The organism is Streptomyces yongxingensis, from assembly GCF_055597465.1.
Genome location: NZ_CM145717.1, coordinates 3,585,733 through 3,627,500, shown reverse-complemented (window position 1 = coordinate 3,627,500; position 41,768 = coordinate 3,585,733). Strand labels below are relative to the sequence as shown.

General features: G+C 70.3%; 30 protein-coding genes, 1 tRNA gene and 2 rRNA genes (1 of these 33 running past the window's edge). 21 read left to right on the top strand and 12 right to left on the bottom strand.

Features of this window, described 5'->3' with window-relative positions; translation table 11 throughout:
• Nucleotides 1–51: 51 nt before the first annotated feature.
• The 4 genes from ACZ6TD_RS15080 to ACZ6TD_RS15065 all read left to right on the top strand — a co-directional run bounded on the left by ACZ6TD_RS15080 (nt 52) and on the right by ACZ6TD_RS15065 (nt 4,316).
• Nucleotides 52–3,172 (top strand): 23S ribosomal RNA (locus tag ACZ6TD_RS15080).
• A 90-nt stretch (nt 3,173–3,262) separates the two neighbouring features.
• Nucleotides 3,263–3,379: ribosomal RNA gene (rrf, locus tag ACZ6TD_RS15075) — 5S ribosomal RNA — on the top strand.
• A gap of 105 nt (nt 3,380–3,484) precedes the next feature.
• Nucleotides 3,485–4,183 (top strand): DegT/DnrJ/EryC1/StrS family aminotransferase, encoded by a 699-nt coding sequence (locus ACZ6TD_RS15070; RefSeq protein ID WP_471354306.1) that lies wholly within the window; start codon nt 3,485–3,487, stop codon nt 4,181–4,183.
• A 60-nt stretch (nt 4,184–4,243) separates the two neighbouring features.
• Nucleotides 4,244–4,316: transfer RNA gene (locus tag ACZ6TD_RS15065), tRNA-Thr, on the top strand.
• 82 nt (nt 4,317–4,398) lie between these two features.
• Here the strand turns inward: ACZ6TD_RS15065 and ACZ6TD_RS15060 are convergent.
• Complete coding sequence (locus ACZ6TD_RS15060) at nt 4,399–7,032, bottom strand: SpoIIE family protein phosphatase (protein ID WP_471354304.1); 2,634 nt, start codon at nt 7,030–7,032, stop codon at nt 4,399–4,401.
• Between the two features lie 250 nt (nt 7,033–7,282).
• On the opposite strand from ACZ6TD_RS15060, the gene ACZ6TD_RS15055 reads away from it, so the two are divergent.
• The 9 genes from ACZ6TD_RS15055 (at nt 7,283) to ACZ6TD_RS15015 (ending at nt 21,673) form a co-directional block, all read left to right on the top strand.
• Nucleotides 7,283–12,853, top strand: a complete 5,571-nt coding sequence (locus tag ACZ6TD_RS15055; protein WP_471354302.1) for a HAMP domain-containing protein — start codon at nt 7,283–7,285, stop codon at nt 12,851–12,853.
• Between the two features lie 274 nt (nt 12,854–13,127).
• Complete coding sequence (locus tag ACZ6TD_RS15050; RefSeq protein ID WP_020868040.1) at nt 13,128–13,805, top strand: response regulator; 678 nt, start codon at nt 13,128–13,130, stop codon at nt 13,803–13,805.
• A 176-nt stretch (nt 13,806–13,981) separates the two neighbouring features.
• Entirely contained in the window at nt 13,982–16,825 is a 2,844-nt protein-coding gene (locus ACZ6TD_RS15045) for a DNA translocase FtsK (protein ID WP_471354300.1), read from the top strand.
• 189 nt (nt 16,826–17,014) lie between these two features.
• Entirely contained in the window at nt 17,015–17,845 is an 831-nt protein-coding gene (locus tag ACZ6TD_RS15040; protein ID WP_471354298.1) for a helix-turn-helix domain-containing protein, read from the top strand.
• Between the two features lie 63 nt (nt 17,846–17,908).
• The gene (gene rimO / locus ACZ6TD_RS15035) at nt 17,909–19,405 is read left to right on the top strand and encodes a 30S ribosomal protein S12 methylthiotransferase RimO (protein WP_471354296.1); all 1,497 of its coding nucleotides are present in this window, start codon (nt 17,909–17,911) and stop codon (nt 19,403–19,405) included.
• On the top strand, nt 19,402–20,037 hold the full coding sequence (pgsA, locus tag ACZ6TD_RS15030; RefSeq protein WP_471354295.1) for a CDP-diacylglycerol--glycerol-3-phosphate 3-phosphatidyltransferase: 636 nt from the start codon (nt 19,402–19,404) through the stop codon (nt 20,035–20,037). Before rimO ends, pgsA begins: the two co-directional genes overlap by 4 nt.
• Entirely contained in the window at nt 20,034–20,552 is a 519-nt protein-coding gene (locus ACZ6TD_RS15025) for a CinA family protein (RefSeq protein WP_471354294.1), read from the top strand. The genes pgsA and ACZ6TD_RS15025 overlap by 4 nt, the downstream gene beginning before the upstream one ends.
• Nucleotides 20,553–20,661: 109 nt before the next feature.
• On the top strand, nt 20,662–21,048 hold the full coding sequence (locus ACZ6TD_RS15020) for a helix-turn-helix domain-containing protein (RefSeq protein ID WP_020868033.1): 387 nt from the start codon (nt 20,662–20,664) through the stop codon (nt 21,046–21,048).
• A gap of 142 nt (nt 21,049–21,190) precedes the next feature.
• Nucleotides 21,191–21,673 carry a Dps family protein gene (locus tag ACZ6TD_RS15015; protein ID WP_471354293.1) on the top strand — a complete coding sequence of 161 codons (483 nt, stop codon included), beginning with the start codon at nt 21,191–21,193 and terminating at the stop codon, nt 21,671–21,673.
• A 437-nt stretch (nt 21,674–22,110) separates the two neighbouring features.
• Here ACZ6TD_RS15015 and ACZ6TD_RS15010 read toward each other — a convergent pair whose 3' ends face one another.
• A complete protein-coding gene (locus ACZ6TD_RS15010; RefSeq protein WP_471354292.1) occupies nt 22,111–22,917 on the bottom strand; it encodes an Fpg/Nei family DNA glycosylase in 807 nt (268 codons plus the stop codon).
• A 97-nt stretch (nt 22,918–23,014) separates the two neighbouring features.
• Nucleotides 23,015–27,679, bottom strand: a complete 4,665-nt coding sequence (locus ACZ6TD_RS15005; protein ID WP_471354291.1) for an ATP-dependent helicase — start codon at nt 27,677–27,679, stop codon at nt 23,015–23,017.
• An 81-nt stretch (nt 27,680–27,760) separates the two neighbouring features.
• On the opposite strand from ACZ6TD_RS15005, the gene ACZ6TD_RS15000 reads away from it, so the two are divergent.
• The 3 genes from ACZ6TD_RS15000 to ACZ6TD_RS14990 are packed head-to-tail and all read left to right on the top strand — an operon-like array spanning nt 27,761 to nt 29,650.
• Complete coding sequence (locus tag ACZ6TD_RS15000) at nt 27,761–28,612, top strand: AraC family transcriptional regulator (protein ID WP_471354289.1); 852 nt, start codon at nt 27,761–27,763, stop codon at nt 28,610–28,612.
• 1 nt (nt 28,613) lies between these two features.
• Entirely contained in the window at nt 28,614–29,351 is a 738-nt protein-coding gene (locus tag ACZ6TD_RS14995; RefSeq protein ID WP_471354287.1) for an AzlC family ABC transporter permease, read from the top strand.
• A complete protein-coding gene (locus ACZ6TD_RS14990) occupies nt 29,348–29,650 on the top strand; it encodes an AzlD domain-containing protein (RefSeq protein WP_020868027.1) in 303 nt (100 codons plus the stop codon). Before ACZ6TD_RS14995 ends, ACZ6TD_RS14990 begins: the two co-directional genes overlap by 4 nt.
• 19 nt (nt 29,651–29,669) lie before the next feature.
• On the opposite strand, the gene ACZ6TD_RS14985 is transcribed toward ACZ6TD_RS14990, so the two are convergent.
• Complete coding sequence (locus ACZ6TD_RS14985; protein ID WP_471354285.1) at nt 29,670–30,665, bottom strand: hypothetical protein; 996 nt, start codon at nt 30,663–30,665, stop codon at nt 29,670–29,672.
• A 78-nt stretch (nt 30,666–30,743) separates the two neighbouring features.
• On the opposite strand from ACZ6TD_RS14985, the gene ACZ6TD_RS14980 reads away from it, so the two are divergent.
• The 4 genes from ACZ6TD_RS14980 (at nt 30,744) to recX (ending at nt 34,114) form a co-directional block, all read left to right on the top strand.
• Nucleotides 30,744–30,938 carry a DUF3046 domain-containing protein gene (locus ACZ6TD_RS14980; protein WP_137979843.1) on the top strand — a complete coding sequence of 65 codons (195 nt, stop codon included), beginning with the start codon at nt 30,744–30,746 and terminating at the stop codon, nt 30,936–30,938.
• A 79-nt stretch (nt 30,939–31,017) separates the two neighbouring features.
• On the top strand, nt 31,018–32,223 hold the full coding sequence (locus ACZ6TD_RS14975) for an AI-2E family transporter (RefSeq protein ID WP_471354283.1): 1,206 nt from the start codon (nt 31,018–31,020) through the stop codon (nt 32,221–32,223).
• Nucleotides 32,224–32,359: 136 nt separating this feature from the next.
• Nucleotides 32,360–33,499, top strand: a complete 1,140-nt coding sequence (recA, locus tag ACZ6TD_RS14970; RefSeq protein ID WP_385202997.1) for a recombinase RecA — start codon at nt 32,360–32,362, stop codon at nt 33,497–33,499.
• Between the two features lie 3 nt (nt 33,500–33,502).
• The gene (recX, locus tag ACZ6TD_RS14965) at nt 33,503–34,114 is read left to right on the top strand and encodes a recombination regulator RecX (RefSeq protein WP_471354281.1); all 612 of its coding nucleotides are present in this window, start codon (nt 33,503–33,505) and stop codon (nt 34,112–34,114) included.
• Between the two features lie 59 nt (nt 34,115–34,173).
• On the opposite strand, the gene ACZ6TD_RS14960 is transcribed toward recX, so the two are convergent.
• From ACZ6TD_RS14960 to ACZ6TD_RS14925, 8 genes are all read right to left on the bottom strand, one after another.
• The gene (locus tag ACZ6TD_RS14960) at nt 34,174–34,560 is read right to left on the bottom strand and encodes a rhodanese-like domain-containing protein (protein WP_471354279.1); all 387 of its coding nucleotides are present in this window, start codon (nt 34,558–34,560) and stop codon (nt 34,174–34,176) included.
• Between the two features lie 4 nt (nt 34,561–34,564).
• A complete protein-coding gene (locus ACZ6TD_RS14955; protein ID WP_471354278.1) occupies nt 34,565–35,107 on the bottom strand; it encodes a cupin domain-containing protein in 543 nt (180 codons plus the stop codon).
• Between the two features lie 94 nt (nt 35,108–35,201).
• Nucleotides 35,202–35,291, bottom strand: coding sequence for a putative leader peptide (locus ACZ6TD_RS14950; RefSeq protein WP_309471148.1), 90 nt, complete (start codon nt 35,289–35,291; stop codon nt 35,202–35,204).
• A gap of 248 nt (nt 35,292–35,539) precedes the next feature.
• Nucleotides 35,540–37,273, bottom strand: coding sequence for an FAD-dependent monooxygenase (locus tag ACZ6TD_RS14945; RefSeq protein WP_471354276.1), 1,734 nt, complete (start codon nt 37,271–37,273; stop codon nt 35,540–35,542).
• Nucleotides 37,274–37,483: 210 nt separating this feature from the next.
• Nucleotides 37,484–38,428: an amino acid ABC transporter permease gene (locus ACZ6TD_RS14940; RefSeq protein WP_471354274.1), complete on the bottom strand. Its 945-nt coding sequence runs from the start codon at nt 38,426–38,428 to the stop codon at nt 37,484–37,486.
• Nucleotides 38,425–39,072: an amino acid ABC transporter permease gene (locus ACZ6TD_RS14935; protein WP_471354273.1), complete on the bottom strand. Its 648-nt coding sequence runs from the start codon at nt 39,070–39,072 to the stop codon at nt 38,425–38,427. Before ACZ6TD_RS14935 ends, ACZ6TD_RS14940 begins: the two co-directional genes overlap by 4 nt.
• A gap of 97 nt (nt 39,073–39,169) precedes the next feature.
• The gene (locus tag ACZ6TD_RS14930; protein WP_262702835.1) at nt 39,170–40,081 is read right to left on the bottom strand and encodes a glutamate ABC transporter substrate-binding protein; all 912 of its coding nucleotides are present in this window, start codon (nt 40,079–40,081) and stop codon (nt 39,170–39,172) included.
• 93 nt (nt 40,082–40,174) lie between these two features.
• Nucleotides 40,175–40,951, bottom strand: a complete 777-nt coding sequence (locus ACZ6TD_RS14925; protein WP_201852637.1) for an amino acid ABC transporter ATP-binding protein — start codon at nt 40,949–40,951, stop codon at nt 40,175–40,177.
• A 305-nt stretch (nt 40,952–41,256) separates the two neighbouring features.
• Here ACZ6TD_RS14925 and ACZ6TD_RS14920 point away from each other — a divergent pair, with 305 nt between their 5' ends.
• Nucleotides 41,257–41,768 carry the 5' portion of a response regulator transcription factor gene (locus tag ACZ6TD_RS14920; protein ID WP_470011864.1) on the top strand. Its footprint extends 199 nt past the window's final position, so only the first 512 of its 711 coding nucleotides appear in the window; the start codon lies at nt 41,257–41,259; its stop codon lies beyond the right edge, outside the window.

Genomic DNA, 41,768 nt, shown 5'->3' with positions numbered 1-41,768 from the left:
ACGGGGTACGGGTCGTTGTTTGAGAACTGCACAGTGGACGCGAGCATCTGTGGCCAAGTTTTTAAGGGCGCACGGTGGATGCCTTGGCACCAGGAACCGATGAAGGACGTGGGAGGCCGCGATAGGCCCCGGGGAGCTGTCAACCGAGCTGTGATCCGGGGGTGTCCGAATGGGGAAACCCGGCAGTCGTCATGGGCTGTCACCCATACCTGAACACATAGGGTATGTGGAGGGAACGCGGGGAAGTGAAACATCTCAGTACCCGCAGGAAGAGAAAACAACCGTGATTCCGGGAGTAGTGGCGAGCGAAACTGGATGAGGCTAAACCGTATGTGTGTGATACCCGGCAGGGGTTGCGCATGCGGGGTTGTGGGTTCGTACTTCAGTCGTCTGCCGGCGGCTGGGTGAGTCAGAAATTGTTGATGTAGGCGAAGGGCATGCGAAAGGCCCGGCGTAGAGGGTAAGACCCCCGTAGCTGAAATGTCAGCAACTTGCTTGTGCGATACCCAAGTAGCACGGGGCCCGAGAAATCCCGTGTGAATCTGGCGGGACCACCCGCTAAGCCTAAATATTCCCTGGTGACCGATAGCGGATAGTACCGTGAGGGAATGGTGAAAAGTACCGCGGGAGCGGAGTGAAATAGTACCTGAAACCGTGTGCCTACAAGCCGTGGGAGCGTCGCCGTGTTCTTTGGAGCACGGTCGTGACTGCGTGCCTTTTGAAGAATGAGCCTGCGAGTTTGCGGTGTGTTGCGAGGTTAACCCGTGTGGGGAAGCCGTAGCGAAAGCGAGTCCGAATAGGGCGGTTTAGTAGCGCGCTCAAGACCCGAAGCGGAGTGATCTAGCCATGGGCAGGTTGAAGCGGAGGTAAGACTTCGTGGAGGACCGAACCCACCAGGGTTGAAAACCTGGGGGATGACCTGTGGTTAGGGGTGAAAGGCCAATCAAACTCCGTGATAGCTGGTTCTCCCCGAAATGCATTTAGGTGCAGCGTCGTGTGTTTCTTGCCGGAGGTAGAGCACTGGATAGGCGATGGGCCCTACCGGGTTACTGACCTTAGCCAAACTCCGAATGCCGGTAAGTGAGAGCGCGGCAGTGAGACTGTGGGGGATAAGCTCCATGGTCGAGAGGGAAACAGCCCAGAGCATCGACTAAGGCCCCTAAGCGTACGCTAAGTGGGAAAGGATGTGGAGTCGCAGAGACAACCAGGAGGTTGGCTTAGAAGCAGCCATCCTTGAAAGAGTGCGTAATAGCTCACTGGTCAAGTGATTCCGCGCCGACAATGTAGCGGGGCTCAAGCGTACCGCCGAAGTCGTGTCATTGCAGCATGACCCCTAACGGGGGCTGTGATGGGTAGGGGAGCGTCGTGTGCCGGGTGAAGCAGCCGTGTAAGCGAGTTGTGGATGGTTCACGAGTGAGAATGCAGGCATGAGTAGCGATACACACGTGAGAAACGTGTGCGCCGATTGACTAAGGGTTCCTGGGTCAAGCTGATCTGCCCAGGGTAAGTCGGGACCTAAGGCGAGGCCGACAGGCGTAGTCGATGGACAACCGGTTGATATTCCGGTACCCGCTTTGAAGCGTCAACGCTGAATCAGGCGATGCTAAGGCCGTGAAGCCGCCCTGGATCCTTCGGGTGAAGGGGAGTGGTGGAGCCGCCGGACCAGACTTGTAGTAGGTGAGTGATGGGGTGACGCAGGAAGGTAGTCCAGCCCGGGCGGTGGTTGTCCCGGGGTAAGGGTGTAGCCCGAGGGGTAGGTAAATCCGTCCCTCATTTAAGGGTGAGACCTGATGCCGAGCCGATTGTGGTGAAGTGGATGATCCTATGCTGTCGAGAAAAGCCTCTAGCGAGTTTCATGGCGGCCCGTACCCTAAACCGACTCAGGTGGTCAGGTAGAGAATACCGAGGCGTTCGGGTGAACTATGGTTAAGGAACTCGGCAAAATGCCCCCGTAACTTCGGGAGAAGGGGGGCCATTGCTGGTGATGGGATTTTCTCCTTGAGCTGGTGGTGGCCGCAGAGACCAGCGAGAAGCGACTGTTTACTAAAAACACAGGTCCGTGCGAAGCCGTAAGGCGATGTATACGGACTGACGCCTGCCCGGTGCTGGAACGTTAAGGGGACCGGTTAGTGGGGTTTCGATCCCGCGAAGCTGAGAACTTAAGCGCCAGTAAACGGCGGTGGTAACTATAACCATCCTAAGGTAGCGAAATTCCTTGTCGGGTAAGTTCCGACCTGCACGAATGGCGTAACGACTTCTCGACTGTCTCAACCATAGGCCCGGTGAAATTGCATTACGAGTAAAGATGCTCGTTTCGCGCAGCAGGACGGAAAGACCCCGGGACCTTTACTATAGCTTGATATTGGTGTTCGGTTCGGCTTGTGTAGGATAGGTGGGAGACTGTGAAGCATTGACGCCAGTTAGTGTGGAGTCGTTGTTGAAATACCACTCTGGTCGTGCTGGATGTCTAACCTGGGTCCGTGATCCGGATCAGGGACAGTGTCTGGTGGGTAGTTTAACTGGGGCGGTTGCCTCCTAAAGGGTAACGGAGGCGCCCAAAGGTTCCCTCAGCCTGGTTGGCAATCAGGTGTTGAGTGTAAGTGCACAAGGGAGCTTGACTGTGAGACCGACGGGTCGAGCAGGGACGAAAGTCGGGACTAGTGATCCGGCGGTGGCTTGTGGAAGCGCCGTCGCTCAACGGATAAAAGGTACCCCGGGGATAACAGGCTGATCTTCCCCAAGAGTCCATATCGACGGGATGGTTTGGCACCTCGATGTCGGCTCGTCGCATCCTGGGGCTGGAGTCGGTCCCAAGGGTTGGGCTGTTCGCCCATTAAAGCGGTACGCGAGCTGGGTTTAGAACGTCGTGAGACAGTTCGGTCCCTATCCGCTGTGCGCGTAGGAGTCTTGAGAAGGGCTGTCCCTAGTACGAGAGGACCGGGACGGACGAACCTCTGGTGTGCCAGTTGTTCTGCCAAGGGCATGGCTGGTTGGCTACGTTCGGGAGGGATAACCGCTGAAAGCATCTAAGCGGGAAGCCTGCTTCGAGATGAGGGCTCCCACCCACGTGATGGGTTAAGGCTCCCAGTAGACGACTGGGTTGATAGGCCAGATATGGAAGCCGGGTGACCGGTGGAGTTGACTGGTACTAATAGGCCGAGGGCTTGTCCTCAGGTGCTCGCGTCCACTGTGTTGGTTCTGAAGCAATGAACCGTCTGACCCCCATGTGTATGGGTTGTGTCCGGTGTTTGTTTCATAGTGTTTCGGTGGTCATAGCGTTAGGGAAACGCCCGGTTACATTCCGAACCCGGAAGCTAAGCCTTTCAGCGCCGATGGTACTGCAGGGGGGACCCTGTGGGAGAGTAGGACGCCGCCGAACAAATTGTGTAGAGAGCCCTGCCGGGACTTCGGTCTCCGGCAGGGCTCTTCTCTTGTTGTGTTGCGAGCCACTCGGTGTTCATGTTGCCTGGGCACGATGCCGCTCATGGGGACTTCTACGGATGAGCTGCTGCATGAGTTGACCCGGGCGCGCGTGCGGCCGGGCGACGAGGTCATCGTGCCGTCCTACGGCACTTCCGAAGCCGCGGAAGCGGTGCTGCTGGCCGGCGCCAGGCCGGTGTTCGTGGACATCGACGCCCATACCTACTGCATAGACCCGGCCGCGGTGGCCGAGGCGCTGACGCCCAGGACCGCGGCCATCGTGGCCATTCACACCTTCGGACATCCCGCCGATATGGCGGCCCTCACCGAGCTCGGCCGGCGGCACGGCGTGCTGGTGATCGGACACGGGGCTGCCGGCGAGCCCGCCGGGGAGATACTGCGGCGGCAGGCCAACGCGGCCTATCTGGACGGAAAGCTGCGTGGCGTCCTCACGCCGCCGGTCGCGCCCGGGGTGGAACACACCTACCAGCAATACGTCGTTCGGGTCCCCGGCAACGGCCGGCCGGACCGGGACGCCTTCGCCCGTACGCTGCGTTCTCGCGGCGTCGTATGCCATGTGCCCGTACAGACGCCCGCGCACCGCACCGCGCGCTTCCGGCGCGATCTGTGGCTCGCGGAGACCGAGCGCGCGGCCGATGAGTGCCTGGCGCTGCCCGTCGATCCGACCATGTCGCGGCGGGAGTTGCAGCGCGTGGTCTCGGCCTGCAACGCGCTGGGCGGGCTGCTGCAGTCAGCCGCCTGAGCCACGGGGCGGGTGGTCGGGAGCGCACCCGAGTTCGGGTATGATCGATCTCGTCGACGCGCCCCAATAGCTCAGTCGGCAGAGCGTCTCCATGGTAAGGAGAAGGTCTACGGTTCGATTCCGTATTGGGGCTCTCCTGCGAAGGCCCCCGCCATGTGGCGGGGGCCTTCGTCATGTTCGGGCATCGCCGGGCGCGCCCCGGGCGCCCGGCCGCCTCAGGCGTCGGCGGGCTCGGGCTCCGGGACGCGCATCGCCAGGATCGCCATGTCGTCGGAGGGCGGCTCCGCGGCGAAGCGCTCGACCGCCCGCAGCACCCGGGCGGCCACCGCGCCCGCCGTAAGGCCGGTGCAGGTCGTGAGGACGTCGACAAGGCCGTCGTCGCCGAGCATCCTGGTGCCCTCGCGCCGCTCCGTCACCCCGTCGGTGACGCACAGCAGCACATCGCCCGGGTCGAGCGTCACCGTCTGCTCGTACAGCTCGAGGTCCTCCATGACGCCGAGCAGCGGCTGGGGCTCGGCCGCCGCTTCCACGCTGCCGTCCTGGCGCAGCCGGAGCGGCAGCGGGTGTCCGGCGCAGACGACCTTGAGCACCGCGCTGCCGTCGTGCTGCGGCCACAACTCGCCGTAGAGGAGGGTCAGGAAGCGGCTGCGGGCGCCCTCGTCGAGGATCGCCGCGTTGAGCCGCTCCAGGACCGCCGGGCCGCCGAAGCCCTCGCGGGCGAGCAGCCGCAGGGCGTGCCGGGCGAGTCCGGTGACCGCGGCGGCCTCCGGTCCGGTGCCGCAGACGTCGCCGATGGCGAAGCCGTACGCCCCGTCGCGGATCGGGAAGAGGTCGTAGAAGTCGCCGCCGACCTCGTTGCCCTCGCCCGCCGCGCGGTAGATGACCTCGACCTCGACTCCGGGGACCTCGGGCTGCTCGGGCGGCAGCAGACTGCGCTGGAGGGACTGGCTGATCGCGGTGCGCTCGGAGTAGAGCCGCGCGTTGTCCAGCGCGAGCGCGGCCCGGCGGGAGAGGTCCTCGGCCAGCTCCAGGTTCTCCTGGCGGAAGTGCTCGTCGGTGGGCTTGCCGAGGATGAGCATGCCGATGACGCGGTTGCGGGCCACCAGAGGCAGCACGACCGTCTCCCCGCCGACCGCGGAAGCGGTCGCGAGCGAGGCGCCGGGACCGGAGGAGGGGCGGGCGGAGTCGCCGAGGCTGAGGCTGCGCAGCGAGGTGCGCAGGGCGGCGGCGTGGGCCGCGTCATAGGGGCCGGACCAGCTGCGGGCGCCGCCGGTGGGGACCTGCTCCGGCGGGTCGATCTTCATCAGCAGGGCCTTGAGCCCGTCGATGCGGTCCTCGTCCTCATGCAGGACATACGACAGCTCGGGATCGGACGCCTGGTCGGCGACCGTATAGACGGCGCACCAACTGGCCAGCGTGGGCACCGTCATCTGTGCCATGAGCGCCAGCGTCTGATCGCGGTCCAGCGTGCCCGCGAGGAGGTCGGACGCCTCGACGAGGAAGGACAGGGAGCCGCGGCGCAGCCGCTCCAGCTCGGTGAGGCGGGCGCGCTCGACGGCGAGGGCGATGCGGTCGGCGGCGAACTGCAGCCGCAGTGCCTCTTCGTTGCTGTAGCGGGCGGGGGACTCGGCGGCGACGCCGAGCGAGCCGGTGAGCCGGCCCTCGACCTTCAGCGGGACGGTGACCACGGAGCGCATCCCCGTGTTCACCAGCAGGGGAACGGCGCCGGGCACCGCGGACAGGTCCTCGTGGACGGCGGGCATGCGGGCCGAGCCGTAGCGCCCGGTGCCCGCTTCGACGGGGACGCGGGCGAAGCGCTGGCGGGCCGAGGGCAGCCCGGTGGAGGCGCGGACCTCCAGCTCGGTCTCGTCGTCGGTGGCGAGCAGCAGATAGGCGGCGTCGCCGTCGAGCATATCGCGGGCCCGCTCGACGGTGCGCTGGAGCAGTCCGTCGAGGTCGTCGGGGGCCGGGGAGCCGATGAAGACCTCGAAGGCGTCGGTGGCCGGGCCCCGCTCGGCGGTTTCGGCGGCGTCCACGTTCGCACCGCGCATCGGGCTCTGGAGCACGGCGCGCTCGCGGTCGCGCACCAGCAGACAGACGGTGGACGGCTCGCCCTCGGCGTCGCGGATGCGCAGGTGGGAGGCGTAGACGGGGGAGACCCGGCCGTCGGCGCCGCGGATGCCGTAGGAGCCCTCCCAGCGGGAGAGCAGCAGCGCCTCGGCGACACCGGTGCCGGTGCCGGGGGTGTGCGGCCAGGCGGCGAGGTCGGTCAGCGGCTTGCCGATGATCTGCTCCGGCTGGTAACCGAACAGCTCCTGAGCGTCCTCGTTCCAGGCGCTGATCAATCCGCCGCTGTCGACCTGGACGACCCCGACCCGGACCCGGGAGTCGGCGATGGGCAGGGCACTGGAGGGCAGGGCGGGCCCGGCGGCCCGGGTGCCGGCCGGACGGTCGGGGAAGTCGAGCTGGAACCACACCTGCTTGTGGGTCGCGGTGTACTCGACGCCCCAGCGGGCGGCGAGCGCGGCGCACAGCAGCAGACCGCGGCCGCCCTCGCGGTCGGGGTGGCCGAAGTGGTGGCCGCCGTTGCTCTGCAGCGGGACCTCGCGCTCGGGGTAGCGGTCGGCGACCTCGACGCGCACGCCGGTGTCGGCGCGGATGCAGACCACATCGGCGGTGGTACCGGCGTGCACCACCGCGTTGGTGACAAGTTCGCTGGTCAGGACGACGGCGTCGTCCACGATATCGGTGAGGCCCCACCCGTGGAGGGTGTCCCGGACAAAGGTGCGGGCGGCGGCGACCGAGCGTCCCACCGGCTCGAAGGTGGCGGCTGCCCGCGCGGTGATCACAGGTCTCCTCATAAGTGTCTCGGCGAACTGCTCACCCATGTCGCAGCGCCCCTCCGATGCCCTGGCCGGTTGCCAGGTTACTTACCACCGACGCCGTCGCGAATGCCGGTCGCCCTCGATTCCACCCAGAGGTGCCCTCGGCGGTGTGGGATGCTGCCGAACTGTTATGGCCTGGTTGGGGCATGGTGAAACACTGGGGAAGCTGGAAGAAGAACCCGACGAGGACGGTCAACCCTGCGGGAGGGACACGGTGGAGTCTGGCGCAGCGGCGCGGGGCACGAATACGCGCGCGAAAGGCGGACGGTCCCGAAGCAATGGGACGACTGAAGTGGAGACGGCGGCCCTGAACCGGCTGCTGACCGCGATGACGGCCATGCGGGACGGGAACTTCCGCAAGCGGCTCACGGTCTCGGGCGAGGGCGTGATGTCCGAGATCGCCGCGGTCTTCAACGAGGTCGCGGACCGCAATCTGCAGCTCACGGGCGAGCTGACCCGGGTGCGGCGGGTGGTCGGCCGCGAGGGCAAGCTCACCGAGCGGCTGGAGACCGGCGCCTGTGAGGGGCAGTGGGCCGCGGCCATTGACGCGTCCAACGCCCTGGTGGACGATCTCGTACGGCCGGTGTCCGAGGTGGGCCGGGTGCTGTCGGCGGTCGCCGAGGGCGACCTGGAGCAGCGCATGGACCTGCGGGCCCAGGGCTCCGACGGGTCGGCGCATCCCCTGCGGGGTGAGTTCCTCAAGGTGGGCCGCACGGTCAACGGCCTGGTGGATCAGCTCTCGGCGTTCACCGACGAGGTGACGCGGGTCGCGAGTGAGGTCGGCACCGAGGGCAAACTGGGCGGTCAGGCCCGGGTGCGCGGAATGTCGGGTTCGTGGAAGGACCTCACGGAGTCCGTCAATACGATGGCCTCCCGGCTCACCGCTCAGGTGCGTGACATCGCTCTCGTGACCACGGCGGTGGCCAAGGGTGATCTGTCCCGGAAGGTCACGGTTCATGTGTCCGGGGAGATGCTCGAGCTGAAGGAAACCGTCAACACGATGGTGGACCAGCTCTCCTCGTTCGCCTCCGAGGTGACCAGGGTCGCCCGTGAGGTGGGCACCGAGGGCGAGCTCGGCGGCCAGGCGAAGGTGCCGGGCGTCGCGGGCGTCTGGAAGGACCTCACCGACTCCGTCAACCTCATGGCCGGGAACCTGACCGCGCAGGTGCGCGGGATCGCCCAGGTCACCACGGCGGTCGCCAACGGTGATCTGTCGCAGAAGGTGACGGTGAGCGCACGCGGCGAGGTCGCGCAGCTCGCCGACACGATCAACACCATGACCGAGACGCTGCGCACCTTCGCGGACGAGGTCACGCGGGTGGCCAGCGAGGTCGGCGCCGAGGGGCTGCTGGGCGGTCAGGCGCAGGTGCCGGGTGCGGCGGGGACGTGGAAGGATCTCACCGATTCGGTGAACACCGCGTTCCGGAACCTCACCGCGCAGGTGCGGGACATCGCGCAGGTGACGACGGCGGTGGCGAACGGCGATCTGTCGCAGAAGGTCACCGTCGATGTGGCCGGCGAGATGCTGGAGCTGAAGAACACCGTCAACACGATGGTGGACCAGCTGCAGTCGTTCGGCGCCGAGGTGACGCGGGTCGCCCGGGAGATCGGCGTCGAGGGCGAGCTGGGCGGTCAGGCGCAGGTGCCGGGTGCGGCGGGGACGTGGAAGGATCTCACCGATTCGGTGAACACCGCGTTCCGGAACCTCACCGGACAGGTGCGCAATATCGCGCAGGTGACGACGGCGGTGGCGAACGGCGATCTGTCGCAGAAGGTCACCGTCGACGTCTCCGGCGAGATGCTCAAGCTGAAGAACACCGTGAACACCATGGTGGACCAGCTGTCCTCGTTCGCCGACCAGGTCACCAGGATGGCGCGGGACGTGGGCACCGAGGGCCGGCTGGGCGGTCAGGCCCGGGTGGACGGGGTCAGCGGCGTCTGGGCGGACCTGACCGACTCCGTGAACTCCATGGCCGGGAACCTGACGGCGCAGGTGCGCGGTATCGCCCAGGTGACGACGGCGGTCGCGCGCGGCGATCTGTCGCAGAAGATCGAGGTGGACGCGCGCGGCGAGATCCTGGAGCTGAAGAACACCATCAACACGATGGTCGACCAGCTCTCCGACTTCGCCGAGCAGGTGACCCGGGTCGCCCGCGAGGTGGGTACGGACGGCCGGCTGGGCGGTCAGGCGCAGGTGCCCGGTGTGGCGGGCGTCTGGCGCGATCTGACCGACTCGGTGAACGGCATGGCGGGCAACCTGACCGCCCAGGTGCGCAATATCGCCCAGGTGGCCACGGCGGTCGCGCGCGGTGACCTCTCCCAGAAGATCGACGTCGATGCGCGCGGCGAGATCCTGGAGCTGAAGAACACTCTGAACACGATGGTCGACCAGTTGTCGTCCTTCGCGGAGGAGGTCACCAGGGTCGCCCGCGAGGTGGGCACCGAGGGCCAGTTGGGCGGCCAGGCCGAGGTGCAGGGCGTCTCCGGGACGTGGAAGGACCTCACCCAGTCCGTCAACAGCATGGCCAACAACCTGACGTCCCAGGTGCGTTCGATCGCGGAGGTGACCACGGCGGTCGCCAAGGGCGATCTGTCGAAGAAGATCACCGTCGATGCCAAGGGCGAGATCCTCGAGCTGGTCACCACGGTGAACACGATGGTGGACCAGCTGTCGTCGTTCGCCGAGCAGGTCACCCGGGTGGCCCGTGAGGTGGGCACCGAGGGGCAGTTGGGCGGTCAGGCGCGGGTTCCGGGCGTGACCGGAATCTGGAAGGACCTGAGCAACAACGTCAACCTGATGGCCAACAACCTGACCATCCAGGTGCGGAACATCTCGCAGGTCTCGGCCGCGGTCGCCAATGGTGATCTGACGAAGAAGGTGACGGTCGAGGCGCGCGGTGAGGTCGCGGCGCTGGCCGACACCGTCAACACGATGGTGACGACGCTGTCGTCGTTCGCCGATGAGGTCACCCGCGTGGCCCGCGAGGTGGGCACGGACGGCATCCTGGGCGGCCAGGCCCGGGTGCCCGGCGTCTCGGGGACGTGGAAGGACCTCACCGAGTCCGTGAACTCGATGGCGTCCAACCTGACCGGCCAGGTGCGCAACATCGCCATGGTCACCACGGCCATCGCCCAGGGCGATCTGACCAAGAAGATCGACATCGAGGCACGCGGCGAGATCCTCGAGCTGAAGACGACCATCAACACGATGGTGGACCAGCTGTCGTCGTTCGCCGACCAGGTGACCCGGGTGGCCCGTGAGGTGGGCACCGAGGGCCAGCTGGGCGGCCAGGCGCGGGTGCGGGACGTGGCCGGCACCTGGAAGGACCTGACCGAGTCGGTGAACGAGATGGCCGGGAACCTGACCCGTCAGGTGCGCGCCATCGCCGAGGTGGCCACCGCAGTGACCCGCGGCGATCTCAACCTCAAGATCGACGTGGACGCCTCCGGCGAGATCCAGGTCCTCCAGGACCACATCAACACCATGATCGCCAACCTGCGCGAGACCACGCTCGCCAACAAGGAGCAGGACTGGCTCAAGGGCAACCTGGCCCGGATCTCCGGTCTGATGCAGGGCCGTCGCGACCTGGAGGACGTCGCCCGGCTGATCATGAGCGAGCTGACCCCGGTGGTCTCCGCCCAGCACGGCGCGTTCTTCCTGGCCGTGCCGCCCGGCGAGGGCACCGAGGTGGTCGCGGACAGCACCTCCGACGACGGCTACGAACTGCTGCTGGTCGGTTCCTACGGCTACACCTACGGCTCGATGCCCACGCGCTTCAAGCCCGGTGAGACGCTGATCGGCACGGTCGCCGAGGAGAAGCGCGCGATCCTGGTGGAGAACGTGCCACCGGGCTATCTCAAGATCGCCTCGGGGCTCGGCGAGGCGGCCCCGGCCCATGTGATCGTGTTGCCGGTGCTCTTCGAGGGGCAGCTGCTGGGCGTGATCGAGCTGGCCTCGTTCCAGCCGTTCGCCCAGATCCAGAAGGACTTCCTCAACCAGATCGCCGAGATGATCGGCACCAGCGTCAACACCATCAGCGTCAACACCAAGACCGAGGTGCTGCTGAAGCAGTCGCAGGAGCTGACCGAGCAGCTGCGCGAGCGGTCGGCCGAGCTGGAGAACCGGCAGAAGGCGCTCCAGGCGTCCAACGCGGAGCTGGAGGAGAAGTCCGAGCGGCTGGCCCGCCAGAACCGCGACATCGAGGTCAAGAACACCGAGATCGAGGAAGCCCGGCAGGTGCTCGAGGAGCGCGCCGAGCAGCTCGCCGTCTCGATGCGCTACAAGAGCGAGTTCCTGGCGAACATGTCGCACGAGCTGCGCACCCCGCTCAACTCGCTGCTGATCCTGGCCAAGCTGCTCGCCGACAACGCCGACGGCAACCTCTCGCCGAAGCAGGTGGAGTTCGCCGAGACCATCCACGGCGCGGGCTCGGACCTGCTGCAGCTGATCAACGACATCCTGGACCTGTCGAAGGTCGAGGCGGGCAAGATGGACGTCAGCCCGACCCGTATCGCCCTGGTTCAGCTCGTCGACTATGTGGAGGCCACCTTCCGGCCGCTGACCGCGGAGAAGGGCCTGGACTTCTCCGTAAGGGTGTCGCCGGAGCTCCCGGCGACGCTGCACACCGACGAGCAGCGGCTGCTGCAGGTGCTGCGCAATCTGCTGTCCAACGCGGTGAAGTTCACCGACAGCGGCGCCGTGGAGCTGGTCATCCGGCCGGCGGGCGCGGATGTGCCGCACGCCATCCGGGAGCAGTTGCTGGAGCACGGTGCGCTGCGCGACGCGGACGCCGAGATGATCGCGTTCTCGGTGACCGACACCGGTATCGGCATCGCGGCGAGCAAGATGCGGGTGATCTTCGAGGCGTTCAAGCAGGCCGACGGCACCACCAGCCGTAAGTACGGCGGCACCGGACTCGGCCTGTCCATCAGCCGGGAGATCGCCCGGCTGCTGGGCGGCGAGATCCACGCGGCCAGCGAGCCGGGCCGCGGCTCGACCTTCACGCTCTACCTGCCGCTGCACCCCAGCGAGCTGCCGCCCCAGGGCTACCCGCAGCTCGCGCCGAGCAGCTCGGGCCGGAGCCCGCTGGCGCTCGAAGCGCTCCCCAGCGCCGTGGAGGAGACCGAGGACAACGGTGCCGCGGTGGAGCGGGAGGAGGCCGCACAGGACGCCTCCGAGGGCTCCCCGGCGGCGCGCGGCCGTGGCGGCTCCGGGCTGTTCCGGCGGCGTCAGCGGGCCGAGCAGGAGGCGTCCCGGAACGGTGCGGAGCAGGCCCCGCCGGAGCCGGAGCCGGAGGCGGAGTCGGGCGCCCGGTCGGCGGGCCGCCGCCCGGGACGGCAGGCGCAGGCCCCCGAGCCGTGGCTGCTGGGCGGCCAGGACCTGGTGGCCCCGGAGCCGGCGGGCGGCTTCCACGGCGAAAAGGTGTTGATCGTCGACGACGACATCCGTAATGTCTTCGCGCTGACCAGCGTGCTCGAGCAGCACGGGCTGCAGGTGCTGTACGCGGAGAACGGCCGGGAGGGCATCGAGGTCCTGGAGCAGCACGACGACGTCGTACTGGTCCTGATGGACATCATGATGCCGGAGATGGACGGCTACGCCACGACGGCCGCGATCCGCAGGATGCCGCAGTTCGCCGGGCTGCCGATCATCGCCCTCACCGCGAAGGCGATGAAGGGCGACCGGGAGAAGAGCATCGAAGCGGGCGCGTCGGACTACGTCACCAAGCCGGTCGACACCGATCATCTCCTTACGGTGATGGAGCAGTGGATGTCGGTGGAGTGACCCGAGGTACGCGCGGGACAGCCGTGGTGTTGACTGAGTGTCGCCGAACACGTGTGGGAACGCGGTATTCGGGGAACCTTCTGGTCTCCCACCGCGTTTCTGCTACGTGCACAGTGACATCGCGGTGACAGGGTGTGGCGAACAGCGGGGTGCGGCTACCATGACCGGCACAAGGACGGGCGGCGCAAGGGAGTCGTCCCCTGGGGCGGCGCCCGGTGCTTTCCTCAGCTCTGCGAGCTGGGGAGACCCCAAGCCGGGACGAGGAGGACGGGGCATGGTGCAGAAGGCCAAGATCCTCCTGGTCGATGACCGGCCGGAGAATCTGCTGGCGCTGGAGGCCATTCTCTCCGCGCTCGATCAGACCCTGGTGCGGGCATCGTCAGGGGAGGAAGCGCTCAAGGCGCTGCTGACGGACGACTTCGCGGTGATTCTGCTGGACGTCCAGATGCCGGGCATGGACGGATTCGAGACCGCGGCGCACATCAAGCGCCGGGAGCGGACCCGCGACATCCCGATCATTTTCCTCACGGCGATCAACCACGGCCCGCACCACACCTTCCGGGGCTATGCGGCCGGCGCGGTGGACTACATCTCCAAACCCTTCGACCCGTGGGTGCTCAGAGCCAAGGTCTCGGTCTTCGTGGATCTGTACATGAAGAACTGCCAGCTGCGGGAGCAGGCGTCGCTGCTGCGGCTGCAGTTGGAGGGTGGCCAGCCCGCCGCCGGGGAGGCCAAGGAGTCGGCGGGGCTGCTCGCCGAGCTGTCCGCGCGGCTCGCCGCCGTCGAGGAGCAGGCCGAGGCGCTGTCCAAGCAGCTGGACGAGTCGGCCGACGCCGCCGCCGTGGCCACCGCGGCCCATCTGGAGCGCAAGCTGACCGGTCTGCGGCGGGCGCTGGACGCGCTGGAGCCGGGTGCGGGGAGCGGGGCCGGCCAGGTCCCCTCGCAGAACTGATCCGCCGCCCCACCGTCGCCGTCGGTCGGTCATCGCCGACCGGTCACCCGCACTTTGACGCGCCGTCACAGCCGTCTCACCGCCTCGTCGGCGCAGCGGCACCGGTGTGACGTCAGTGGTGCCTGATGCCCCCGCCATGCGTGCCCCGTACGGCGGACGCGGGTAACCTCGCCTCCATGGCCTCTCGTACGTCCGGCAAGGGTTCCCAGAGCACGGCGGGCACCTCGAAGAAGCGCGCCGGGCAGTCCGGAGGCGCGGCGAAGAAGGCGGCCGCCAAGAAGGCGCCCGCGAAGAAGGCACCCGCCAAGAAGTCCGCCGCGCCCGCGAAGAAGGCCGCCTCGAAGAAGGCGGCGGCAAAGGCGGCGCCGTCACCCGCCCCGAATCCCACCAGCGGCGTGTTCCGCATCGTGCGCGCCGTGTGGATGGGCATGGCGCGCGGCCTCGCGGCGATGTTCCGCGGCATAGGACGCGGCGCCAAGGGACTCGATCCGGCCCACCGCAAGGACGGCAGCGCCCTGCTGCTGTTCGCCCTCGCCCTGATCGTCGCGGCGGGCACCTGGTCCAATCTGGACGGGCCGGTCGGCAGGCTGGTCGAAATGCTGATCACCGGCGCCTTCGGCCGGCTCGACCTGGTGGTGCCGATACTGCTGGGCACCATCGCCGTCCGGCTGATCCTCCACCCGGAGCGGCCGGAGGCAAACGGACGGATCGTCATCGGGCTCTCGGCGCTCGTCATCGGCGTCCTGGGGCAGGTGCACATCGCCTGCGGCGCCCCGGGGCGCGGCGAGGGCACCGCGGCGATGCAGGACGCGGGCGGTCTGATCGGCTGGGCCGTCTCCCGGCCGCTGATCTACCTGATGGGCGACGTGCTGGCCGTACCGCTGCTGGTGCTGCTGACCGTCTTCGGGCTGCTGGTGGTCACCGCGACGCCGGTCGCCGCCATTCCGCAGCGGCTGCGGCAGCTGGGCGTCCGGCTCGGCCTGGTGCGGGACCAGGACGCGTACGCGTCGGAGGCCGGGTACGACGCGGCGGAGTACGCCGACGAATGGCGCGAGACGCCCGCCAGACGGCCTCGCAGGACCTCACTCGCCAAAGAGGACCCGGACGGTGCCGGAGGCCCGGAGCGGGCCGAGGAGGAGGCGCTGCGCAAGCGCCGGCGCTCGCGCCGCTCGTCGTCCGTCCAACCGCCGCTCGACCGGCCCTTGGACGCGGTGGACGTGGCGGCCGCTGCCGCCGCCTCGCTGGACGGGGCCGTGCTGCACGGTGTGCAGCCCTCGCCGCTCGTCGCCGGGCTCAGCAACGGGATTTCGGGCGAGCGCGAGGACGGAGCCGCGAGCGGCGGGGTGCCGGGCGCGCGCGATGCCGACAAGGAGCCGGGAAAGGCCGCCGGGAAGGGCGGTGCCAAGGGCAAGGCGGTGGCCGGGAAGGGCCGTCAGGACGGAGCCGACGAGGCGGATCCGCAGCAGGTCCCCGATCTCACCCGGTCCGCGGTCGAGTCCGGCGAGCCGCTGCCGCCGCGCGCCGAGCAGCTCCAGCTCTCCGGCGACATCACCTACTCGCTGCCCTCGCTCGAGCTGCTGGAGCGCGGCGGCCCCGGCAAGACCCGCAGCGCCGCCAACGACGCGGTCGTGGACTCGCTGACGAAGGTGTTCACGGAGTTCAAGGTGGACGCCGCCGTCACCGGCTTCACCCGCGGCCCGACGGTCACCCGCTACGAGGTGGAGCTGGGCCCGGCCGTCAAGGTCGAGCGGATCACCGCACTGACCAAGAACATCGCCTACGCGGTCGCCAGCCCCGATGTTCGTATCATCAGCCCGATCCCCGGCAAGTCGGCCGTCGGCATCGAAATCCCCAACAGCGACCGCGAGATGGTCAACCTGGGCGATGTGCTGCGTGCGGCGGACTCCGTCGGCGACGACCATCCGATGCTCGTCGGGCTGGGCAAGGACGTCGAGGGCGGCTATGTGGCGGCCAACCTGGCCACCATGCCGCATGTGCTGGTGGCGGGCGCGACCGGTTCCGGCAAGTCGTCCTGCATCAACTGCCTGATCACATCGATCATGGCCCGTGCCACGCCGGACGATGTGCGGATGGTGCTGGTCGACCCCAAGCGGGTGGAGCTGACCGCCTACGAGGGCATTCCGCATCTGATCACACCGATCATCACCAACCCCAAGCGCGCCGCCGAGGCGCTCCAATGGGTCGTGCGGGAGATGGACCTTCGCTACGACGACCTCGCGGCCTACGGCTTCCGCCATATCGACGACTTCAACGCGGCGGTACGCGGGGGGAAGGTGAAGGAGCCCGAGGGGAGCGAGCGGGAGCTCAAGCCCTATCCGTATCTGCTGGTGATCGTCGACGAGCTGGCCGATTTGATGATGGTCGCACCGCGGGACGTCGAGGACTCGATCGTGCGGATCACACAGCTGGCGCGCGCGGCCGGAATCCACTTGGTGCTGGCCACCCAGCGGCCCTCCGTGGACGTCGTCACCGGTCTGATCAAGGCCAATGTGCCCTCGCGACTCGCCTTCGCCACCTCCTCACTGGCCGACAGCCGCGTCATCCTGGACCAGCCCGGCGCCGAGAAGCTGATCGGCAAGGGCGACGGCCTCTTCCTGCCGATGGGCGCGAACAAACCCGTCCGGATGCAGGGCGCGTATGTCACCGAGTCCGAGGTCGAGGCCGTCGTCGCCCACTGCAAGGAGCAGATGGCACCGGTCTTCCGCGACGACGTGACGGTCGGGACGTCGAAGAAGAAGGAGATCGACGAGGAGATCGGCGATGATCTCGATCTGCTCTGCCAGGCCGCTGAGCTGGTGGTTTCCACCCAGTTCGGCTCGACGTCGATGCTCCAGCGCAAGCTGCGGGTGGGTTTCGCCAAGGCGGGGCGGCTGATGGATCTCATGGAGTCCCGGAACATCGTCGGCCCGAGCGAGGGATCCAAGGCGCGCGATGTGCTCGTCAAGCCGGATGAATTGGATGGCGTGCTCGACGTGATCCGCGGTAAGGCTCACTCATAAGGGTTTGGCGGGCAACCGTTTCCCCTACCGAAACGTCAAGTTGAGGGAGGTGGCGGAGTGAGACCCCAGAATCGTGATCGAACGGCAATCCCGATGGCGGACAAACTCCGTCCTCCCGCTTGCCCGACCCTTTCGCCCCACCCCTAGACTGAACCCCCAGCAGGTGGCTCACGCTCGAAAGGCGCCCCCGTGTCCATCGGCAACCTTCCCGAAGACGGCAACTCCCCCGAAGACGACCGGCCTTCCATCGGTCGCGCCCTCCAGCAGGCCCGTATCTCCGCGGGGCTGACCGTCGACGAGGTCAGTTCCTCGACCAGGGTGCGCACCCCCATCGTGCGGGGCATCGAGCAGGACGACTTCTCGCGCTGCGGCGGCGATGTCTACGCCCGGGGGCACATCCGGGTGCTCGCGCGCGCCGTGGGCCTCGATCCGGAGTCCCTGATCGCGCAGTTCGACGCCGAGCACGGCGGCCGGCCCGCGCCGACCGCGCCGGCGCCGCTGTTCGAGGCCGAGCGGATCCGCCCCGAGCCCCGGCGCCCCAACTGGACGGCCGCGATGGTCGCGGCGATCGTCGCCGTCGTCGGATTCGTGGGCTTCACCCTGTTCCGGGGCGGTGACGGCGACGACTCGAGCGTCGCCGAGGACACCGCCTCGCCCAAGCCCAGCGCCTCCGCGCCCACCAACACCGCCGCCCCCTCCAAGCCCGCCACTCCGCACAAGCCCGACCCGTCCGACAGCGCCATCGCGGGCGTCCCGGCGGACAAGGTCACCGTCAAGCTGACCGCCGAGGGCGGTCAGAGCTGGATCTCCGCCCAGGACCACAACGGCCGGCTGCTCGAGGAGGGCGTGCTGCGCGAGGGCGACTCCAAGACCTTCAGCGACAGCAGGCGCATCGATCTGGTGCTGGGCAACGCCGGGGCGATCAAGCTGTTCGTGAACGGCAAGGAAGTGAAGAACGTGGGCACCAGCGGGGCCGTCCAGCGGCTCAGCTACACCAAGGGAGACCCCGAGGCGGGCTGACCCGCGCGAAGATCGGCAGCCCTGGCAGCGGGGGCTGTCGTGGGGACAAAGTAGTCTGAGCCCATGCCCGAACGCCGCACCGTCGCCCTTGTCACTCTTGGCTGCGCCCGTAACGAGGTGGACTCGGAGGAGCTCGCAGGCCGCTTGGCGGCGGACGGCTGGGAGCTCGTCGAGGAAGCCGCCGACGCGGACGTCGCCGTCGTCAACACCTGTGGCTTCGTCGAGGCCGCCAAGAAGGACTCGGTCGACGCCCTGCTGGAGGCGAACGATCTGAAGGACCACGGCCGTACCCAGGCCGTGGTGGCCGTCGGCTGCATGGCCGAGCGGTACGGCAAGGAGCTCGCCGATGCGCTGCCCGAGGCCGACGGGGTGCTCGGCTTCGACGACTACGGCGATATCTCCGACCGCCTCCAGACCATCCTCTCCGGCGGCATCCACGCCTCCCACACCCCGCGCGACCGCCGCAAGCTGCTGCCGATCAGCCCCGCCGAGCGGCAGGACGCCACCTCGGTGGCACTGCCCGGCCACGCCCAGGACACCGCGCCCGAGGACCTGCCCGAGGGGGTGGCCCCGGCCTCCGGGCCGCGGGCCCCGCTGCGGCGCAGACTGGACAGCAGCCCGGTCGCCTCGGTGAAGCTGGCCTCCGGCTGCGACCGGCGCTGCTCGTTCTGCGCCATCCCGTCCTTCCGCGGCTCCTTCATCTCCCGCCGCCCCTCCGATGTGCTGGGCGAGACCCGCTGGCTGGCCGAGCAGGGGGTGAAGGAGATCATGCTGGTCTCGGAGAACAACACCTCGTACGGCAAGGACCTCGGGGACATCCGGCTGCTGGAGACGCTGCTGCCGGAGCTGGCCGCGGTGGACGGCATCGAGCGGATCCGGGTCAGCTATCTGCAGCCCGCCGAGATGCGTCCCGGGCTGATCGACGTGCTCACCTCGACCGAGAAGGTCGCGCCGTACTTCGATCTGTCCTTCCAGCACTCGGCGCCCGGGGTGCTGCGCGCCATGCGCCGCTTCGGCGACACCGACCGGTTCCTGGAGCTGCTGGAGACGGTCAGAGGCAAGGCGCCGCAGGCCGGTGCCCGGTCCAACTTCATCGTCGGCTTCCCCGGCGAGACCGAGGAGGACCTGGCCGAACTGGAGCGCTTCCTCAATGCGGCGCGGCTGGACGCGATCGGAGTCTTCGGGTACTCGGACGAGGACGGTACCGAGGCCGCCGGTTACGAGAACAAGGTCGACCCGGAGGTGGTCGCGGAGCGTCTGGAGCGCGTCTCGCGGCTCGCGGAGGAGTTGACCGCCCAGCGGGCGGAGGAGCGGCTCGGCGAGGTCGTGGAGGTCCTGGTGGAGGAGATCGACGACACCGGGGCGGTCCTGGGCCGGGGCGCCCACCAGGCGCCGGAGACCGATGGCCAGACGCTGCTGCGCACCGACGGGGAGCCGGAGGTGGGCCGTATGGTCGAAGCGAAGGTGATCGCGACGGAGGGGGTGGACCTCGTCGCGGAGCCGCTTGAGCCGTTGGAGCGGCAGGGCGGCGGCGCGTCCACCGGAGAGGCGGGCAGATGACGGGTGTCCCGGCCTCCGCCGCCGGAGGTCACCGCCGACCGGCCGCCGCCACGGTCAGGCCCGCCGGTTTGTGGAACATCGCCAACATCCTCACCATGGTGCGGCTGCTGCTGGTGCCCGGGTTTGTGTTGTTGATGCTGCACAATGGCGGGTACGACCCGGCGTGGCGCTCCTTCGCGTGGGCGGCGTTCGCCATCGCCATGATCACCGATCTCTTCGACGGTCATCTGGCCCGCCGGTACAACCTGGTCACCGACTTCGGGAAGATCGCCGACCCCATCGCGGACAAGGCGATCATGGGCGCGGCGCTGATCTGTCTGTCGGCCCTGTCCGACCTCCCCTGGTGGGTGACGGGAGTGATCCTCTTCCGTGAGATCGGAATCACACTGATGCGGTTCTGGGTGATCCGGATCGGGGTCATTCCGGCCAGCCGGGGCGGAAAGATGAAGACGCTCGTGCAGGGCACCGCCGTCGGGATGTACATCCTGGCGCTGACCGGACCGCTGGCCTCGCTGCGGTTCTGGGTGATGGCCGTGGCCGTCGTCCTGACCGTGGTCACCGGCCTCGACTACGTCCGGCAGGCGGTCGTGCTGCGCCGGGCGGGACGGACGACGGAGGAGGCCACGAAGTGAGCGACGGCGGGACGGCGGCCGATGTGCTGGCGCTGCTGGAGCGGCGCGGGCAGACCCTGGCCGCCGCCGAATCGCTCACCGGCGGTCTGGTGGCCGCCGAGCTGACCTCGGTGGACGGCGCCTCCCGCTCCTTCCGGGGCTCGGTGACGGCGTACGCCACCGACCTCAAGCGCGAGGTGCTGGGTGTGGACGGGGCCCTGCTGGCCGAGCGCGGTGCGGTCGACGCCGAGGTGGCCCGGCAGATGGCCCGGGGGGTACGGCGTGCGCTGGGCGCGGACTGGGGAGTGGCCACCACCGGTGTGGCGGGTCCCACACCCCAGGACGGCCAGCCCGTGGGCACCGTTCATGTGGCCGTCGCGGGGCCCTCGGACGCGGTGGCCGCGGCGGCGCTGCGGCTCGAAGGAGACCGCGCCGGAATCCGCGGCCAGACCGTCCATGCCGCAATCAAGCTGCTGTTCAGCGAATTGATCGCGACGGCGGGGGCAAAGGATACGGAACAACACGACGAGATTTGATGTTTGCAGCCCTGAGTGAACACGACATCGCTCCCCGCACGGGCACAGCCGGAGGCGGTACGGTGGGGCGTGAAGGATCCGGATCCGAGGTCCGAGGAGGGAGCCAGCGATGATTCTGCTCCGTCGCCTGCTGGGTGACGTGCTGCGCCGGCAGCGCCAGCGCCAGGGCCGTACTCTGCGCGAGGTTTCCTCCTCCGCCCGGGTGTCGCTCGGCTATCTGTCAGAGGTCGAGCGCGGTCAGAAGGAAGCCTCATCCGAGCTGCTGTCGGCCATCTGCGACGCCCTGGAGGTACGGATGTCGCAGGTCATGCGCGAGGTCAGCGACGAGCTGTCGCTCGCCGAACTGGCCGAGTCGGCCGCGTCCACCACCGAGAAGGTGCCGGCGCCCATGCGGCCCGTGCTCAATCCCGTCTCTGTGACGTCCGTGACGGGCGTTCCGGAGGAGCGGGTGACCATCAAGACGCCCAAGGAAGCCGTGGACGTGGTGGCGGCCTGAGCACCCCTGAGAAGCCAGCTCTCCAGGCCCCGACCGGTAGCCATACCGGCCGGGGCCTCGATGTTTGTCCGTCCGGATTCGGGTCACCCCAGAGGAAGAGAGGCAATCAAGAGGGGCCAAACGGTCGAACAGGAGGAAGTGGATGTCTGTGGTGAAGAGCCCGCTGCCGGAGGAACACCTCAAGATCGTCGCCGACGCGCTGCAAGGCGCCCTCGTCGACCTCGTCGACCTCCACCTGGTGGGCAAGCAGATCCACTGGACCGTCGTGGGCCCGCGATTCCGCACGGTCCATCTGCAGCTCGACGATGTCGTGGCGTCGACCAGGGAGTATGCCGACACGGTGGCGGAGCGGGCCTCTGCGCTCGGGGTGCCGCCGGACGGACGGGCCCAGACGGTCGCCGCGACCAGCGGTGTCGAAACGGTCAAGGACGGCTGGACCGATGACGCGCAGGCCGTCCGGACGCTCGTGAACGCCCTCGGAGCGGTGATCGGACGGATGCGGGAGCGCATCAGGGCCACCGACGAGCCGGACCCGGTGACCCAGGACATTCTCATCGAGCTCACTCGCGACCTGGAGAAGCACCACTGGATGTTCCAGGCCGAGAACGGCGGCCAGCGCGGCTGAGGCGGGCTCGGGCCCTGGGCGAGGTCGAGGCCATCTCGTTCCGGCCCGGTGGCTCCGGCCCGGTGGCTCGCTCTGGGTGCGCGGTATCGCCCGGCTGGGCAGACTGGGGGGAGCGCAAGTGTCCGACACGCGCCGACGTGCCTCCTGTGCGCCCTCCCGCCGTGTGCGAACAGGCGTCTAGCGTCGCCGAAGGAGGCAGTCATGGCAGCCGTCGGAGGGGCCGACACCCAGGGCCTCAGGCCGGTCCGATGGGTGATCGCGCTCGCTCTGGGCGGCGTCTGGTGGTGGGCCGTGCTGCGGCTGGCGGTGCAGCCGGGGGAGACCGGGCCGGTAGAGGGGGCCTTAGCGGTCGGCGGCTGGGGGCTGAGCCTGCTGCCGGTGCACTGCGGTCCGTCGCCCAGAAGGGGCGGCGCCCGCCGCCGGGGAGGCCCTCCGCGTCAGGACGGATCCGGTCCCTGCGGTCCCGCCTGGCAGCTCGGGCACCAGAAGGTCGAGCGCTCCTGACCCGCGCGCCCCTGGTCGGCGGCGCGCACCGGCGTACCGCAGCGCAGACAGGGCCGCCCCGGGCGCCCGTACACCCACAGCCGACGGTCACGGCGCGACTCGGCCGTGGTGACCCGGGCGCGCCGGTTCCTGTTGGCCTCCAGGAGCTTCTTGGCGTGGGCCACCAGGCGTTCGGGAGAGGGCACCTCGCCGATCGGCAGCCAGGGTGACACGCGCAGCAGGAAGCACAGCTCGGACTTGTAGACATTGCCGATCCCGGCGAGGTTCCGCTGGTCGAGCAGCGCCTCGCCCAGGGGCCGGGAGGGGTCGGCGAGCAGCCTGCGCAGCGCCTCGTCCGGATCCCAGTCGGGGCCGAGGAGATCGGGGCCGAGATGGCCGACGACCCGGTCCTCGTCGCCGGTGCGGAGCAGTTCCAGGACGGGCAGGCGGTAGCCGACGGCGGTGTGGGCGGTGTTGGCGAGGATGGCCCGGATCTGGTGGTGCGGACCGCCGCGCCAGCGCTCGTCCGGCCCGTACACCTGCCAGGAGCCGTCCATCCGCAGATGGGAGTGGAGGGTCAGCCCGCCCTCGACACGGGTCAGCAGATGCTTGCCGCGCGGGACCACCTCGAGGACCCGGCGGCCGGTGAGGTCGGCGGTCGCCAGACGGGGAACGCGCAGGTCGCTGCGGGTGAGTGGGGAACCCGCAAGGGCCTGGTGCAGCCGCTGAGCGGTCTGCCAGACGGTGTCTCCTTCGGGCATGGCATCCATGATGCCGGTGGCCGCGGGCAGGCGGGAGCGCCCGGTGATCAGGGGCGCGGGCGAAGGCCGTTGTTCAGGGGTGGACGGCGGCTGTTGATCAAGGGCGCAGGCGGAGGCCCCTGGGGGTCGGGTGGAAGCCCGCAGATTCCAGGAGCTTGCCGATCGGGGACGAGAGTGCCTGGGCGCCGTTGACGCGCTCGACGGTGACCGAGCCGAGCGCCCCCGCGCGGGCGGACTCGGCCAGCGCCTCCACCGCCGTCCACAGCCGGGCGTCGTCCTCCGGGGACGCGGCCTCGGCCTCGCCCGAGGGCCAGGCGAGCAGGGTCTTGCCGCCCCGCTCCATGTAGAGCGTCAGCTCCCCGTCGACGAGCAGCACCAGCGCTCCCGCCTTGCGGCCCGGCCGGTGGCCCGCGTCGGCGGGCGGATCGGGCCAGGGGAGAGCGGCGCCGTAGGCATTGGCGGGGTCGGCCGCGGCGAGCACGTAGGCGCGCCGGGACTGCCCGCGCTGTCCGTCGAAGGCCGGGGCCGCCGCGCGGTCGCGGGCCGTGCTGACCGCGCGCAGCCGGTCCACCGCGCCGTCCATCGCGAACTGGGCGGCGCCGAGCCCCTCGACCACATAGCCGCGGCGCGCCTGGCCGGACTCCTCGAACGCGGACAGCACCCGGTAGGCGGCGGAGAAGCCGCCCTCGACACCCTCGGCGGCGACCGCTCCGCGGGTGACCACACCGTGCCGGTCGAGCAGGGTGCGCGCCAGGGCATGGGCGCGGTGGGTGGGCTCAGGCTCGCGCTCCGGCAGCAGGGACCAGCGCCCGGCGACGGTGGGCGGGCCGTTGCGCGACGCCGTCGGGCGGCCGGTGCGGCCCGTAAGGCCGCCATAGCGCCCCCGGGGGACCGTGCGCTTGGCGCGGTGGGCCGTGGAGCCCGCCGTACGGCCCGAGCCCAGCAGGGAGCGCAGCGGGGCGAGGGTGTCACCGGTGACCCGGCCCGCCCAGACCAGGTCCCACAGGGCCTCGGCGAGCTCGGGGTCCAGGAACTCGTGCCCGGCGGCGCGGGCCTGCTCGGCGATCTGGCGGAAGAACAGCCCGTACCCCCCGGCCAGGGAGTCGAGGACGGCCTGGTGGAGCGGGCCCGCCTCGAGGGGGTGCGGGGTGTGCAGCAGCAGCGGAGCGGTGTCGGCCAGGTGCAGGGTGACCCAGCCGTCCTTGCCCGGCAGCGCGCCCGCACCGGCCCAGACGACTTCCCCGGAGGCGCTGAGCTCGTCGAGCATCGTGGGGGTGTAGTCGCTCACCCGGGACGGCAGGACCAGCTTCTCCAGGGCGGAGGCGGGAACCGGCGCGCCCTGGAGCTGCTCGATCGCGCGCACCAGCCCGTCGATACCGCGCAGGCTGTGGGTGCCCAGATGCTGCCACTGCGGGAGGAAGGCGGCGAGCGCCGAGGGCGGCACGGGCTCCAGCTCATGGCGCAGCGCGGCCAGGGAGCGGCGCCGCAGGCGGCGCAGCACCGCCGCGTCGCACCACTCCTGGCCGAGTCCCGAGGGGTGGAATTCGCCCTGGACGACGCGGTCGCTCGCGGCGAGCCGGTGCAGGGCGCCATCGGTGACGGCCGTGCCGAGGCCGAAGCGGGCGGCGGCCTGCGCCGAGGTGAACGGGCCGTGGGTGCGGGCGTAGCGGGCCAGGAGATCGCCGAGGGGGTCCTTGACCGGCTCGGTGAACGCCTCGGGGACGCCGACCGGCAGGGCCGTGCCGAGCGCGTCCCGCAGCCGACCCGCGTCCTCCACCGCGGCCCAGTGGTCCTCGCCCGCGATCCGGACCCGGATGGCGCGCCGGGCCCCGGCCAGGTCCTCGGCCCACCCGGGCTCGGCACCGCGCTCGGCCAGCTCGACGGCGGTGAGCGGGCCGAGCACCCGCAGGGCGTCGGCCACGCCCTCGGCGTCCTTGATCCGGCGGTCCTCGGTGAGCCACTGGAGCTCCTGCTCCAGCTCGGCCAGGACGTCGGCGTCGAGCAGCTCGCGCAGCTCGGCCTGGCCCAGGAGCTCGGCCAGCAGCCGCGAGTCCAGGGAGAGCGCGGCGGCGCGGCGCTCGGCGAGCGGGGAGTCGCCCTCGTAGAGGAACTGCGCCACATAGCCGAAGAGCAGCGAACGGGCGAAGGGGGACGGCTCGGGGGTGGTCACCTCCACCAGCCGGACCCGGCGGGCCTCGATGTCGCCCATCAGCTCGGTGAGGCCGGGAACGTCGAAGACGTCCTGGAGGCATTCGCGGACCGCTTCGAGGACGATCGGGAAGGAACCGAACTCGCTCGCCACCTGGAGGAGCTGCGCGGCGCGCTGGCGCTGCTGCCACAGCGGGGTGCGCTTGCCGGGGTCACGGCGGGGCAGCAGCAGGGCGCGGGCGGCGCATTCGCGGAACCGGGAGGCGAACAGCGCGGAGCCGCCGACCTGGTCGGTGACGATCTGGTTGATCTCGCCCTTGTCGAACGCGACATCGGCCGCGCCCACCGGGGACTGCTCGGTGTCGTACTCCACGCCCTGGCGCATCGGGTCCGTGTCGAGGAGGTCGAGCCCCATCAGATCGGCGTCGGGCAGCCGCAGCACGATGCCGTCGTCGGCGTGCATGACCTGGGCGTCGATGCCGTAGCGCTCGGCGAGGCGGGCGCCCAGGGCGAGCGCCCAGGGGGCGTGGACCTGCGCGCCGAAGGGGGAGTGGACCACCACGCGCCAGTCGCCCAGCTCGTCGCGGAACCGCTCGACCACGATCGTGCGGTCGTCCGGCACATGCCCGCAGGCGCGGCGCTGCTCGTCCAGGTAGCCGATGACGTTCTCGGCGGCCCAGGCGTCCAGACCGGCGGCCAGCAGCCGCAGGCGGGCGTCCTCCGGCTGCAGCGCGCCCACCTCGCGCAGGAACGCGCCCAGGGCGCGGCCCAGCTCCAGGGGGCGGCCGAGCTGGTCGCCCTTCCAGAAGGGCAGTCGGCCGGGGACGCCGGGGGCGGGGGAGACCAGGACCCGGTCGCGGGTGATGTCCTCGATCCGCCATGAGGTGGTGCCCAGGGTGAACACATCGCCCACCCGCGACTCGTAGACCATCTCCTCGTCGAGTTCCCCGACCCTGCCGCCGCCCTTCTTGGGGTCGGCGCCCGCCAGGAAGACGCCGAAGAGCCCGCGGTCGGGGATGGTGCCGCCGGAGGTCACCGCGAGCCGCTGAGCCCCCGGGCGGCCGGTGACCGTATGGGCGACGCGGTCCCACACCAGGCGCGGCCGCAGCTCCGCGAAGGCGTCGGAGGGGTAGCGGCCCGCGAGCATGTCGAGGACCGAGGTGTACGCCGACTCGGGGAGCGAGGCGAACGGCGCGGCGCGGCGGATCAGGGCGAGCAGCTCGTCCACGTCCCAGGTGTCCATGGCGGTCATGGCGATCAGCTGCTGGGCGAGCACGTCCAGCGGGTTGGCGGGCACCCGCAGCGACTCGATGGCGCCCTCGCGCATCCGCTCGGTGACCACCGCGGCCTGCACCAGGTCGCCGCGGTACTTGGGGAAGACGACACCGGTGGAGACCGCGCCCACCTGGTGGCCGGCCCGGCCGACCCGCTGCAGCCCGGAGGCCACCGAGGGCGGCGACTCGACCTGGACGACCAGGTCGACCGCGCCCATGTCGATGCCGAGCTCGAGGCTGGAGGTGGCGACGACGGCGGGCAGCCGGCCCGCCTTGAGGTCCTCCTCGACCAGCGCCCGCTGCTCCTTGGACACCGAGCCGTGGTGCGCGCGGGCCAGCAGCGCGGGCGCGCCCCGGGCCGCACCGGCCTCGGCCATCACCTCGGCGGGGGAGTGGTCCTCGGGCAGGGCCTCACCGGTGGCCCGCTCGTAGGCGATCTCGTTCAGCCGGTTGCACAGCCGCTCGGCCAGCCGGCGGGAGTTGGCGAAGACGATGGTGGAGCGGTGGGCCTGGACCAGATCGGTGATCCGCTCCTCCACATGGGGCCAGATCGACGGCCGCTCGCCCGCCTCGCCCTCCTGGGCGGGGGCGCCGCCCAGCTCGCCCAGGTCCTCCACGGGCACGACCACCGACAGGTCGAACTCCTTGCCCGAGGGCGGCTGGACGATCTCCACCTTGCGCCGCGGCGAAAGGAACCGCGCCACCTCGTCCACCGGCCGCACGGTCGCGGACAGGCCGATGCGCCGGGCGGGGCGCTCGAGCACCTCGTCGAGGCGCTCCAGGGACAGCGCGAGATGGGCGCCCCGCTTCGTGCCCGCGACGGCGTGGACCTCGTCCAGGATCACGGTCTCCACCCCGCGCAGCGCCTCCCGGGTGGCGGAGGTGAGCATCAGGAACAGCGACTCGGGGGTGGTGATGAGGATGTCCGGCGGGCGGGTGGCCAGAGCGCGGCGCTCGGCGGCCGGGGTGTCGCCCGAGCGGGTGCCCACCCGGATCTCCGGCTCGGGCATGCCCAGCCGCACCGCCTCCTGGCGGATACCGGTCAACGGGCTGCGCAGATTGCGCTCGACATCCACCGCCAGGGCCTTCAGCGGGGAGACATAGAGCACCCGGCAGCGCTTCTTCGTCTCGGCGGGGGGCGGCTCACCCGCCAGCTTGTCCAGGGCCGCCAGGAAGGCTGCCAGGGTCTTGCCCGAGCCGGTGGGGGCGACGACCAGGACGTCCGAGCCCGCGCCGATCGCCCGCCATGCGCCCTCCTGCGCGGGCGTGGGCGCGGTGAAGGCACCCGTGAACCATCCGCGGGTGGCCGGGGAGAATCCGTCGAGCGCCGAGCCTGCCATGCCCTCCATCGTGCACCGCACCACTGACAATGGACGGAGCCGCAGGTCAGAGGGGGCCCGGGCGGGGCGCACAATGGTGCCATGGGCAACCGGGAGAGCGCGCGGCACTGGCGGTACCCCCAGCTTCCGGGCGTCGATCTGCTGCGCGCCCGCTACATCCACAAGACCTTCGTCTGGCACACCCACGAGACCTTCGTGATCGCCGCGATCACCGAGGGCGTCGAGGAGTTCCACCACCGCGGCGCCATCGAGCGCACCGGGCCCGGCGGACTCGCGCTCATCAACCCGGAGGTGCCGCACACCGGACGGGCGGGGGCGCCCGAGGGGTGGGCGTACAGCGTGCTGTACCCGGCCGCGGACCTGGTCGCCGGTATCGCCGCCGAGACGACCACGCTCCGGGGCACGGCCGGGTTCCGGATCCCCACCGTCGACGATCCCCAGGGCGCCCGGCTGGTCACCGCGGTGCACCGGGCCGCCGAGGAGGGCAACGCACTGGCCGCCGACAGCCTGCTGCGCATCGCGCTCGCCCGGCTGCTGCGTGACCACGGCGGCCCACTCCCCGAGCGCACGGCGCGCACCGCGGGTGCGCGGACGGCGGCGCGCGCCCGCGCGATCCTCCAGGAGCGGATGGCGGACCCGCCGTCCCTGGAACGGCTGGCGGCCGAGCTGGGCACCGGTCCCTTCGCCCTCCTGCGCGCCTTCCGCGTGGTCTACGGGATGCCGCCGCACACCTGGCTCACCGACGCCCGGGTCCGCCGGGCCCGGCGGCTGCTGGACGCCGGGACCGCGCCCGCCGAGGTGGCCGTCGCCGTCGGCTTCACCGACCAGTCCCACCTGAACCGTCACTTCACCCGCATCGTGGGGGTGCCACCGGGCGCCTACCGGCGCGAGCGCGCAAGAACGTACAAGACCGGAGCCGAAGCGCTCTCTTAACGTGCGCGCTGTGTCAGAACAGATAGAGATACGAACCGATCCCGCCGCGCCCCCTGCGGACTCGGCCGTCGTCCGCGACGCCCTGGGCGTCGGTGTCGCGGTGGGGCTCTCCGGCTTCGCCTTCGGGGTGACGTCGGCGGGCGCCGGGCTCGGCCTGCTGCAGACCTGCGCGCTCAGCCTGCTGGTCTTCACCGGGGCGTCGCAGTTCGCCCTCGTGGGCGCGCTGGCGGCGGGCGGCAATCCGTTCACCGCCGCCGCCGGGGCGTTCTTCCTCGGGGTGCGCAACGCCTTCTACGGGCTGCGGCTGTCCGGACTCCTCGGGCTGCCGCGCGCGGTGCGCCCCCTGGCGGCCCATTGGGTCATCGACGAGACCTCGGCCGTCGCCCTCGCCCAGCCCGACCGGCGCACCGCGCGCCTCGGCTTCACGATCACCGGGCTGACCCTGTACGTCCTGTGGAACCTCACCACACTGATCGGCGCCCTGGGGGCGTCCGCGCTCGGCGACACCGACGCCTGGGGCCTGGACGCCGCCGGTCCCGCCGTCTTCCTCGCCCTGCTGGCCCCCATGCTCAGCGGCACCGTCGAACGCGCCGTGGCCGGTCTCGGCGTCCTGCTGGTGCTCCTGTGCCAGCCGGTGCTGCCCGCCGGGGTCCCGGTCCTGGTGGCGGCGCTCGCCGCTCCCGTCGTCCTTACGGTGCACGGGCGCATGACGCGCGGCACGGAGGGTGAGCGCCGATGACCACCTGGATCGCCATCGGCGTCACCGCGGCGGGCTGCTACCTGGTGAAGCTGCTGGGTCTGTCGGTGCCCGCCGGAGTCCTGGAGCGCCCGCTCGTCAGGCGTCTGGCCGCGCTGCTGCCCGTGGCCCTGCTGGCCGCCCTCACCGCCCAGCAGACCTTCAGCGACGGCCGGCACCTCCTCCTGGACGCGAGGGCGGCCGGGCTGGGGGCGGCGGCGCTCGCGCTGGTGCTCCGCGCCCCCTTCCTGGTCGTGGTCGCCGTGGCCGTCGCCGTCACGGCCGGCGTACGGGCCCTGTGACCGCCCCGGACACCCGCGCTCAGATCCGCCGTCCGTAAGCCCGCAGCGTCAGCAGCGCCTCGATGGTCGCCACCGACCGCCACTCCAGCGTGGCCCCCGGCGTCCACGCGCGCCGGTGCGGCGGCCAGCCGCCGTCCTCCTGCTGTGCGGCCAGGAGAGCGTCCAGGGACCGCTCCACCTCGGCGTCGGTGAACCACCGGCGCGCCAGCGAACCGGGCGTACGGGCGATGTCATGCGCCTGCAGGGGCTCACCGGGGCCCGGCGCCAGGGGGCGTTCCTCGGCGGGCTCGGGGGCCGGGGGCGGCACGACCAGCCGCTCCTCCCGCACCCGGCGGCCGAGCCGCTCGGCCGCCGCCTCGGCGCGGGCCCGGTCCGGCGCCCCGTCGAGGAAGGCGACGGCCGCAGCGACCTCGTGCGGACGCGACGTCGCGCCGCCCTCCGCCAAGGCGGCGACCGCCGCCCAGCAGAAGTCCGTGGCCCGGAAGAGCCAGGCATGCCACACCTCATTGCGGTGCAGCAGCCCCACCACCGGCCCGGTGGTCAGCAGATCACCGCGCGGATCCTCCGCCGACGGGACCCAGGGGGCCGCCGGATAGCCGTGCGGCGAGGGGTGGCAGACGGGCAGCGCGCCGTCCGGGGTGGACACGGATGTCAGATAGCGGCACAGGCGCTCCACCCGCTGCCCGCCGCACCGCCCGATCCCGTCGAGCACCCGTAAGGCGTGCACGGCGTGCGGCGGCTGGCTCACCGGGCCGCGCAGATCCGGATCCAGCGCATGGCCGTAGCCCCCGTCGGTCCCCAGGTGCGCGGCCAGCGCGGTCTCGACCGCCTCGGCGCCGCCGCCCAGGAAGTGGTACGCGAATCTGCGCTGCTCCAGCACCCGGGCGGACAGCCAGACGAACCGCTCGGCGCGGGCGAGCGCGGAGGACCCGGGCGGCCGGGCCGGCTCGGCGGGCCCGGGAGTGGGCAAGGGGGGCGACGACGGCGAGGAGGGGAGGCTTGCGGATCGGTCCATGGACAGACCGTAGGCCGCGGGACACGGTCCGTAGGGGGCTCACGCACCGGTGCACCCCGGGAGCGCGATACTGGTCACATGCGGTTGACGGACTTCTGGCAGCGAATGGCGGACCACTTCGGCGCGGCGTACGCCGACTCCTTCGCGCGCGATCATGTGATGTCGCAACTCGGCGGCCGGACGGTGCACGAGGCGCTGAGGGACGGCTGGGAGGCCAAGGACGTCTGGCGCGGGGTCTGCGCCGCGATGGAGATCCCCGAGAGCAGGCGCTGAGCGGTATCCGGCCGCTCCGGACGCGTCAGCTTCCCGGGGTGGCCGGATTTCTTCGACCGGTGTACGCCACACTTGCTCCGTGGCCCCGACCGAAGAGACCCTCTCCTCCGACGCCGACGACAACCCGAGCGCCGCTCGGGCCTCCTCGGACCCCTCGCAACCCGCCGCGCGCATGCCGCGCTGGCTGCCGCGCGCCATGGTGCTCGCACTCGCGCTGGTGGCCTGTTACCGCCTTGCGACCTGGGCCTTCGACCAGCTGACCGGGCTGTTGCTGAACATCCTGATCGCGTTCTTCCTGGCGCTCGCGATCGAACCCGCCGTGGACCGGATGGCCGCTCGCGGTATGCGCCGGGGGCTGGCCACCGGGCTGGTCTTTCTCGCCATCCTCGTCGGCGCCGCGGGCTTCTTCACCCTGCTCGGCTCGATGCTCGCCGACCAGATCATCACCATGGTCCAGGACTTCCCGAAGTACCTCGATGACGTGGTCAGCTGGATCAACGACACGTTCCATACGCATCTGTCGCGGCTGGAGATCCAGGACAGCCTGCTGCACTCCGACTGGCTGCAGAGCTACGTCAAGAACAGCGCCGACAATGTGCTGGACGTCTCCACACAGGTGCTCGGCGGGTTGTTCAAGACGCTGACGGTGACCCTGTTCGCCTTCTACTTCGCCGCCGACGGCCCCCGGCTGCGCCGCGCCCTGTGCTCGGTGCTGCCGCCGACCCGGCAGGTCGAGGTGTTGCGCGCCTGGGAGATCGCGGTCGCCAAGACCGGCGGCTACATCTACTCCCGCGGGCTGATGGCCCTGATCTCCGGTGTCGCCCACTACATCCTGCTGGAGGCCCTGGGCGTGCCCTACGCGCCGGCGCTGGCCGTCTGGGTGGGGCTGATCTCGCAGTTCATCCCGACCATCGGCACCTACCTGGCCGGGGCCCTGCCGATGCTGATCGCGTTCACCGTCGAGCCCTGGTACGCGCTGTGGGTCCTGATCTTCGTCGTGATCTACCAGCAGTTCGAGAACTATCTGCTGCAGCCGAGGATCACCGCCAGGACGGTGGACATCCACCCGGCCGTCTCCTTCGGATCGGTGATAGCGGGCACCGCGCTGCTGGGTGCGGTGGGCGCGCTGATCGCGATTCCGGCGACCGCGACGCTGCAGGCGTTCCTCGGCGCGTACATCAAGCGCTACGACGTGACCGACGATCTGCGGGTGCACGGGCGCACGCGGCGGCGCGGAGCCTCGGCCCTCGCGCGGATGCGCGCCGCGCTGGCGCGGCGCGGTTGACACAAAAATCGAACATCCATTCTGATGGGGGCCCCGGCAGTTATCCACAGGCCGAGGACGGCAGGGCCGCTTGTCAGTGGCAGGCGCTAGCGTCTTGGACGTGAAGCGATCGACTCAAGCAAACCGGGTGGGACCCATGGCAGGAACCGACCGCGAGAAGGCGCTCGACGCCGCGCTCGCACAGATTGAACGGCAATTCGGCAAGGGCGCCGTGATGCGCATGGGCGACCGGCCGAACGATCCCATTGAGGTCATCCCCACCGGGTCGACCGCTCTCGACGTCGCCCTCGGCGTGGGCGGCCTGCCACGCGGCCGCGTGGTGGAGGTCTACGGCCCGGAGTCCTCGGGTAAGACGACCCTGACCCTGCACGCGGTGGCCAACGCCCAGCGGGCGGGTGGCACGGTCGCCTTCGTGGACGCGGAGCATGCCCTCGACCCGGACTACGCGCAGAAGCTCGGCGTGGACACCGACTCGCTGATCCTGTCCCAGCCGGACAACGGCGAGCAGGCGCTTGAGATCGTGGACATGCTGGTCCGCTCCGGCGCTCTCGACCTCATCGTCATCGACTCCGTTGCCGCCCTGGTGCCGCGCGCGGAGATCGAGGGTGAGATGGGCGACTCCCACGTCGGCCTCCAGGCCCGGCTGATGAGCCAGGCGCTCCGCAAGATCACCAGCGCGCTGAACCAGTCCAAGACCACCGCGATCTTCATCAACCAGCTGCGCGAGAAGATCGGCGTCATGTTCGGCTCCCCGGAGACCACGACCGGTGGCCGGGCGCTGAAGTTCTACGCCTCGGTCCGCATCGACATCCGTCGCATCGAGACCCTCAAGGACGGCACCGACGCGGTCGGTAACCGTACCCGCTGCAAGGTCGTCAAGAACAAGGTCGCGCCGCCCTTCAAGCAGGCCGAGTTCGACATCCTCTACGGCCAGGGCATCAGCCGCGAGGGCGGTCTGATCGACATGGGCGTTGAGCACGGCTTCGTCCGCAAGTCCGGTGCCTGGTACACCTACGAGGGCGACCAGCTCGGCCAGGGCAAGGAGAACGCCCGCAACTTCCTGAAGGACAACCCCGATCTCGCCAATGAGATCGAGAAGAAGATCAAGGAAAAGCTCGGCATCGGGGTGAAGCCCCAGGACCCGGCCGCCGCGGAGCCCACCGCGGACGCGGCGGGTGCCGCGGGCGTGGCCGCCGCCGCACCGGCGAAGGCCGTGGCCGCCCCGGCGGCCAAGTCCGGGGCGAAGGCGGCCAAGACCGCCGCGGCCAAGAGCTGATCCATGACACGGCGGACCGAATGGCCGGACGGCCCAGGCCGTCCGGAGCGCCCGGACCGTCCGGACAGCGGCGCCCCCTCCTTGTCGAGGGCCGAGCAGGGGCCGCCGCCGGGCCCGGAGGAGCAGGCGCGGGCAATCTGCCTGCGCCTGCTCACCGGGACCCCACGCACCCGTAAGCAGCTCGCGGACGCGCTGCGCACCCGAGGCATCCCCGACGACGCGGCGCGGGAGGTGCTGTCCCGGTTCGAGGACGTCGGTCTGATCGACGACGCGGCGTTCGCGGAGGCGTGGGTGGAATCCCGGCACCACAGCCGGGGGCTCGCCCGGCGGGCGCTCGCCCGCGAGCTGCGTACCAAGGGCGTGGACTCCGCCCTGATCGACGACGCCGTGGGACAGCTCGACGCCGATCAGGAGGAGCGGACCGCGCGCGAGCTGGTCGATCGCAAGCTGAGGGCGACCCGTGGCCTGGACCGGGAGAAGCGGATACGCCGTCTCGCCGGGATGCTGGCCCGCAAGGGGTACTCCGAGGGGCTGGCGCTGCGGGTGGTGCGGCGAGCGCTGGAGGAGGAGGGGGAGGACGTGGAGCTGCTGGAGCGTCACCTTCCGGATCTCTGAGCCCCGGCGGCCGACCTCCGAGAGCTCCAGGTCCGTCCCGGCGCCTGCGACGCGGGGCGCTAGTCGACCGGGAGGCCCGCCGCGCGCCACGCCTGGAAGCCGCCGATCAGATCGGTCGCCCGTGCCAGCCCCAGCCGGCGCAGCGAGACCGCGGCGAAGCTGGACGCGTAGCCCTCGTTGCACACCACCACGACCCGCAGATCGTGGTGGGTGGCCTCGGGCAGCCGGTGGTCGCACTGCGGGTCGAGCCGCCACTCCAGCTCGTTCCGCTCGACGATCAGCGCCCCCGGGATGGTGCCGTCGCGCTCCCGCAGCGCCGCGTACCGGATGTCCACCAGCAGCGCGCCCTCGGCCTGCGCCGCGGCGGCGTCGAGGGGCTCCAGCCGAACGAGCTCTTCTCGGGCCCCGGCCAGCAGCTCGTCCACGCTCCGTTTGGTCGTGCCCATCGCGTTATCCCCACTCCTCGGGCCGCTCCACCTGCTCCAGCCGCAGCGTCTGACCGGTGCGGCTGTAGCGCCGCATGAGCGGCAGCGGCGGATAGTAGGCGTGCACCGACACCGCATGCTCGGTGTCGGACGGGTTGATCACCTCATGCACATGATGCGGTCCGAAGGCCCGGCCCTGCCCGGCGGGCAGCCGCCGCTCGCGGTCCACGCCGTCAGCCAGCTCCAGGGTCTTCCAGCCCTCGGTGGGCAGCCGCGCGGCGAGTGACTGCTCGTTGAGCTCACCCGCCGCCGAGACGAAGGCGCCATGGGAGCCGCCGTGGTCGTGCCAGCCGGTGCCGGTGCCCGGAGGCCAGCCGATCAGCCAGGCTTCACTGCCGCCCGGCCCGTCGAGGCGCAGCCAGGTGCGGCCCTCCGGATCGAGCGGAAGGGAGGCGACGAGCTCGGCGTCGGCGGCGGTCCGGCGGGCGAACTCGAGCAGTTCCGCGGCGCTTGGCGGGGCGACGGGACCGGATGCGGGGTCCGTGATGAGGTCCGCGGAGGGGCGCACGGGACCGGGGGTGGAAATACGTACGTCGGGCACAGAGAACCGTCCTGAACGATCGCGAAAGGGACGCGGCCGCGCCGCGCGGGAATGTGGCGGATCAGCAGGACGGACGACAGACACAGCCCGCGTAGCGGACCAGGTCCAGATGGACCCTCCGCCAGAAGCGAGGCAAGCAGGTGTCAGTCACGCTGCGAAGTGAATCATGTGCCGGAAAGGAAGGTCAACCTCACCGGCTCGGACCCGGATGCGCGCCGGGACCACGCACGCCCCCGGACAACCGCCCGCGCCCGGACACCGACCACGCGCCCGGAGATGCGGCCAGGCGCCCGAGCGCGACCTCGGGCGCGCCCCGCTGAGCCCCGCGCTCCCGCACTACCGCCCCGCGCTCCCGCACTACCGCCCCGCGCTCCCGCACTACCGCCCCGCGCTCCCGCACTATCGCCGCGCGCTCGCCTCCGCCGGGGCGCCCCTGGCCGCGTTCCCGCCCCGGACCGCGTCCGCGCACGCGTACAGCGCGCTCGGCCGCACCCCGGACAGCGCCGCGGCGAGATGGCCGTCCGGCCGCACCAGCAGCACGGTGTGCGCCGGGGCTCCCGGATACGCCTCGGCCACCAGCAGCTCGGTGCGCAGGGGCAGCGCCGCGACGGCCGCCGCCAGCCGTGGCATCAGCCCGGCACGCATCCAGTGCCGGCGGTCCCACACTCCGGTGCCGGGCGCGACCAGCACCACCAGCAGCTCCCGGCCGAGCCGCTCCCGCAGCCGTACGACCGAACCGTCCGGCGCGGTCACCGGCACATCGGCGACCGGCGCCCCGAGGGCCGTGCCCACCGTGACCGAGCCGTCCGGTGGCGCGGCCGGGGCCAGTGGCGAGCGGTCGTAGACCGGCGGCGCGCCCAGCGGACCCCGCCCGAGGTGACCCTCGGTGAGCAGCGCGTCGTGCCCGCGCGCCCCGCCGGGCCGTACGGTGCGCCGTACCGCGTGCCAGCCGCCGGCCGCCCGTACCAGCGGCAGCGCCTGGTCCGCCGCGCGCAGCCGGGCCCCGACGGCTCCGCGCCGCTCCGCCTGATAGCTGTCCAGCAGGGCGTCCGAGGCCCCGTGGTGCCAGGCGAGGGACAGTTTCCAGGCGAGGTTGTCGACGTCCCGCAGCCCTTCCTCGAGCCCCTGGGTGCCGAGCGCGCCCAGCAGATGGGCGGCGTCCCCGGCCAGGAAGGCGCGCCCGACGCGCCAGCGCAGCGCGAGCCGGTGGTGCACGGTGTGCACGCCGGTGTCCAGCAGCTCATAGGGGGGCTCGGATTCGCCGCACCACCCCGCGAGGGTGTCGCGCACCCGCACCATCAGGGCATCGGGAGTGACCAGATCGCGGCCGGGCGGCAGCAGCCAGTCGATCCGCCACAGGCCGTGCGGCAGCGGCCGGGCGGTCACCTCGGCATCGATGCTGCGCCAGGGCGGGGAGCGGTGCAGCAGGGCCTCGCCGGGCCAGGGGAGTTCCGCGCGCAGCGCCGCGACGGCGTGCCGCTCCACCGCCGTACGGCCCGGGAACCGCACACCCAGGAGCTTGCGGACGGTGGACCGCGGCCCGTCGCAGCCCACCAGATAGCTGCCCCGCCACCAGGTGGACTGGGCGCCCCGGGTGCGCACCCCGACCCCGTGGTCGTCCTGCTCCAGGTCGTCGATCCGGGTTCCGGAGACGATCCGGACGAGGTCCTCGTCGCCCATGGCGGCCAGCGAGCCCCGCAGCGCCCGGGTGAGCTCGTGCTGGGGCAGATGCAGCGGTGAGGGCGCCGGTGCCGACGCGTCTTCCGGGGAGGGCCCGTCACCCTCGGGAGCCTCCATGGCGTCGTCAAGGCCGCCGTCCCAGCCGCCGGTGCCGCGCTCGGGCGACGGCGAGCCGCCGAAGAGGCCGCCGGGTGTGAGGGGCACCTGCCGCACCAGCTGCCGCCGCCGCATCGTGCGCCATCCGGTCCACGGCCGGGTGCGGGCGGTGACCCGGCAGCCCAGCCGCTCCAGCAGGGCGGCGGCGTCCGGGCGCAGCACGACGGTGCGGGCCAGTCGGCTCTCCTCGGCTTCCGTGGACTCGTCCAGCAGGATGACGGGCACCTCGAGGCGCGCGAGGGCGAGGGCCAGGGTGAGGCCGACCGGGCCCGCCCCGGCGACGATCACCGGGTCCACGGTGCGGTTCCTGTGGCCCTGCGGGTCGTACGTGACGTACGGAAATTGGCAGTTGAAACCCGGTGAGCGATCACAGAAAGCATGCAACCCACTGCCGCTGCCCGCGTCAAGCGACGAAGGGCGGTGGCGCGTGCGCCACCGCCCTGGTAAGGGTCTCACTCATCCGCCCGGCCCTTCGGACGGCGTCCGCCCGGTCGCCCGGACGGTCCCTCAGTTCGTCTTGCTCGCGGACGCGTCCGGCGCGGAGGTCGCGGACTGGTCGATGACGTCGAGCGCGTCGGCGGCCCCGAGCGGCTGTCCGGCGTCCGCGACCCGGATGCCGGTCTTGGCGCGTCGGCCGCGCCGCTCGATCCAGGTGGCGAGGGCGGAGAGGGCCAGGCACATCGCGATGTAGATAACACCACCGACGATGATCACCGGGACGTAGGGGTTCTCGTCGTTGACGACGATGTTGCCGGCCAGCTGCTGAAGCTGGAACAGCAGCTCCTGGTAGGTGATGACATAGCCGAGCGAGGTGTCCTTCAGCGTCACCACCAGCTGGCTGATGATGGTCGGCAGCATCGCCCGTACGGCCTGCGGCACCAGGACCGTCATCATGACCTGGGTCTTGCGCATGCCCAGGGCGTACGCGGCCTCGCGCTGGCCCCTGGGCACCGAGTTGATGCCCGCCCGCAAGACCTCGGCCTGGACCGAGCCGTTGTAGACGGTCAGGCCGATGACCAGGGCCCAGAAGCCGGTGTTGTCACCGCTGAGGCCCAGGTCCGAGCGGTAGGTCAGGAAGAGCACCCACAGCACGTAGATGGTGATCAGCAGCGGAACGGCCCGGAACAGCTCGATGAAACCGGTCGCGAACCAGCGGACGGGCTTGTGGTCCGAGAGCCGGCCGACGGCGAGCAGCACACCGAGGGCGAGGGAGAGGACCGCCGCGACCGCGAACACCTTCAGCGTGGTGACCACACCGTCGCGGATGCTGGTCCGCACCCCCGCGTAGTTGAAGATGTCCCACATCTCGGGCGCGAACTGACCCTTGGCGTTCAGCCGCACCACCGCGAAGACGATCAGCCCGAGCACGGCCAGGCCGCCGACCACGGAGAAGACGCGGTTCCGGACGCGGGCCTTGGGGCCGGGGGCGTCGTACAGGACGCTGGAGCTCATCGGGCCACCTCCAGGCGGTTCTCCAGCAGCCGGAAGAGACCGCTGATCGCGAAGGTGATGACCAGGTAGCACAGCGCGATCCACAGGAAGATCCAGCCGATCGCGAAGCCCTTGTCACTCAGCAGCTTCGAGACATTGAACAGTTCGGTGTTGCTGAACGCTCCGGCGATGGCCGAGTTCTTGGTGAGCGCGATGAAGATGCTGCTCATGGGCGGAATCACGGACCGGGTGGCCTGGGGGAGGACGATCAGCCGGAGGGTCTGGACGAAGGTCATCCCCAGGCTGCGCGCGGCCTCCGCCTGGCCGAGCGGCACGGTGTTGATACCGGACCGCACGGCCTCGCAGACGAAGGACGACGTGTAGCAGCCCAGCGCCATCATGGCGAGGACGAAGGGGCTCGTCCCCGGGAAGAAGATCTGCGGGATCACGAAGAACGAGATCAGGAACAGCAGGGTCAGCGGGGTGTTGCGCAGCAGGGTGACCCAGGCCGTCCCGAACGCCCGCAGCGGCGGTATGGGCGACACCCGGAAGCCGGCTATGACGACGCCCAGCACGAGAGCCAGCGCCGCACTGGCCGCCGTGATGGAGAGGGTTCCCAGGAACCCCTCCCGGAACTGGGGCAAATGATCGAGAAGTACGTTCATCGATTCTCCGCGGTAGCGGTCAGGTCAGCGGCGTGCGGAGCGCACCGGCTTCGAGGTGAACAGGCGATCGGGTGAACGGGCGGACGGAGAGCCCTGCTCAGTAGCGCGGCAGGGGCGTCTTCGGCGCGACGTAGGAGGAGCCGGACTTGCCGAGCGTGCCCTCGTACGCCTTCTTGTAGTCGCCGTTCTTGATGTGCTTCTCGAGCGAGTCGGTGATCGCGTCGCGGAGCGCCTTGTCGTTCTTGTTCATGCCGACGCCGTACGGCTCCTCGGTGAACGGCTTGCCGACCACGTACAGCTTGCTCGGGCGCTGGGCGGCGTAGCCCTTGAGGATCGCGTCATCGGTGGTGACCGCGTCGACCTGGCCGTCGAGCAGCTGCTTGACGCAGAGCGAGTACTTGCTCAGCTCGGTGGTCTTGGCGCCGTACTTCGGCTTCTTGATCTCCTGGAGCGGGGTGGAGCCCACGATCGAGCAGACCTTCTTGCCCTTGATGCTGTCCGGGCCGGTGATCTTGCCCTTGTCCTCCTTGCGGACCAGCAGATCGGCACCGGCTGTGAGGTACGGGCCCGCGAAGCCGACCTGCTTCTTGCGCTCGTCGTTGATGGTGTAGGTGCCGACGTAGTAGTCGACCTGGCCCTTGGAGATGGAGGTCTCGCGGACGTTGGAGTCCACCGTCTTGAAGGTGATCTTGTCCGCGGAGAAGCCGAGGTCGGCGGCGACCATCTTGGCGATCTCGATGTCGAAGCCGGAGCGCTTGCCCTCGGTGTCCTGGAACCCGAGGAAGGGCTGGTCGGCCTTGGCGCCGATGACGATCTTGCCGCGCTTCTGCGCCGCCTTCAGGGTCGGCGAGTCGATCTTCACATCCTTCGCGACCGTGTAGTCGCCGCTGAAGACCTCGCCGCCCTTCGGCTTGTCCCCGGCGGTGCCCTTCTCGCCGCCACAGGCGGTCGCCGTCGCGGCCAGCGCGAGAACCACCGTGGCCGCCGCGGCCGTCTTACGAATCCTCATGGTGCCCATCCCTCTGTGTTCAGTACGTGGTTCAGATACGCAGTGGCGAACGTGCCGCCGGCGGTCTGCCGAGCCAGTGCGGACTCAGCGGGCTCAGTGGTGAAGGATCTTCGACAGGAAGTCCTTGGCCCGGTCGCTGCGGGGGTTGTTGAAGAACTGCTCCGGCTCGGCCTCTTCGACGATCCGGCCGTCGGCCATGAAGACCACCCGGTTCGCGGCGGAGCGGGCGAAGCCCATCTCATGGGTGACGACGACCATCGTCATGCCGTCCCGGGCGAGCTGCTGCATGACCTCCAGCACCTCGTTGATCATCTCCGGGTCCAGCGCCGAGGTCGGCTCGTCGAAGAGCATCACCTTCGGGTCCATGGCCAGGGCGCGCGCGATCGCCACGCGCTGCTGCTGGCCGCCGGACAGCTGGGCGGGGTACTTGTCCGCCTGGGCGCCGACGCCGACCCGGTCGAGCAGCGTGCGGGCCTTTTCCTCGGCGGCCTTCTTGTCCGTCTTACGGACCTTGGTCTGGCCCAGCATCACGTTCTCGAGCACCGTCTTGTGCGCGAAGAGGTTGAAGGACTGGAAGACCATGCCCACGTCGGCACGCAGCCGGGCGAGCTCCTTGCCCTCCTGGGGCAGCGGCTTGCCGTCGATCGTGATGGAGCCGGAGTCGATCGTCTCCAGCCGGTTGACCGTGCGGCACAGCGTCGACTTCCCGGACCCGGACGGCCCGATGACGACGACCACTTCGCCGCGGCTGATGGTCAGGTCGATGTCCTGGAGCACATGCAGCGCGCCGAAGTGCTTGTTGACTCCTGACAACGCAACCAACGCGTTCGCCACCGGTGCGGCGTCCTTGGTCACCGATACTTCGCTCATCGGCGTCTCGCTCCGTCCTCCTCGGTTGGGAGGACACTAATGAGCGCCCGCGACCAGCGTCATTACATCTGAGCTGAAATTGAGGATAACGATATGGCTGCGACGCGCCACTCTGCGTGAACGGGACGACGCACACCGTACCGGCTGCGTAACGGAAACCAGTGTGTGACCGAATGGTCTTGACGGCTGCCCGTCGATCGGGGTGGATGCCCTGTGGCCATGTTCGTGGCCGCATTCGAAGACATGGTGACGGGGACACGTACGGGGCGCGTCTCCCCAGATACGGAAAGGTGGCGGAGGGGCCGGTGAGACTGCTGCTCGTCGAGGACGACAACCATGTCGCCGCGGCCCTGTCCGCCATGCTCTCCAAGCACGGTTTCGAGGTCACCCACGCCCGCAGCGGCGAGGAGGCGCTGCAGGCGCTGCTGCCGGACTCCGGCGCCCCGTTCGGCGTCGTCCTCCTCGACCTCGGACTGCCCGACCAGGACGGTTTCGAGGTGTGCGGCAAGATCCGCAAGCGCACCGCCACACCCGTGATCATGGTGACGGCGCGCGCCGATGTGCGCTCCCGCATACACGGGCTCAACCTCGGCGCCGACGACTATGTGGTCAAGCCGTACGACACCATGGAGCTGCTCGCCCGGATCCACGCCGTCAGCCGCCGCACCGCCGCCCACGACCCGGGCCACGGCACCGAGGAGAGCCCGGACGGCTCCCATCCGCCGCTGCGGCTCGGCCCGGTGACCATCGAGCTGCCCACCCGCCAGGTCTCCGTCAACGGCACGACCGTCTCGCTCACCCGCAAGGAGTTCGATCT

What these genes read in the sequence shown, in the direction of transcription:
- ACZ6TD_RS15070 (WP_471354306.1), top strand. Translation starts at nt 3,485, where the DNA reads ATGGGGACTTCTACGGATGAGCTGCTGCATGAGTTGACCCGGGCGCGC.
- ACZ6TD_RS15050 (WP_020868040.1), top strand. Translation starts at nt 13,128, where the DNA reads ATGGTGCAGAAGGCCAAGATCCTCCTGGTCGATGACCGGCCGGAGAAT.
- ACZ6TD_RS15045 (WP_471354300.1), top strand. Translation starts at nt 13,982, where the DNA reads ATGGCCTCTCGTACGTCCGGCAAGGGTTCCCAGAGCACGGCGGGCACC.
- rimO (WP_471354296.1), top strand. Translation starts at nt 17,909, where the DNA reads ATGCCCGAACGCCGCACCGTCGCCCTTGTCACTCTTGGCTGCGCCCGT.
- pgsA (WP_471354295.1), top strand. Translation starts at nt 19,402, where the DNA reads ATGACGGGTGTCCCGGCCTCCGCCGCCGGAGGTCACCGCCGACCGGCC.
- ACZ6TD_RS15020 (WP_020868033.1), top strand. Translation starts at nt 20,662, where the DNA reads ATGATTCTGCTCCGTCGCCTGCTGGGTGACGTGCTGCGCCGGCAGCGC.
- ACZ6TD_RS15015 (WP_471354293.1), top strand. Translation starts at nt 21,191, where the DNA reads ATGTCTGTGGTGAAGAGCCCGCTGCCGGAGGAACACCTCAAGATCGTC.
- ACZ6TD_RS15010 (WP_471354292.1), bottom strand. Translation starts at nt 22,917, where the DNA reads ATGCCCGAAGGAGACACCGTCTGGCAGACCGCTCAGCGGCTGCACCAG.
- ACZ6TD_RS15005 (WP_471354291.1), bottom strand. Translation starts at nt 27,679, where the DNA reads ATGGCAGGCTCGGCGCTCGACGGATTCTCCCCGGCCACCCGCGGATGG.
- ACZ6TD_RS15000 (WP_471354289.1), top strand. Translation starts at nt 27,761, where the DNA reads ATGGGCAACCGGGAGAGCGCGCGGCACTGGCGGTACCCCCAGCTTCCG.
- ACZ6TD_RS14990 (WP_020868027.1), top strand. Translation starts at nt 29,348, where the DNA reads ATGACCACCTGGATCGCCATCGGCGTCACCGCGGCGGGCTGCTACCTG.
- ACZ6TD_RS14985 (WP_471354285.1), bottom strand. Translation starts at nt 30,665, where the DNA reads ATGGACCGATCCGCAAGCCTCCCCTCCTCGCCGTCGTCGCCCCCCTTG.
- ACZ6TD_RS14980 (WP_137979843.1), top strand. Translation starts at nt 30,744, where the DNA reads ATGCGGTTGACGGACTTCTGGCAGCGAATGGCGGACCACTTCGGCGCG.
- recA (WP_385202997.1), top strand. Translation starts at nt 32,360, where the DNA reads ATGGCAGGAACCGACCGCGAGAAGGCGCTCGACGCCGCGCTCGCACAG.
- recX (WP_471354281.1), top strand. Translation starts at nt 33,503, where the DNA reads ATGACACGGCGGACCGAATGGCCGGACGGCCCAGGCCGTCCGGAGCGC.
- ACZ6TD_RS14960 (WP_471354279.1), bottom strand. Translation starts at nt 34,560, where the DNA reads ATGGGCACGACCAAACGGAGCGTGGACGAGCTGCTGGCCGGGGCCCGA.
- ACZ6TD_RS14940 (WP_471354274.1), bottom strand. Translation starts at nt 38,428, where the DNA reads ATGAGCTCCAGCGTCCTGTACGACGCCCCCGGCCCCAAGGCCCGCGTC.
- ACZ6TD_RS14935 (WP_471354273.1), bottom strand. Translation starts at nt 39,072, where the DNA reads ATGAACGTACTTCTCGATCATTTGCCCCAGTTCCGGGAGGGGTTCCTG.
- ACZ6TD_RS14930 (WP_262702835.1), bottom strand. Translation starts at nt 40,081, where the DNA reads ATGAGGATTCGTAAGACGGCCGCGGCGGCCACGGTGGTTCTCGCGCTG.
- ACZ6TD_RS14925 (WP_201852637.1), bottom strand. Translation starts at nt 40,951, where the DNA reads ATGAGCGAAGTATCGGTGACCAAGGACGCCGCACCGGTGGCGAACGCG.